Source organism: Methylobacterium aquaticum (genome assembly GCF_016804325.1).
In the GTDB taxonomy this organism is placed as follows: Bacteria; Pseudomonadota; Alphaproteobacteria; order Rhizobiales; family Beijerinckiaceae; genus Methylobacterium; species Methylobacterium aquaticum_C.
In genome coordinates this window covers 4,726,313-4,781,950 of record NZ_CP043627.1, presented here as the reverse complement: position 1 = coordinate 4,781,950, position 55,638 = coordinate 4,726,313, and the positions used below count along the sequence as shown (strand labels likewise).

Genomic DNA, 55,638 nt, shown 5'->3' with positions numbered 1-55,638 from the left:
GGTCAGGCCCCCTTGCGGGTTCGGGTCGGCCAGCACGCGCAGGGTCCGCCCGTCGGGCAGGTGCCACCAGGTCTCCTGTGCTTCCGCCGCCCGGTAGGCGGCGAGCACGCCGGCCTTCCAGCTGCGGAAATCCGCCTGCTCGGGCAGTTTCCGGGCGTTGCGCAGGGTGTCGAGGATCTCGCCGTCGAGGGGCCGGCCCTCGAGGAAGGCGGGGTCGAGGTCCCAGAGCTGGCGGTAGGCGGCGTTGTGGAAGATCAGCCGCTGGCGCGCGTCGAACATCGCGACGGCGGTGGGCAATTGGTCGAGGGTGCGGACGTTGGCGTCCATCTGGCGCTGGAGGTCGGCGCGGACGCTCTCGAGCTCCGAGACGTCGACCGCGATGCCCACCGTGCCGGCCTCGGTCGCCACCTCGGTCACGTCGAGGGTGCGGCGCGCGCCCGCCACCACGGCGGAGACCCGCAACGAGCCCGCCCCGCCCCGGGACCGGCGGCGCTCGGCCTCCTCGCGGGCGGTGCGCTCGAGGAGTTCCGCCCCCTCGCGCACCGCGCGGGCGGCGTCGCCCGCTTCCGCCGCGGCGGCGTAGGCCGCGTTGGCCCAGGTGAGGCGCCCGTCGCGGCTGCGGCGCCAGACCGGCTGGGGAATCGTGTCGAGGAGGCCGGAGAGCGCATCGAGCCCGTGCCGGGTCTCCTCGAGGTTGGCGCGCAATTCGACCAGTTCCCGGCGCTCGCCGGTGAGTTCGCGCAGGCGCAGGAGCGCCTGGCCGCCCACCGCCTGGCCCTGCGCCTCGACGGTGCGGCCATGGAGCGTGTGGACGGTGCGGCGGAAGCGCTCGCCGCGCCCGCGCAGATTCTCGACCGCCGCGTCGAGGGCGGCGGCGTCAGCGGGCACGAGCCAGGAGCCGAAGGCGAGCACCCGGCGGACCGAGCCGGGCCGGGCCCCGTCCGCGGTGATGCCGACATCGCCCTCGACCAGCGGCTCGCCGCGGGAATCCCAGGTCACGACGATCTGCGGCTCGGAGCCCAGCAGCAGGTCGGCCCGGTCGTGGGCGCCGCGCAGCTCGGCGAGTTCCGCGTTCAGGGTGTGCTCGCGCCGGGCCCAGCGGGCGCGCTCGCGCAGGTAGAGCAGCGACAGGATGGTGGCGAAGATCGTCAGGCCGATCAGCACGGCGAAGCCGACGGCGTTGTGCGCGTGCAGGCCCGGAGCGGTCTCCGCCGCCTGCGCGGCGGCCGCGAGGCCGAGTGCGCCGCCCAGGATGCCGGCACCCGCGCGGCCGCCGAGCCGTCGCGGCGTACGTCCAAACCCCATGATCCGTCCGTCTCCACGCGAACCGGCGCACCGGCCCTCGACCGGACCGGCACGCCCCACGACCTGAACGCTACGCCTCGATGAACGCCGGCAAGCCGCCCGCGATCGCGGAGCGGCTCCCTCCCCAGAGATTCGCCGTGAGTTTAGCGCGTCGCGGATTCGCGCCGGAAGGGGTGAAATGGGTGGAGGCCGTCGACGTCCGCACGGAGCATCGTCAAGAGCACAGAAATGCCACACCAAAGGCAGAACGAAGGCGGAACATCGGCGCGTGCGACGATCGCACAACCCCTGCCGCCGAGCGTACACGCAAAAAGAAGAGCCCGACCTCGCGGCCGGGCTCACCTTCGATCATGATGGGCCGATCATCCGATCGGCGCGGCGATCAGTAACGGTAGTGGTCGGGCTTGAACGGGCCGGACTGGCTGACGCCGATATAGGCGGCCTGGTCCTCGCGCAGCTTGGTCAGCTTGACGCCGATCTTCTCGAGATGCAGCGCCGCGACCTTCTCGTCGAGGGCCTTGGGCAGGGTGAAGACGTTCTTCTCGTACTTGCCCGGGTTGGTCCAGAGCTCGATCTGGGCCAGCGTCTGGTTGGTGAACGAGGCCGACATCACGAAGGACGGGTGGCCCATGGCGTTGCCGAGGTTCACCAGGCGGCCCTCCGACAGGAGGATGATGCGGTGGCCGTCGGCGAACTCGATCTCGTCGACCTGCGGCTTGATGTTCTGCCACTTCAGGTTCTTGAGACCGGCGACCTGGATCTCGTTGTCGAAGTGGCCGATGTTGCAGACGATGGCCCGGTCCTTCATCGCCCGCATGTGGTCGAGGGTGATGACGTCCTTGTTGCCGGTCGCGGTCACGAAGATGTCGGCGCGGGGCGCGGCATCTTCCATGGTGGTGACCTCGTAGCCCTCCATCGCGGCCTGGAGCGCGCAGATCGGATCGACCTCCGAGACCAGCACGCGGCAGCCGGCGTTGCGGAGCGAGGCGGCCGAGCCCTTGCCGACGTCGCCGAAGCCGGCGACCATCGCGACCTTGCCGGCCATCATCACGTCGGTGCCGCGGCGGATGCCGTCGACCAGCGACTCGCGGCAGCCGTAGAGGTTGTCGAACTTCGACTTGGTGACCGCGTCGTTGACGTTGATCGCCGGGAAGAGGAGCTTGCCCTCCTTGGCGAGCAGGTACAGGCGGTGCACGCCGGTGGTGGTCTCCTCCGAGACGCCCTTGATCGACTCGGCGAGGCCCGCAAACCAGCCCTTCGGCTTCTCGGCCAGCTTGCGCTTGAGGAGGGCGAAGAAGATCTCCTCTTCCTCGGAGGCCGGCTTGTCGAGGAAGGCGGTGTCGCCCTGCTCGGCGCGCAGGCCCAGATGCACGAACATCGTGGCGTCGCCGCCGTCGTCGAGGATCATGTTCGGCATGCCGCCGTCATGCCAGTCGAACAGCTTGGCGGTGTAGTCCCAGTACTCCGTCAGGGTCTCGCCCTTGATGGCGAAGACCGGGATGCCGGCGGCGGCGATCGCGGCGGCGGCGTGGTCCTGGGTCGAGTAGATGTTGCACGACACCCAGCGCAGGTCGGCGCCGAGAGCCTTGAGCGTCTCGATCAGCACCGCGGTCTGGATGGTCATGTGCAGCGAGCCGGCGATCTTGGCGCCCTTCAGCGGCTGGCTCGCGGCGTATTCCTCGCGCACGGCTATCAGGCCGGGCATCTCGGTCTCGGCGATCGCGATTTCCTTGCGGCCGAAATCGGCCAGGGCGATGTCCTTGACGATGTAGTCGTGGGTGCTCGGCATTGGTCGGTCTCCCGTGTCGGCCGGTTCTGGGGGGGCCTATAGCAGCCCCCCGGCGGGGAGGCAATCAAGATATAAAGATGTCTTTATGCGACCGGTTCGAAGGTGGTGGGCGGCCATCCCGGCCGCGCTTGCATGCCTCTTGCACATGCCCCTTGCACTTGCATGCCTCTTGCAGACGTCAGGCACGTCACGCGGCGGCCGGTCGGGCCGCGCGCCAGCCGAGGTCCATCGATGAGCCGCATTTCCCTCTCGCGCCGCCAGATGCTCGCCGGAGCCTCCGCCCTCGCGGCGCTCGGACCCACCGGCACGGTCCTGGCGCAAGGGGCGACGTCCGGGGCGAAGGCTGCCGGCCACCTGACCTACGGCATCTCGCTGTTCGACCTGCCGCTCACCACCGGCCAGCCGGACCGGGGCGCGGGCGGCTACCAGTTCACCGGGCTCACCCTCTACGATCCCCTGGTCGCCTGGGAACTCGACGTCGCCGACCGGCCGGGCAAGCTGGTGCCGGGGCTCGCGACCGCCTGGGAGAGCGATCCGGCCGACCGCCGCAACTGGATCTTCCGCCTGCGCGAGGGGGTGACGTTCCACGACGGCTCGGCCTTCGATGCCGACGCGGTGGTCTGGAACTTCGACAAGGTGCTCGACGCGAAGGCACCGCATTACGACCAGCGCCAGGCCTCGCAGGTGCGCCCGCGCCTGCCCTCGGTCACCTCCTACAAGAAGCTCGACCCCATGACCGTCCAGGTCACCACCAAGGCGGTCGACGCCCTGTTCCCCTACCAGATGCTGTGGTTCCTGATCTCGTCGCCGGCGCAATACGAGGCGGTCGGGCGCGACTGGACGAAGTTCGCCTTCCAGCCCTCCGGCACCGGCCCCTATCGCCTCGCCGCCCTGGTGCCGCGGGTGCGCCTGGACCTGGTGCCGAACGAGACCTACTGGAACCCCAAGCGCAGGCCGCGTCTCGCCAAGCTGACGCTGGCGTGCATCCCGGAGGACCTGGCGCGGGCCAATGCCCTGCTCTCCGGCAATGCCGACCTGATCGAATTGCCCGCCCCCGACGCGGTGCCGCGGCTCAAGGGTGCCGGGATGCGGGTGACCGGCAACGACACGCCGCATGTCTGGAACTACCACCTGTCGATGCTGGAGGGCAGCCCGTGGCGCGACCTGCGCCTGCGCAAGGCCGCCAACCTCGCCATCGACCGCGACGGCGTCGCCGCCCTGATGGGCGGGCTCGCGACCCCGGCCGTGGGGCAGGTGCAGCCGTCGAGCCCGTGGTTCGGCAAGCCGGGCTTCAAGATCGGGTACGATGTGGATGCGGCCCGGAAGCTGGTGGGTGAGGCGGGTTACTCGCCCCAGAACCCGCTGCGGACGACCTTCATCATCCCGACCGGCGGCTCGGGGCAGATGCTGTCGCTGCCGATCAACGAGTTCGTGCAGCAATCCTGGGCCGAGGTCGGGATCGCGGTCGAGTTCCGGGCGGTGGAGCTGGAAGTGGCCTACACCGCCTGGCGCCAGGGCGCCGCCGATCCGTCGCTGAAGGGCGTCACCGGCAGCAACATCGCCTACGTCACCTCGGACCCGCTCTACGCTATCCTGCGCTTCTACGATTCGAAGCAGGTCGCCCCGACAGGCGTGAACTGGAGCCACTACCGCAACCCGGAGGTGGATAAGCTCTGCGACGCGGTGCGGGCGAGCTTCGACCCGGCCGAGCAGGACCGGATGCTGGCGCGCATCCACGAGATCGTGGTGGATGACGCGGTGCAGGTCTGGGTGGTGCACGACACCAACCCGCACGCGCTGTCGGGGAAGGTGAAGGGGTACACCCAGGCGCAGCACTGGTTTCAGGATCTGACGACGCTCGGATAGGGTGGCCCCGATCGCCCTATCGGCCGAGGCCGACCGATCGGGAAACGACGACCCTCGGCCGCGCGGAGCCGCGGAGGCCCATCATCCGGCGGTCGGCCTCGATTGCCGCGGGCGCGCCGACGATGCGCGGCTTGCGCCCGCCCGCGAGCGCATGCACGATCATCGTCTCGCTTCGCCCTCGCAACTGATACGCGCCGAGCGCTTCCGCCGCGATGCCCTCGGGGAGCGCCGGCAGCCGGGCGAGAACCGCCTCCGAGATCAGCACGTCCCGCCGGGTCTCACGGCACAAGCCCTCGAGCCGGGCGGTCGCGTTCATGACGTCGCCGAAATACGCGATCTTGTGCCGGTCGACGCCGACCTCCGCCGTCACCACGCTGCCGCCGTGCAGGGCCGCGCGCAACTCGGGCACCAGGCCGAAGCGCGCGAGCCAGCGCTCCCGATCGGCTTCGAGGGCATGACGGATCGCGAAGACGCAGGCGACGCACCGCGCCTGCGCGACGCCGCGCGCGAGCGGCCAGGAGACGATCACCTGATCGCCGATATAGTCGTCGACCTGGCCGCAATACCGGCGCACCGGCTCGGCGATGGTCGAGAACACCGCCGTCAGCAGTTCCTGGGCGGCGACATCGCCGTGCCGCTCCGCGTATGCCGTCGAGCCGGCGAGATCGAGGAACAGGAAGACGCGCTCCTCCCGGACCGGTCGGTGGTAGCGCCCGAGGATGAGGTTGACGAAGGTCTCGCCGCCGATCAGGTCGCGGACGCGCAGGACCGCGACGATGATCGCCGACATCGCCAGCGCGAACGGAATGGTGGAGAGCTTCGGCGTGACGGCTTCCGTCAGGGGCTTGTCGACGATGCCGAGCGTCCAGAGACACAAGCCGGTCAGCGCCATGCCGATGACGATGACGAGCACCAGGCTGACCTCGGCGGCCGCGAAATAGGCCAGTGTGGGCAGCCGGCGCAGGCGCTCGGTGTAGCCGGCAAGGAAGACGCCGCGCTCATACGCGATGGTGAGGAGGCCGATGCAGGCCCCGTAGAGGATGCCCGCGACCGTCGGGCCGTCGGCGAACAGGAAGCCATGCAGGGCACCGAACGAGGCACTCACGGCCGCGATGATGATCCAGAAGGTCGCGGCGCCATACGACATCGTCTTCCTCGGCTCGGGAACGATGTCATATGGATGACCGAGTAATAACGGCCATACAATGATGAACAGGGACTTGGCAGCGACGGGCGGACGGGCGTCGTGCGGCAGCACACGAGGCGACGTCGCGAACAGGGGGTTCCAATGCCTGGACGGTCTCGTCGGGTATGAACAAGTATGATAAATTCGTGCCACGAGCCTGCGCGGCGTTTGAGCGAAGCCGATTTCCGCATCGCGGAGCGGTCAGTCGGAAATCATGTGAGTGAGCCGTTGAGGATGCCATGGCGCAGATCGAGCGTATGACGGTCGTCTTTCCCGAGCCGATGGCGGCGCAGATCCGCGCCGCCGTCGAGGCGGGAGAATATGCGACGACGAGCGAGGCGGTTCGCGATGCCGTCCGCCTGTGGTCGGACCGCCGGCAAATGCGCGCCAACGACCTCGAGCGGATGCAACAGGCTTGGGAAGCAGGCAAGGCCAGTGGATCGGCCGGAGAGGTCGATTTCAAGGTGTTACGTCAAGAAGCCCGTCAGCGCCTTGCCGAACTGAACGACGATCGTGATCTCTAGCTTCGCGTGGTCGAGATCGGCCCGACAAGCTCTTCTCGATATCTATTTGGCGATCGGCATTCACAATCCGGACGCGGCCGATCGCCTCTACGATCGCCTCGAGCAGCGAGCCGAGACGCTGCGACAGCATCCCAAGATGGGGCCGAGGCGCCCTGATATCCGGCCAACGGCACGCGTTCTCGTGGATCCGCCCTACCTTATCCTCTACGAAATCACGCCGGATACGGACGACGAACCCGTCGATGCCGTTCAGATCGTCGCCGTTCTGGACGGTCGTAAGGACTTGAGCCTGGGGATCTGAGGAAGCCTACGCGAACACCCGCGCCACATCCCCCTCCCCCATCACCCGGCACTGCCCGGGCTCCAGGTCCGCCGGCAGGTCCAGCGCCCCGACCCGATCCCTGTGCAGCGCCGTGACGTGATTGCCGACTGCCGCGAACATCCGCCGGACCTGGTGGTAGCGCCCTTCCATCAGGGTCACGGCAGCACTCGTCGGGCCATGGACCTCCAGCGTCACCGGCAGCAGCGGCTTCTCCTCGCCCTCCAGCATCAGCGTGCCGGAGGAGAAGATCGCATCCTCGTCGCCGCGCAACGGGCGGTCGAGCGTCACCTGGTAGCGCTTCGAGACGCTGGCCCTCGGCGAGATGATCCGGTGCAGCAACGCCCCGTCATCGGTCAGCAGAAGCAGCCCCGAGGTCTCCTTGTCGAGGCGGCCCACCGTCGAGAGCGGCGGCTCGCGGCGGCGCCAGCGCGGCGGCAGCAGGCTGTAGACCAGCGCGCCCGCCTCCTTGTGCGAGCAGGTGACGCCGAGCGGCTTGTGCAGCATCAGGGCGAGCCCCGGCAGCGGGTCGAGGGACTTAGCTTGGACGGTGAGGCGGGACGGCAGGTCCGGGTCGAGGGCGATCCGTTGGTCGGCGTCGCGCAAGGGGGCGCCGTCGAGCACCACTTTGCCGGCGCGGGCCAGCATCTGGATCTCGCGGCGCGAGCCGTAGCCGAGATTGGCCAGCAGCCGGTCGAGCCGGACCGACGCCACCTTCGCCTTCGCGCTCATCGCTCGCGGCTCATTTGCGCGCCTCGTGGATCTTGTAGCCGTGGCCCGACGCCCGCTGCGTCACCTCCTTGAACACCTCGCCCAGCGTCGCCTCGTAGGGCAGATGGGTGTTGGCGGTGAGCCACAGCGTCCCGCCCGGCCGCAAGGCGGCGGCGGCGCGGCGGATGAAGGCCTGGCCGAGGGTCCGGTCCTCGGCGCCGCCATCGTGGAAGGGCGGGTTCATCACCACGAAGTCGAGGCGCTCCGGCACCGCGCCGGCGTCCCGGGCATCGGCCCATGTCACCGTCACGCGCGGATCGTCGACGTTGCGCCGGGACGCCTCGACGGCCCGGCGGTCGTTGTCGACGAGGGCGAGCGCCGTCACCTTGGGCGAGGCGAGCACGGCGTGGGCGAGGATGCCGAGGCCGCAGCCGAGATCGGCGCCGCGCCCGGACAGGGGCGGCATCGTCTCGATCAGCAGGGCGGTGCCGGGATCGATCCGGTTCCACGAGAAGATGCCGGGCTGCGTCCACAGGCCGAGACCGTCGTCGCGCCGCGGCGCGCCCTCGCTGATCGCCTCGTCGAGGCCGGTCGGCGCGTCGGGCCGCACGGTCCGGACGATGCGGTGGTGGCTCTTGGCGCTCTCGTCGAGGCGGCAGCCGAAGCCGGACAATTCGCGGGCGAGCCGCGACCCGCCCCGGTCCTTCGGCGCGAGCACGGTGAGGCTCGCGCCGGGCGCGAGCGCGCGCATGGCCAGCGCCAGGACGTGGCGCCGCTCCAGGGTACCGGGCGGGGCCAGCATGGTCAGGCCGGGAAGCGAGCCGGGGGCCAGCTCCTCCAGGGCGGTGCCGCCGGGCACCAGCGGCGAGAGCTGGACGGCGCCCTCCGGCACCTCGGCGAGCTCGGCGGGCGGGTGTCCGTAGACGCCCGGACGGGGGGAGATCGGATCGGTCATCAGCCGCGCGGGAATTCCAGGCCCATCTCGCGGTAGCGCTCCGGGTCGTCGGCCCAGTTCTCCCGCACCTTCACGAACAGGAACAGGTGGACCTTGGCCTCCGCCGCCTCGGCGATGTCGATCCGGGCGGCCTGGCCGATGGCCTTGATGGTCTGGCCGCCCTTGCCGAGCACGATCTTCCGCTGGCTCTCGCGCTCGACGAAGATGGTCTGCTCGATCCGCACCGAACCGTCGGGCCGGACCTGCCACTGATCGGTCTCGACGGTCGAGGAATAGGGCAGCTCCTCGTGCAGCCGGTCGTAGATCTTTTCGCGGGTGATCTCCGCGGCGAGCATCCGCAGGGGCGCGTCGGAGACCTGGTCCTCGGGATAGAGCCAGGGGCTCGGGGGCATCCGGGTGGCGAGTTCGCGGCGCAGGTCGTCGACCCCGTCACCGGTGAGCGCCGAGATCATGAAGATGCGCTCGAACTGAACCCGCTCGTGGAGCGCGGCGGCGAGCGCCAGCAACTTCTCGCGGGGCATCAGGTCGATCTTGTTGAGCACCAGGTATTTCGGGCGCTTCAGCTCCGGCATCCGGTTGAGGATCGCGTCGACCTCCTCGTCCACGCCCTTGCGGGCGTCGATCAGCAGGCAGACCGCGTCGGCATCGGCCGCGCCGCTCCAGGCCGAGGTCACCATCGCCCGGTCGAGGCGGCGCTTGGGCGCGAAGATGCCGGGCGTGTCGACGAGGACGATCTGCGCCGACCCTTCCATGGCGATGCCGCGCACGAGCGCCCGGGTGGTCTGCACCTTGCGCGAGACGATCGACACCTTGGTGCCGACGAGGCTGTTGAGCAGGGTCGACTTGCCGGCATTCGGCACCCCGATCAGGGCGACGAAGCCCGCGCGGGTGTCCTTCGGGGGAGCGGTGTCGGCGGGAGCGCCCGGGAGCGTGCCGTCATCCTCGGAGCCGGGTGTGGTGTCGTCGTCGATCATTCTGATTGCTCCCCGGGCTCGTTCCCGGTCCACAGCCCCTCGCGCACCAGCAGGTCGCGCGCGGCCGTCTGCTCGGCCAAGCGCTTCGAGCCGCCGATGCCGATTCCGGGCGCGACGCCGGTGACCCGGGCCTCGATGCGAAATTGCGGCGCGTGGTCGGGCCCGGCCCGCTCCACCACCTCGTAGGTCGGCGTCGGCCAGCCTTGCGCCTGCGCCCATTCCTGCAACGCCGATTTCGGGTCGCGGCTGCGCGTCCCCTCGGTCTGGCGGTCGGCCTCGAAGGCCCGGTCGATCACCGCCTTGGCCGCGGCATAGCCGGCATCGAGGAAGACCGCGCCGAGGATCGCCTCGCAGACATCGGCGAGGATCGCCGCGTTGCGGCGCCCGCCGCCATGGACCTCGCCGCCGCCGAGGTTCAGGTGCGGCCCGACCTCCCAGGCATTGGCCACCATGGCGCAGCTCTCGCGCCGCACCAGGCTCGACAGGCGCCGCGACAGGTCGCCCTCGTCGGCACCCGGCAACGCGTTGTAGAGGCCGTCCGCCACCGCCAGACCGAGCACCCGGTCGCCGAGGAATTCGAGGCGCTGGTAGCTGCCCTTCCCGTTGGTGGCGCTGACATGGGTGAGCGCCCGCACCAGCAGGTCGCGGTCGGCGAAGTGGTGGCCGATGCGCTCCTCCAGCACCGAGAGGTCGGGCCGGCGCCGCATCCCGCGCTTGCGCCGCGGCGGGGCGTCGCCTGCATCAGGCACCGGCTTCTCGGCCTGCGGCATCGCGGCGTCGCTCACGCTCGTCACCTCCCGTCAGTGGATCGGCTTGAAGATCCGGTTCCAGCGCACCGTCCAGGGCCAGTTCCAGATCTGCCAGGCGGCCGCACCCTCGTCGATCGAGAAGAAGATCACCTCGGCCCGGCCGATCAGGTTCTCGTAGGGCACGTAGCCGACATTGCCGAGATCGCGGGAATCGGTGGAGTTGTCGCGGTTGTCGCCCATCATGAAGAAGTGGTTCGCCGGCACGGTGTAGACCTGGGTGTTGTCCCACAGGCCGCGGTCGCCGTCGCGCTCGATGATCTCGTGGCTGACGCCGTTGGGCAGGGTCTCGCGGTATTGCGGCACCAGGGTCGGCTGGCCGAAGGCGTCGGTGGTCGAGTAATCGGCGATGCGCTCGCGCTTCACCGGCCGGCCGTTGATGTTGAGCACGCCCTCGATCACCTGGATCCGGTCACCCGGCAGGCCGATCACCCGCTTGATGTAGTCGGTCGCGTTGTCCTTGGGCAGCTTGAAGACGACGATGTCGCCCTGCTTCGGCGAGGCGCCCCAGATCCGCCCCTTGGCCTCGAACGGCAGGTACTCGCTCAGCGGCAGGGAGTACTTCGAGTAGCCGAGCGAGTACTTCGAGACGAAGAGGTAGTCGCCGATCAGCAGGGTCGGGATCAGCGAGCCGGACGGGATGTTGAACGGCTGGAACAGCAGGGTGCGGACCACCAGCGCGATCAGCAGCGCCTGGGCGCCGACCTTGACGGTCTCCTTGATCGAGTCCCACAGGCCGGCATCCTTGCCGCGTTTCAGGTCCTGGTCCGTGCGTGCGCGATCCATGCTCGTTCTCTCCGGCGGTCCGTGCAGCGATCGCCTGGGCACCCGCCGAGGGCACGCGGCCGGCTTCATGCGCGGTGCGGGGGGTCTAGACCAACGCTTGCCCGCCCGCAACGCAATGGCGCAGAGGCGAGCGAATCACCCCTGGACACGGGCCGATCAGGTCTCGGGCAACGCCTCGATGACGACGAAGGCCTGGGCGAGCGGGGGATCGTCGGTGAGCGTCACGTGGACCACCGGGCGGTGGCCCGGCGGGATCAGGGTAGCGAGGCGTTCCGCCGCGCCGTTGGTGAGGCGCAGGGTCGGCCGGCCGCCGGGCAGGTTGACCACCTCCATGTCGCGCCAGAACACGCCGTGGCTCATGCCCGTGCCGAGCGCCTTGGAACAGGCCTCCTTGGCGGCGAAGCGCCGGGCGTAGGAGGGCGCGCGGGCGGCGCGCCGGTCGCTGCGGGCGCGCTCGCCTTCGGTGAACACCCGGTGGGTGAAGCGGTCGCCGAAGCGCTCCAGCGAGCGCTCGATGCGGCGGATGTCGCAGAGATCGGAGCCGATGCCGACGATCATGCCGCGGCCCCGCGACGCCCGGCTTCCATCGCCGCCCGCATCGCCCGGATCGCCGGGGCGAGCCCGTCGAAGATCGCCTCCGCCATCAGCGCATGGCCGATATTCAGCTCGCGCAGCTGGGGCAGCGCCGCCACCGGGCCGACGCTTGTAAGGTCGAGGCCGTGCCCGGCATGGATCTCGAGCCCGAGCGCATGGCCGTGCTCGGCCGCGCGGGCGAGGCGGGCGAGCTCGGCCCGGATCCGCGACGCGTCGCCGGCGATCACCGCCTCGCAATAGGTGCCGGTATGCAGTTCGACCACGGGCGCGGCGAGCGCCCGGGCGGCCTCCATGACGTGGATCTCGGGCTCGACGAAGAGCGAGACCCGGATCCCCGCCTCGTTCAGGCGCGCGATGGCGGGCGCCAGGTGCTCGCGGCCGCCGATGATGTCGAGCCCGCCCTCGGTGGTGCGCTCCTCGCGCTTCTCCGGCACCAGGCAGGCGGCGTGAGGCTGCAGGCGCAGGACGATGGCCATCATCTCGTCGGTCACCGCCATCTCGAAGTTGAGCGGCCGGTCGATCTCGCGCCGCAGCCGCTCCATGTCGGCGTCGCGAATGTGGCGCCGGTCCTCCCGCAGGTGGGCGGTGATGCCGTCGGCCCCGGCCGCGACCGCCGCATGCGCCGCGCGCACCGGGTCCGGCAGCGTACCGCCGCGGGCGTTGCGCAGGGTGGCGACGTGGTCGACGTTGACGCCGAGGCGGAGGGGTGAGGCGGACATCGGCGACATTCTCGGAGCGGCTTCTCTCGACGGGCGTCTCGGGGACGCCCGCGATGTAGCGTCGCCCACGCGCGCCCGCCAGCCGCCCGTATGGCGGAACAACACTCCCCGGGAAAGCGCGCGCGACCCCGGCAACCGCCTGGACAACTTCGCCCGCTGCGCCGCACTGTGGGATTTCCGCGGCGCGGACCCGGATACCCATTCGGTGTAACGCCCCGCCGCGACAACCCGACGACCGATGCTCGGGCGGGCCGCCGCGCCTGCCCCGGAGGCCCACGATGTCTGCTCGACGGCTCGACCGCGGCGGTGATGCGCCCGCCCGGCTGCCCCTGCCGCCCCGCCCCCACAACTTCGCCGCGTTCGTCCCGCATCCGGACCTCTCGCCTCCGGAACCGTCGGCCGTGGCCGCGGTTTCCGGATCGACGCGCCGTATGACCCTGCGTGAGGCCCGCTTGCCCGCATCACTGCCCGGAACCCTGCGGATGCTGCTGGCGGCCTGCGCGCTCTCCGCCGTGACGGCCGCGCACGCCCAGCAGGGCTCGGCCCCGGCCGACGCGCAGAAGCCTCCGGCAGCGGCCCCCGCCGCCCCGTCCGCACCCGCGGCACAGACCCAAGCGCCTGCGGCCCAGCCTCAGGCGCCCGCGGCCCAGCCCCAGTCGCCTGCGGCGCAAGCCCCGGCGAACCAAGCTCCCACCGGCCCCGCTCCCGCGGCGCAGGCCCCGGCGGTCCCGCACGGCCCGCACGGGACGCCGGCCACGGTCCTCGACACCCAGGATTACGACGGCGTCCTCGGCAAGCCGGTGCGCAGCGCCGCCGGCGAGGATATGGGCCGCATCATCGACATCATCGTCGACAAGGACGGCAAGCCCCGCGCGGCGATCATCGATTTCGGTGGCTTCCTCGGCGTCGGCTCGCGCAAGATCGCGGTGGATTGGCGCGCCCTGCACTTCTCGGCCGACAACAAGCCGGGCCGCGCGGTGCTCCAGCTCAACCGCAACCAGGTCCGGGTCTCGCCCGAATACAAGCCCGGCGACCCGATCGTCGTGCTCGGCCCGGCCGGCCCGGTGCCGTCGGCCGCCTCGCCTGCGCCGGCCGCCGCTTCGCCCGCTCCCGCCGCGCCGCCGCCGGCGGCTCCCGCCGCATCTCCGGCACCGGCCTCGCCGCCGCCGGCCGCGTCCGCCCCGGCGCCCGCACCCGACGCCGACCAGGCCGCCTCTCCCCGCAACCCGCCGGACAAATGACGCGACCGCGCCAGGCCCACCGCTCCCTCGCCCACCGCGACCGGGAGGCGTCCCGCTCCGAGATGCGGCCGGAGTCCCGCCAGGATTCCGGCCGCGATTTCGCGCGCGACCCCGTCCGGGACCGGGGAGGCGCGTCCACGGGCCGGCGCGGGGAGAAGCCGGCGCCCTCGCTCACCAGCAGCCGCGGGCTCGACGCGTTCACGTTCTTCGTCGCCAACCTGCAGACGGGCTTCGGCCCGTTCGTGGCGGTCTACTTCACCTCGCAGAGCTGGACCCAGTCCGATATCGGGCTGGTGCTCACCATCGGCGGGCTGTTCAGCCTGTTCGGGCAGGTGCCCGGCGGCGCCTTCGTCGACTGGGTCACCTCGAAGCGCTTCGTCGCCGCCCTGTCGGTGGCCATCATCGGCTTGTCCGCGGCCGGCCTCGCGCTGTTCCCGACCTTCCTGATCGTGGCGCTCTCGATGGCGGCGCATTCGATCGCGAGCTGTACCCTCACCCCGGCCATCGCGGCGATCAGCCTCGGCCTCGTCGGTCATGCGGGCTTGGGCGAACGGCTCGGGCGCAACGCCCGCTTCTCCTCGATCGGCAACGCGCTCGCCGCCGGCGGCATGGGCGCCTGCGGCTACTACCTGTCGAGCGAGGCGGTGTTCTACGTCACGGCGGCGCTGGCGCTTCCGACGCTCGCCGCCCTGTGGTTCGTGCGCGCGAGCGAGATCGACCACGTCCGCCCACAGGCCCCGGAGGGCGAGACGGCACCCGGCGGCTGGGAGAGCCTGAAGCTCGTCGTGACCAACCGGGCGCTGCTGTGCTTTGCCGCCTGCATCACCCTGTTCTTCGTCTCGAACGCCGCGATGCTGCCGCTGGTCGGCAGCGTGCTGACCGTGCGCACGAGCCACACCGCCACCATCCTGATCGCCGCCTGCATCATGGCCCCGCAGCTGGTGATGGCGCTGATCGCCCCGGCGGTGGGACGGGCCGCCCAGGCCTATGGGCGGCGCCCGCTCCTGATCCTGGGCTTTGCCGCCCTGCCGATCCGCGGCCTGCTCTTCGCCTATACGGACGCACCCGAATTGCTGGTGGCGGTGCAGATCTTCGACGGGATCTCGGCCGCGGTGCTCGGCGTGATGGTGCCGCTGGTCGTGGCCGACTGCACCCGGGGCACCGGCCGGTTCAACATGGCGCTCGGCGCGGTCGGCACCGCCATGGGCCTGGGGGCCGCGGCCAGCACGACGCTGTCGGGCTATATGGCCGACCATTTCGGCTCGCATGCCGCCTTCATGGGCCTCTCGGCGGTGGCGCTCGTGGCGCTGGTCCTGATCGTGGCGATCATGCCGGAGACCCGGCGGCCCAAGGAGCGCTGAGAGCCGACGGGACGGCGGTGTGCAGCGCAACGCCGCTCAACTTCCGTTCAGAAACGACGGATTAGACAGCGGGCAGCACCTTTCGCCTGCAACACATGGCGACGCTTGCGCGTTGCGAGAAGCGGGTGGGGTTCGCGGGTTCGTGCGGAGAGGCTGTGGCGGGAGTCTTGCTTCCCCTCCCTCTCCCGACCGTGGGCCGCACGCGTGCGAAGAACCGGGATCGATCGCCACGATGGATGACCTCTGCGCGTACGCCAACCGGCCTTGGGCCTTCGTGGCCCGCTACCTGCGCCGCCGCATCGTGCCCCACGCGGCCATCATGGTCGCGGTGCTGGGCGCCGTGGCCTGCTCCGTCAGCACGCAGTACGGATTGAAGGGCGTGGTCGACGCCCTCGGCAAGGGACCCGAGAACAACCACCTGATCTGGCCGGCCCTGACCGTGCTGATCTGCTTCATCGCCGCCGACAACATGCTGTGGCGGGTGGCGAGCCTGATCGCCAGCTTCACCTTCGTGAAGGTGACGGGCGACGTCCGCCGCGACCTGTTCCAGCACCTCACCGGGCACTCGCCGTCCTACTTCGCCGACCGGCAGCCCGGCACCCTGGCGAGCCGCATCACCGCGACCTCGAACGCGATCTTCACCGCCGAGAACATGTTCGTCTGGAACGTGATGCCTCCTTGCGCGGCGGCGTTCGGCGCGATCCTGTATGTCGGCAGCGTCAGCGTGCCGATGGCGCTGGGTCTGCTCGTCATCTGCGGCGGCGTGGTGGTGCTGATGTTCCGCATCGCCGCCGCCGGCAAGCCGCTGCACCACGATTTCGCCGAGAAGGCTGCCTCCGTCGACGGCGAGATGGTCGATCTCGTGAGCAACATGCCGCTCGTGCGGGCCTTCTCCGCCTACAAGCGCGAATTCGCCCGCTTCGACCAGACCATCGGCACCGAGATGAAGGCGCGCAGCCGCTCGCTGCTCTATCTCGAGCGCCTGCGGATCATGCACGCCCTGATCACCGTCGCGGCGGTGCTCGGCCTGCTCTACTGGGCGATCCAGATGTGGCAGCAGAACCAGGCCACCGCCGGCCAGGTCGTGCTGGTCTGCACGCTCGGCATCACCATCCTGGCGGCGACCCGGGACCTCGCGGTCGCCCTCGTCGACGTGACCCAGCACACCGCCCGCCTGTCGGAGGCCCTGCGCACGCTGCTCCAGCCGCACGACCTGCGCGACCACCCGGAGGCGAAGCCCCTCGTCGGCGAGGGCGCCCGCATCGCCTTCGAGAACGTGGCGTTCAACTATCCCGACGGCCGCGAGGTCTTCGGCGACTTCACCCTCGACATCCAGCCCGGCCAGCGCGTCGGCCTCGTCGGCCGCTCCGGCGGCGGCAAGTCGACCCTGTTCACGCTGCTCCAGCGCTTCTACGACCCGCAGAAGGGCCGCATCCTGATCGACGGCCAGGATATCGGCCGGGTCACGCAGGAATCGCTTCGCGAGGCGATCACCGTCGTGCCGCAGGACATCTCGCTGTTCCACCGCTCGTTGCGGGAGAACATCCGCTACGGCCGGCCGGAGGCCACCGACGAGGAGGTCTGGGCCGCCGCCGAGGCCGCCCGCTGCACCGACTTCATCAACGACCTGCCGGGCGGCTTCGACACCATCGTGGGCGATCGCGGCGTGAAGCTCTCGGGCGGCCAGCGCCAGCGCATCGCGGTGGCCCGCGCCATCCTGAAGAACTCGCCGATCCTGCTCCTCGACGAGGCCACCTCGGCCCTCGACACCGAGTCGGAGGAGGCGATCCGCGAGGCGCTCGGCAACCTGATGAAGGGTCGCACCACCATCGCGATCGCGCACCGCCTCTCGACCCTGAAGGACTTCGACCGGATCGTCGTGCTCGATGGCGGCCAGGTGATCCAGGACGGGTCGCCGGACCGGCTGGTGCATCTCGACGGGTTCTATCGCGACCTGATCCAGCGCGAGACGATCAAGCTGTCGCGCGAGGCGGCTTAAAGGCGGGGGGAGGTTCCCCTCGTCCCTCGGGTCTGTTCGGCCAGGAGCCCGCGCGTGAATTCTCCCCGGTGCGGGCCATCGAACATGACGCGATGGCCCTGCCGCCCGCGGGGAGAGGGAAGAGCCCGCGCCGTTCCTCTCCAGGGAGCCCAAGCGGATTTCGCCGAAGCGGTGACCGGTCCGGCGCGAAAGATCTGCAATAAAACAAGAGCTTGAGCGGTCGCGGCGTTGGCCTGCCAGCGCAATCCGCCAAGCTGCGGAAGAAGGAGGGTTTGCGGGCACGCGGCGTCCCGCGGCGGATCGCCTCCGGCGCCCCCGCTCCCTTGCCGGCCCATGCCCCGGCTTCCTACCCTCGCGAGCGGCCTCCCCACGGGACGGCCCGCCCCGACCGCGAGGCCGCATGCCCGACCTGTTCAGCCCCTTCACCCTGAAGGACGTCACGCTCCGCAACCGGATCGCGATGTCGCCGATGACCATGCATCGCTCGGTCGACGGGGCGATGGGCGACTACCACGTGATGCTCTACGGCTCGCGGGCGGCAGGCGGATTCGGCCTCGTCTTCCCCGAGCAGATCGCCATCACCCCGGAGGGGCGCACCACCAGCGCCTGCGCCGGCATCTGGGACGAAAGCCACGTCGAGGGGCTCGCCCGGGTGACCCGCATCATCCGGGAGATGGGCGGCGTACCGGCGATCCAGCTCGGGCATACCGGACGGAAAGGCAGCGAGCAGAAGCCGTGGGAAGGCAAGCGGCAATTGCCGCCGGACCATCCCGATGGCTGGCAGCTCAAGGCCCCCTCCCCGATCTCCTATGGCGGCCGCTACACCTATCCGGTCGAGGAACTAACGGTCGAGGAGATCGCCGGCATCCACCGCTCTTATGCGGATGCGGCCCGCCGGGCGCGGGAGGCCGGATTCGAGTGGCTGGAGATGCATTTCGCCCACGGCTATCTCGGCGCCAGCTTCTTCTCGCCGCTCGCCAACCGGCGCACCGACCGCTACGGCGGCAGCCTCGACAACCGTTTGCGGTTCCACCTCGAGGCACTGGACGCCGTGCGCGCGGTGTGGCCCGAGCGCCTGCCGCTGACCATGCGGCTCGGCTCCGACGACCTCCACCCGGAGGGCGTGCAGTTCGACGAGGCGGTGGTGGCGGTCGGCCGGATGAAGGCCCACGGTCTCGACCTCGCCGACCTCTCGATCGGCTTCAACACCGACGAGATGACCGATCCGCCCTTCGCCCGGATGTCGTTCATGGTCGAGCGCGGGACGCGGGTGCGGCGCGAGGTCGGGATCCCGGTGGGCGTGAGCTGGAATCTCGGCCTGCCGGCGGTGGCCGATCAGGTCATTCGCGACGAGCTGATCGACCTCGTCTTCCTCGGCCGTCCCGCCCTGTCGAATCCGCACTGGCCGGTCTGGGCGGCGCGGGAACTCGCGCATCCCGACCCGTTCTCCCTCGTGCCGGAGGATTGGGGCTGGTGGCTGCGCAACTTCCGTGCGCACGAGGACTGCATCGGCTGGCCTGCCCCCGGTGGCGGGGCCGCCTGACCGGAACCCGAGGCAGGGCGTGCGTCGGGGAGACCGGCCCCTCCCCGCCCCCGGCAGGGCGTGGTTTCGCGAGGATCGGCAGCACGTTGGGGGATCGTTTTTCAGCCGCGCCGATCGACTTTTCTTGAGGATTTTTCAGTCGTTCCGTCGCTCTGCGCAAATATTTTCGTGGTCGCCTTGCGTGTGGGCAAATTTTCATTTAGTGATGATGGATCGATTGTTGGCCTGACTACCGAGCCTCTCCGCCGCGTGTCCGCTGGCGCATGCTCTGCCACTCGCTCCAAATTCATCGATTGATTCGAGCCTTGGCGCTGCCGACAGCGTGCCGAGCTTCATCCTACGCTTGCAGAATATGGATACGACGATGACGATCGGCACCGTGAAGTGGTTCAACGTGCAAAAGGGTTTCGGTTTCATCCAGCCGGATGACGGCGGCAAGGACGTGTTCGTGCATATCTCGGCCGTCGAGCGGTCGGGCATGCAGACTCTCTCGGAAGGACAGAAGATTTCCTACGAGATGGAGACCGACCGTCGCAGCGGCAAGCAATCCGCCGGCAACCTGCGCGCCGCGTAATACCAATGGCCCAAGATGCTGACGCATCGGGCCATTGAGCCACCTCGAATTTTCTATACCAAGCCAGAGGCTTGACGAAAATTCGAGAACGGAACCAAAGGTCGTTTCCAACGACCGTTGGTATAACGGCCCCACGACCCGGGATGCGGGGCCTCTCCGCATCCCTCGCCCTGCGCACGACGCGGGCCCGACCTTCCAACGGATAGTCTTGAGTGAATTTTACCTTCAGTTCGCAGTCCACGGCCCCGACCATCGAGCCCGCGACGTTCCAGGTGCGGCAGATCTGGCAGCAGGTCGACCATGAAAGCCGGGAGGTCAGCCACCTGATCGACCGGACCTACCGGTATCACTCGGTCCGGGAGCTGCATTGGCACCTCGCCGACCGGTTCTCCCGCCCGGTCCACTCCCTCGCCCTGAATCGGGTTTGAGCGATGGGCAAGTTCAAGGAAGCGCCGCTCGGCGACCGGCTGGGCTCGGCCCAGGCCGCCCGGCAGGCCGCCCTCGCCAAGTTCCAGTCGCGGGCCACCGACGACGATCCGGCCGTCGCGGCCCGGCGTGCCGTGCGCCAGGCGATCGCCACGGCGCGGACCACCCGTCTCGCCGAGCGCGAGGCCGAGCGGGCCGCGCAGGACGCCGCGCGGCTCGCACGCGAGGCCGAAGCCGCCGCCGAAGAAGCCCGCCTGCGCGAGATCGCAGCCGCCGCGGAAATCGAGCGCGCCGCCGAGGCCGAGCGGAACGCCGAGACGCTGCAAGCCGACCAGAAGGCCGCGCGCGATGCCCGCTACGCCGCCCGCAAGGCGCGCAAGCGCGGCTGAGCATCTGCCGCAACGCTCGAGACCATCGAAGGGATTGGTGCCGTGACCTACAAGTTCAAGCTGAACCAGCGCGTGCGGATGGTGCGGTCCGGATCCTCCGACGCCCATGCCAGCGACATGGATTCCTTCGAGGTCGTGCGCCTGATGCCGGAGGATCGCAGCGGGGAAGCCGCCTATCGCATCCGGTCACGGATGGGCGAGCGCGCGGTCCGGGAGAGCGAGATCGTCGCCCTCCTCTGAAGCCTCGACGGTCCCGGGATTACCCGCAGGGGGAAGGCCGCCGCTCCTCCGTGGCGCCCCCGCAACGATCTGGAAACATTGCCGGCTCATCGGGCGCGAAGCGCCTCGACCGCGCGTGCGACAGGACGGATAATCCCGTCGAGATACGCACGGGCGCATCCGATGGAGCAGGCATGATCGCGACCGGACGTCTGCTCGCTCTCTTGCCCGCCCTGTGGCTCGCGGCCTCGATCCCGCCGGCGGCGGCGCAAGCCGATCACGACGGGCAGCTCTGGATCAATGCCACGGCCTTCGGCAGCGTCGGTTCGTTCGCGATGTTCGCCGAGGTGCAGCCGCGCTTCGGCGACGGTCCCTCGCGGCTCGACCAGCTCATCGTGCGGCCGGCGATCGGCTGGAAGATCTCGGACGCCGTCACCGTCTACCAGGGCTATGCCCGGGTCGAGAACACGCCGCTCGGTGGGCGCTCCTTCTCGGAGGATCGCAGCTTCCAGCAGGTCGGCTGGGAGATCGGGATGGTCGAGGGCGTGAGGCTCTCCTCGCGCACGCGGTTCGAGCAGCGCGTCCAGACCAACGGGCGGAACACCGGCTTTCGCCTGCGCCAGATGCTGCGCGCCGCCCTCCCGCTGACCGGGGACACGAACGGCGTCTCCGCCCTGGCCTGGAGCGAGGCCTTCGTGGCGTTCAACGACACCGATTGGGGGGCGCGGGCCGGCTTCGACCGGGTCCGCACCTTCGTCGGGCTGGAAGTGCCGCTCGAGGGCAGGTCGACCCTGGAGATCGGCTACCTGAACCAGGCCGTCAGCGCGCCGGCCGCCCAGGTGACGATGGACCACATCATCTCGCTGACCCTGTCCGTGCGGCGGTGAACGCGGACCGCGATCAGGCTAGCAGCGCGTCCCGGTCGAGGTCGAGCGCCGTCGCCACCTCGGTCAGGGCGCGGTGCTCGGACGGGCTGATGCCCTCGAAATCCGCGACGTCGGCGGCGATGAGGAAGACGCTCTGGCGCTGCTCCGCCGGGCGCTCGGCCAGGGCCTCGATGAAGTGGAGGTTCTGCATCCGCCCGGCCCGGGTGCGGGCGCGGCCGATCGCGTCGTAGAGCTCTTCCTCCAGCATCAGGCTGTCATAACCCTTCTCGAGGATCGGGTCGGCGAGCATGCCCTTCAGCGCCGCCTCGAACTCCGCCCCGGCGACCTCGCCGTCGGCCACGATCACGTTGGCGCAGGCCGACACCGCGGCCTTCATCAGCGGGGCGTCGCCCGCATAGGCCGTCACCGTCTGCTTGAACCGGCCGAAGGCCGCCTGGACGAGGCTCATGGGACTCCCTTATGCGCAACAGACTGCCCTCTCCTTATCAAGGGCGGCGGGGAGAGAAAATCGGCAGCCTGCCGCAGCGCAGCATGTCCGCTCGGTCAGAGTTCCTGCCGGACCTGGGCATGCGCCAGGAGCGCGAACAGGCCGGTTCCGCCGATCACGTTGCCGACGAGCGCCGGCAGGATCATCCCGCCGACGACCCGGGCCGGACCGGCCTCGCCGGAGACGAGCAGCAGGAAGGCTTCCGCTGCACCCGCCACCACGTGGGTGAAGTCGCCGAGCGCGATCGCGAAGGTGAGGGTGAAGACGATCCAGAACTCGCCCCCGCTCGACGCCGCCCGCAGCCACGCCACGGTGGCGATCAGGAAGCCGGCGGGGATGCCCTGGAGCAGGAGAGCGGAGGGCGCCTTGTGCATCAGGCTCTCGCGCGACACCGCCAGCATCGCGTCGAGCAGGGCCGGGCTGACCACGTGGCCGTGAACGGTGAGTGAGGCGGCTGCGGCGGTGCCCAGCAGGTTGCCGAGGAGCACGATCCCCCAGAGCCGGGCCGTCGCCGCGAGCGCCCGCCGGCTCGGCCGGGTGACGAGCGGCAGCACGGTCACGATCGTCTGCTCGGTGAAGAGCTGCAGCCGTCCGAGGATCACGATCAGGAAGCCCAGCGGATAGCCGAGCTGCGAGACGAGGGTGCGGCCGGCCATCCCCTCCGGCAGCTTGTGGTGCAGCGCGCCCTGCGCGATCACCGAGGCGATGATGGCGACGCCGGCCGCGAGCCCCGACCAGAACAGGGAACCGGCGGGGCGCTCCAGTTCCTCCCGGCCCTGCTTGCGCACCACCTCGTGGACGATGGTGGCGCGCGGCGCCGAGCGGTCCTCGATCTCGCTGCGCTCGTCCTCGTCGAGATCCGCCATGATGCCGCCCTACCGCCCGCAAGAGGATGTGTGCGGGTTCGACGCCGGGCATCTTCCGCCGTTCCCCTTTCGCGGCGGCCGGTTGCGAGCCGCCGCGCGCCGATGCTACCGGACATCCAAGACCTGAATTCGAGAATCGAACGGGGAGGCAAGCGTGGATGCAGACGAGCGCCGCACGGGGCGGGCTCTCGCCCCCCGGCCGTCCTCCGCCCTGACGAAGCAGCCGATGCCGGCGGCCGCGCCCGCCGTCCCGACCCGCCTGACGGCACGGCTGCAACGGGCCTACGCCATCGCCGACCTGCGCGCCCAGGCGGCCCGGCGGCTGCCGAAGGCGGTGTTCGACTTCATCGACGGCGGCGCCGAGGACGAGCGCACCCTGCGCGACAACGTCGAGGCCTTCGACGCCTGGATGCTGATGCCGCGGGTCGGCATCGATGTCGGCACCCGCGACCTGTCCCGGTCGATCCTCGGATACCGGTCGTCGCTGCCGATCATGATGGCGCCGACCGGGCTCGCCGGCTTCTTCTGGCCCGACGGCGAGGCGGCAGGCGCGCGGGCCGCGTCCCGGGCCGGCCTCCCCTACTGCCTGTCGACCAACTCCGTCGCCTCGATCGAGCAGGTGGCGCAAGCCGTGCCCGAGGGCGAGCGCTGGTTCCAGCTCTACTTCCTGCGCGACCGCGACTGGATGCAGGCGCTCCTGCGCCGCGCCGCGGCGTCCCGCTACCGGGTGCTCTGCCTGACCGTCGACCTCGCGGTGCAGGGACGGCGCGAGCGCGACCTGCGCAACGCCTTCACCATGCCGCTCAAGCCCCGCCTCTCCACCGCCCTCGACCTCGCTCGGCGACCGGCCTGGCTCGCGGGGGCCGCCCGCTCGCGGCTGGGTTTCGGCAATTTCGAGGTGGCGGGCAGCGGCTTCACCAGCGTGGCGCAGCACGTCGCGTCGCTGTTCGACCCCTCGGCCAGCTGGGACGACATCGCGCGCATCCGCGACCAGTGGCGCGGCCCGATGGCGCTGAAGGGCCTGCTGCATCCGGGCGACGCCCAGAAGGCGGTGAATCTCGGCATCGAGGCGGTGATCGTCTCCAATCATGGCGGCCGCCAGCTCGACGACGTGCCGGCGGCGATCGCCGCCTTGCCCGACGTGGCCGAGGCGGTGTCGGGCCGGGCCGAGATCATCCTCGACGGCGGCGTGCGCCGCGGCACCGACGTGATCAAGGCGCTGGCGCTCGGCGCCACCGCCTGCAGCCTGGGGCGGCCGTTCCTCTGGGGCCTCTCGGCCGGCGGGACCGAGGGCGTCTCCCGGGCGATCGAGATCGTTCGGAGTGAACTCGACAACGCGATGACGCTGCTCGGGACGCCGACGCTCGACGCGATCACGCGGGATCATGTGCGGGCGCGGCGGGGTGGGGGGTGAGGGGCCCCGATCACCTGCTGACTCGCACACCCTTCGCCGTCATCCCTCGACTCTCCCCCCTACCCCGCTTGCAGCCCCATACTTCGATCTGGAAGGTCAAGCTATTGTAAAATTGAGTCTTTTTATCCCCATAGGGGCAGGGCTGCACACGGAATCGTCGAGACAGGAATGGCGCGGGTTTCCTCCTCTCCCCGCGGGCGGGGAGAGGGCCGACGACACCTTGTCGTGTCGTCGGCAAGCGGAGGCGAAAGCCGTAGCGAGGGTGAGGGGGTCTCGACGGATGAGACTCCTCCGGACACACCCCCTCACCCTCGCCCTCCGGGCTTGCTGCATCTCCTGAACGGAGACGCAGCCCTCTCCCCGCCCGCGGGGAGAGGGGAACCCGCGCCTATTCTTGTCCCTGGACGACCCCATCCTCGGGAGCGAGCGCTGGCGCGCCCCTCACCCCACCGCCTCCCCATCCCGCAGGGCCCGCCGCAGCACCTTGCCGACATTGGTCTTCGGCAGAGTGTCGCGGAAGACGATGCGGCGCGGCACCTTGTAGGCGGTGAGCCCTTCCCGGGCATAGGCGCGAAGCGCTTCCGCCGTCAGGTCGGGGTCGCGCCGGACCACGTGGGCGACGACGCTCTCGCCGGTCTCCGCCGCGGGCTCGCCGACCACCGCCACTTCGAGCACGCCGGGATGGGCGGCGAGCACGTCCTCGACCTCGTTCGGATAGACGTTGAAGCCGGAGACCAGGATCATGTCCTTCATCCGGTCGACGATGCGGACCTGGCCGTCGGGCTCGATCACCGCGATGTCGCCGGTGCGGAAGAAGCCGTCCGGGGTCATCGCCCGGGCGGTCTCGTCGGGCCGGCCCCAGTAGCCGGCCATCACCTGGGGTCCGCGCACGCAGAGCTCGCCGGGCTGGCCCAGCGGCAGGGTGGTGCCGGCGGCGTCGCGGATGCAGACCTCCGTCGAGGAGACCGGGTAGCCGATGGTGCCCGACCAGTCGTGCAGGTCCGGCGGGTTGATCGAGACCACCGGCGAGGTCTCCGACAGGCCGTAGCCCTCGATCACCGCCTTGCCGGTCGCGGTCTTCCAGCGCTTGGCCACCGGCCCCTGCATCGCCATGCCGCCCGCGATGGCATGTTCGAGCCGCGACCAGTCGACCCTGGCGAGGTCGGGATGGTTGAGGAGCGCGTTGAACAGGGTGTTGACGCCCGACAGGTTGGTGAAACTGTTCTTGCGCAGCAGCCCGACGAAGCCGTCGATGTCGCGCGGGTTCGGCACCAGCAGGCAGCAGGCGCCGAGCCGCATCATGAAGAAGAAGCAGCAGGTCAGCGCGAAGATGTGGTAGAGCGGCAGGGCGGTTACCATCACCCGGCCCGGCCCCTCGTCGTCGCGCATGCGGAACCAGACCCGGCTCTGCTCGACATTGGCGGCGACGTTGCGATGCGTCAGCATCGCCCCCTTCGACACGCCGGTGGTCCCGCCGGTATATTGCAGGAAGGCGAGGTCGTCGGGGCCGACCGCGACCGGCCGGAACGTCGCCTTGCGGCCCGCGGCGAGCGCCGCCCTGAAGCCGGTGCGGCGCGCCGCCGGCAGGGTGTAGGCCGGCACCGCCTTCTTGAGGTGGCGCGCCGCGAGCGTGATCAGCGAGCCCTTGAGCCCCAGCCCGTCGCCGGCGCCGGCCACCACCACCTGCTCGAGGCCGGGCAGGTCGGGCAGCGCCTCGGCGACCGTGTGACAGAAGTTCTCCAGCACGACGAGCACCCGGGCGCCGGCATCGCGCAGCTGGTGGGTGAGTTCGCGCGGGGTGTAGAGCGGGTTGACGTTGACGACCGTGGCCCCGGCGAGGAGCGCCCCGATCAGCGCGATGGGGAAGGCCGGCACGTTCGGCATCATGATGGCGACCCGGTCGCCCTTGCCGATGCCCTTCGCCTGGAGCCAGGCCGCCATCGCCCCGCCGTCGCGCCGCAGGGCCCCGAAGGTCAGGGAGGCGCCGAAGCACGTGATGGCCGGGCGGTCGGCGAAGCGTCCCGCGGCGGTCTCGATCAACTCGACGAGGGAACCGAGGGAGCTCGTCTCGATCTCCGCCGGGACGCTCGCGGGATAGGCGGCGAGCCAGGGCCGCGGCGGGGTGTTCGGTTCCATCGCGCTCGGCCCCTTGCCCATGAACTCTACCCTCCCTCGGGCCGGATGCTCTGACGGACTCCGGCTTTTCTCCCGGTTAGCCGCTCGCCCGAGGCGTTTCAACCGATGCGCGCCGGCCGGCCCGGGGGCCGAGCCGGCCGACGATCGCATGCGGCAGGAACGCCGCCAGCACGATGCAACCGGCCAGGGCCGCCTGCTCGCCCGACAGGGGCAGGCGCGGGAAGCCCGAGAGGCCGAGATCCCGTGCCGCCGCCAGCAGGGCGAAGGCGAAGGCGAGCGCGACGAGGCGCAGGAGCCCCCGGCCGAAGCCCCGCCAGCGGTCGCCGCGCCGCGGCAGGCCGCGGGCGACGAGGGCGGGGACGCCGATGGCGAAGCCGAAGACCAGGGCGGTCATCGAGAGACCGAGGCCTTGCGCCGCCATCATCGTCTGGCCGGACAGGAAGGCGACGCTGCCGACCGAGAAGCCGGTGCGCAGGACCAGCCCGCCATAGGTCGGGTGCAGCGACAGGCCCAGCACCAGGGCAAGGCCGAGGAGGGCGCCGAGCCAGCCGCGCCAGCCGGGGGCGACGACGGGCAGGAGCGCGACCCGCGCCAGCCCGTAGGCGATGCCTGCGAAGAACAGCGGGTAGCGGTCGGCGAAGAAGCCGTAGGCGTAACCGCCGAGGCCGGCCGCCTCGAGGCGGCCTTGCGTCGCGCCGGTCGCGGCGGCGAGCGCCACCACCGCCACGGCCGCCGTCAGGGGGATGGCAGCGAGTGCGGGAGCGGCGCGCCGCTCCCGCCCGCTGGATGGCAGGGAGGCCATCGGACCGGCGAAGGGCTTGCCGGCGCTCAGGCCTCGTAATGGTCGCGCACGAGGCGGTCGAGGAGGCGCACGCCCCACCCCGAGCCCCAGGAGCGGTTCGTCTCGGTGGCCGGCGAGCCCATCCCGACCCCGGCGATGTCGAGATGGATCCACGGCACGTCGTTGACGTAGCGCTTGAGGAACTGGGCCGCCGTGGCCGAGCCGCCGTGGCGGCCGCCGGTATTCTTCATGTCGGCGAATTTCGACTCGATGAGCTTGTCGAAGCCCGGCGCCAGCGGCATCCGCCAGACCTTCTCGCCGGTGGCCTCGCCCGCCGCCGAGAGGCGCTGCGCCAATTCGTCGTTGTTCGAGAACATGCCGGCGAATTCCTGGCCGAGGGCGACCAGGATCGCGCCGGTCAGGGTCGCGAGATCGATCATGAAGCGGGGCTTGTAGGTCTGCTGGACGTGCCAGAGCACGTCGGCGAGCACCAGGCGGCCTTCCGCGTCGGTGTTGATAATCTCGATCGTCTGGCCGGACAGCGAGGTGACGATGTCGCCGGGGCGCTGGGCCTTGCCGTCGGGCATGTTCTCGACGAGGCCGATGGCGCCGAGCGCGTTGACCTTGGCCTTGCGGCTGGCGAGCGCGTGCATCAGGCCGACGACGCAGGCCGCGCCGGCCATGTCGCCCTTCATGTCCTCCATGCCGCCGCTCCCCTTGATGGAGACGCCGCCGGAATCGAAGGTCACGCCCTTGCCGATGAACGCCACCGGGGCCTCGGAGGAGTCCTCGGCGCCGTTCCAGCGCATGATGACGACCCGGGCCTCCTTGGACGAGCCCTGCGCGACGGCGAGCAGCGCCCGCATGCCGAGCTTCTTCATGTCCTTCTCGTCGAGGATCTCGATCTCGACGCCGAGCTTCTCCAGGCCTGCCGCGCGGCGGGCGAATTCCTCCGGGTCGAGGACGTTCGGCGGCTCGTTCACCAGTTCGCGGGCGAGGATCACGCCCTCGGCCAGCCCCTCGGCCCCGCGCATGGCCTTCTTGAGGCCGGCATTCTCGGGCACCAGCAGGGTCAGGCGCCCTGCCCCGCCCGTCTCCTCGGCCTCCGGCGACTTCTTGCTCTTGTAGCGGTCGAACTTGTAGGTGCGAAGCCGCGCCCCCATCGCGAAGGCCGCGACCTCGTCGGAGCCGGGCGCGGTGCCGGGCCATTCGAGCACCAGGGTGGCCGAGCGGCTGCCGAGCTTGCCGGCGGTGTAGCCCCCGAGCGTCGCCCAGTCGCGGGCGGCCGCCTCGTCGGAGCCGGTGCCGATCACCACCAGCCGCTCGGCCGACAGGCCCGTCGGGGCGGTGAGCACCATCGCGCTCGACGCCTTGCCCTTGAACCGCTCGACGTTCGCCGCCCGCGTCACCAGCTCGGCCGCGCCGGGACCGGCGATCTCGGCCGCCCGCGGCGACAGGGCGAGGTCCTCGCCCACGAACAGCACGAGGTCGCCACCAGGCTTGGCGTGCGCCCCGGACGCGGCGAGGGATTCGATCTCGATGCTGATGCCGTCCGCCATGGCGCTGCTTTCGTCCCGTTCCTTGGATCGCGCGCTTCCTGTGAAGGGCGCCGCGTCAGGTCCTGTGTAGCGGCCCGATGCCGTCGAGCGCAACGCGGCCCATGTGTGGCGGGAGGGGCGCGCCCGCCCGCAAAAGGCCGCACTTGCCGTGCTTGAGGCCCCCCGATGCTTGTGCGGCCGGCGGGGGGCGCCTAACCATCATCCACGCGGGAGGGGGCCCGACCGCAGCCGGCCGATGAAGCAGATCGAGCGATACATCTTCCGCATCGCCCTCGGGGCCTTCCTGTCGTGCCTGATCGGCCTCACCGGCGTGATCTGGGTGACGCAGGCCCTGCGCGAGCTGGACCTCATTACCGCCAAGGGCCAGACCCTGCTGATCTTCTTCCTGATCACCGGGCTGTCGCTGCCGACCCTGATCACCGTGATCGCGCCGGTCGCCCTGTTCATCGCGGTGGTCTACGCGCTCAACAAGCTCAACGGCGATTCCGAGCTGATCGTGATGAGCGCGGCGGGCATGTCGCCGCGCCACCTGATGCGGCCGTTCCTGACGCTGGCCCTCATCGTCAGCGCGGCGATCGGCTTCCTGACCATCCAGGTGATGCCGTCGAGCTTCCAGGAACTGCGCGACGTGCTGACCCGGGTGCGGGGCGACTTCATCGCCAACGTGGTCAAGGAAGGCCAGTTCACGACGCTCGACAGCGGCATCACCTTCCATTTCCGCGAGCGGGCGCCGAACGGCGCACTGCTCGGCATCTTCATGCAGGACCGGCGCGAGGCGGGGAAGATGGTGGTCTACCTCGCCGAGCGCGGCCAGGCGGTCGATCTCGACGGCCAGACCTACCTCGTGCTCGAGAAGGGCAGCATCCACCGCCAGCAGCCGGGCAGCCGCGATTCGTCGATCATCACCTTCCAGCGCTACGCCGTCGACCTCGCGGCGTTCACGCCGCCGGATGCCGACACGATCTACAAGCCGCGCGAGCGCTCGACCGTGCAGCTGATGTTCCCGGACGCCAACGAGACCTACTACAAGCTCACCAAGGGCCGCTTCCGGGCCGAATTGCACGACCGGCTGTCGTCCTGGCTCTATCCCTTGGCGCTCGGGCTGATCGCCTTCGCGGCGCTGGGCGATCCCCGCACCACCCGCCAGGGCCGCGGGCTCGCGGTCGCCGGCGCCATCGCGGCAGTGGTGGCCCTGCGCATCGCGGGCTTTGCCGCCGCGAGCGCGGCGGTACGCAGCCAGGGCGCGGTAGTGGCGGTCTATGCCGTGCCGCTCGTGGCGATCCTCCTGTCCCTCCTCGTCGCCACCCAGGGCAACCGGGTGCGGGCGTTCAATGCCGGGGTCGCGGCGCGCTTTCGCCGGCTCTCGGGATCGGTCCCGGTCCTGCGGACGAAGGCCGGCTGACCCGCGATGCTGATCGGCTTCACCCTCGGCCGCTACCTGGCCGCCCGCTTCCTGCGCATGATCCTGGGGGTCTTCCTCACGGTCTTCGCCCTCGTCTACACCCTCGACTTCGTCGAGCTGATGCGCCGCGCCGGCGATGCCGAGGGCGCCTCGGCCGCCGTGATGGCGCGGCTGGCCCTCTTCCGCACGCCCGCCGTGGCCGAGCAGGTGCTGCCCTTCGCGATCCTGTTCGGCGCCATGGCGGCGCTCCTCCAGCTCAGCCGCAAGCTCGAACTGGTGGTGGCGCGGGCCGCCGGCATCTCGGCCTGGCAGTTCCTCCAGCCGGGCGTCGTGGTGGCGCTCGGCATCGGCGCCTTCACGGTCGGGGTCTACAACCCGGTCTCGGCCGAGCTGAAGCAGCGCTCGACCGAGATCGAGGCCAAGATCTTCGCCCGCTCGGGGAAAGCCGCCTCCGGCAAGGACCTGTGGATCCGCCAGCGCAGCCTCGACGGCCAGGCGATCATCCGGGCCGAGACCGCGATCGAGGGCACCACGACGCTCGCCGGCGTCGCGGTCTTCACCTTCGACGATGCCGGCGCCTTCACCCAGCAGATGCAGGCGGCCCGGGCCATCCTGCATGACGGCTACTGGGAGTTGCAGGACGTGCGCGTGCAAGGGCTCGACCAGGAGCCGCAGAGCTACGACACCTACCTGATCGCCTCGACGCTCGACCCCTCGCAGGTGCGCCAGCGCTTCACCCCGCCCGAATCCGTGCCTTTCTGGCAACTGCGCCAGACGATCGCCCGGACCGAGCGGGCGGGGCTCGACGCCACGCGTTACCGCCTTCAGTACGACGTGCTGCTGGCCCGGCCGGTGCTGTTCCTGGCGATGGTGCTGGTGGCGGCATCGGTTTCATTAAGGTTCTTCCGCTTTGGTGGCATCGGCAAGATGGTTCTCGGCGGCGTCGCGGCGGGCTTCGTGCTCTACGTGGCACGCCAGGTGATGGAGGGCCTCGGAGCCTCTGGATTGGTCGCGGCACCGGTGGCGGCGTGGTTCCCGGCCGTGGTAGGGAGTCTTCTCGGAACGCTCGCGCTTCTGCACCTGGAGGATGGCTGATGCCGGACCTCCGGAAAGGCGGCGCGGGGCTAGCGGGTGCGGGGATGGGTCGAGTCGTGCGTAAGGCCGCGGGTGCCGCGGTCACGGGATCCCTGACGGTGATGCTGGCCGCCGCCGTGACGGCGGGCGTGAGCGGCCCTGCGCATGCGCAAGGTACGCTCAACGACCGCCTGGCGGCCGGCTCGGCCAAGAACGCCGCCAAGGGCGGCGGCAACGAGCGCCTCCTCGTCGAGGCGAAGGAGCTCGTCTACGACAACGACCGCAACACGGTCTCGGCGGTCGGCAACGCCGAGCTGCATTACGGCCCGCGCACCCTGCTGGCCGATCGCGTCCGCTACGACCGCAACACCGGCCGGGTCTTCGCCGAGGGCAACGTCCGCCTCACTGACGAGACCGGCGCGGTCGTCACCGGCGACCGGATGGAGCTGACCGACGACTTCAAGTCGGGCTTCATCGATTCGCTGCGCATCCAGCAGACGATCGAGCAGCGCGGCCGCCCGGCCCGGGTGCGCTTCTCCGCCCCGCGGGCGGAGCGCGTCGAGGGCCAGACCACGACCTTCGAATACGGCACCTACACGGCCTGCGAGCCGTGCAAGGACCATCCCGAGCGGCCGCCCCTGTGGCAGGTCAAGGCGGCGCGGATCATCCACAACAACGAGGAGCGCCGGATCTACTACGAGGACTCGACCCTCGAAGTGGCCGGGATCCCGATCGCCTACCTGCCCTACTTCTACTCGCCCGACCCGACGGTGCGGCGCGACACCGGCTTCCTAGCGCCGCACTTCGTGTCCTCGAACGTGCTCGGCTACGGCATCGGCACGCCGTTCTTCTGGAACATCGCGCCCGATTACGACCTCACCGTCGAGCCGACCTTCCTGTCGAAGCAGGGTGTGCTCGGCCAGGCCGAGTGGCGCCAGCGGCTGGCCAACGGCTTCTACAACGTCCGCATCAGCGGCATCTTCCAGTCGACGCCGAGCGCCTTCCTGCCCGGCCCCCTCGGCTCGGGCGACCGCGACTTCCGCGGCTCGATCGAATCGGCCGGCCAGTTCTACCTCGCCCCGAACTGGCGCGCCGGCTGGGACGTCGTCGGCGTCACCGACAAGTGGTTCCTCGACAATTACCGCATCCGCAACCAGACGATCAGCACGGACTACTTCCGTGAGGCGGTCTCCACCGCCTACCTGATCGGCCAGGGCGACCGCTCGTGGTTCGAGGCGCGGGGCTACTACTTCAAGGGCCTGTCGACCTTCGACTGGCAGAAGCAGCAGCCGATCGTCGCCCCGGTGATCGACTACGACAAGCGCCGCGACGGGCCCGACCCGATCGGCGGCGAGGTACGGTTCCAGGCGAACTTCACCCACCTGACCCGGGACGCGACCCAGTACACCCAGATCCCGCGCACCGGGACCTACCTGCTCAGCCCGAGCGTCAACGGCATCACCTTCCCGCTCTACAGCACCTGCTCGGTGTTCGAGCGCGGGCAGTGCCTGGTGAGCGGGCTGGCCGGCGACACCACCCGGGCCACCGCCCAGGTGTCGTGGCGGCGCACCTTCACGGACGAGTTCGGCCAGCGCTGGCAGCCCTTCGCCTACCTGCGCGGCGACGCCTTCTTCGTGAACCCGAACACGACCGGCTTCCAGAACAACGAAGTCACCAACCTGTTCTCGCCCGAGTCGAACTTTTCCGGCCGGGTGATGCCGGCGGTCGGCCTCGAATACCGCTATCCCTTCGTCGCCGACCTGGGCCCGCTCGGCGTCCACACCGTGTCGCCGGTCGCCCAGGTGATCGCGCGGCCGAGCGAGACCAAGATCGGCCGCCTGCCGAACGAGGACGCGCAGAGCCTCGTCTTCGACGACACCTCGCTGTTCGCCTGGGACAAGTTCTCCGGCTACGACCGGGTCGAGGGCGGCGTGCGCGCCAATCTCGGCGCGGAATACTCGATCACCGGCCGCAACGGCTTCTACATGAACGCGATGTTCGGCGAGTCGATCGCGCTCGCCGGCGTCAACTCGTTCCGCCGCGGCGACATCGACAATGTCGGCCGCAATTCCGGCCTGGAAACCACCCGCTCGGACTTCGTCTCGCGGTTCCAGGTCTCGCCGAACCAGAACATCAGCTTCATCACCCGGGCCCGGTTCGACAACTCGACCTTCGCGCTCAAGCGCTTCGAGAGCGGCATCACGGCAAAGTTCGCACCGTTCCTGCCGCTCGAGACCTCGCTGATCTACGCCCGCTACGAGGCGCAGCCCGAGCTCGGCTTCGACCGACGCCGCGAGGGCCTGCAGGCCTCGGCCCTCTACAACATCACGCCGAACTGGTTCGTCACCGGCCAGGTGCTGTTCGACCTCTCGCACTATCTCCAGGTGCGCGAGTTCTACGCCACCGCGGCCCAGTCCTATTTCCTCAACCCCGTCGGCACCGCGCCGACCTACGACCGGGCCGACAAGTTCTACGTCTCGTCGTCGGGCCTCGGCTTCGGCTACCGCGACGAGTGCACGACGATCTCGCTCAACTACCTGTCCTCGCCGATCGAGACGGCGTCGGGCCTGCGCGAGCGCAACCGCACCTTCCTGCTCCGGATCGAGCTGCGCACCCTCGGCGAGGCGAATTTCCGCCAGAACCTCAGCACCACCACGACGGCGGACGGCATCGCCACGGCCCGGTGACGGGCCGGGCGACCGAGGTGGGCGCTTGCCCGGCAGGAGCCGGGATGCGATGGCGCGAGAACGCGCCACCAGCGAACGGAACCGCGATGACCACAGCCCTCGCGCTGACACAGGGCGACCCGGCCGGGATCGGCCCGGAGATCACCCTGCGGGCCTGGCTCGCCCGGGAGGAGCACGGGCTGGCCCCGTTCTTCGTGATCGGCGACCCGGATTTCTTGGAAAAGATCGCCGCCCGGCTCGGGCTCGCGGTGCCGCTGGCGGAAGCCACGCCCGAGAGTGCGGCCCAGGCCTTCGCCCGGGCCCTGCCGGTGGTGCGGCTGCCTGGAAACATCACCGTCGCGGCCGAGCCCGGCACCCCCGATCCGGCGACCGCCGCCGGCACGCTGGCCTCGATCGACGAGGCGGTGCGGCTGGTGCAGGCGGGCCGGGCGCCTGCCCTCGTCACCAACCCGATCGCCAAGCACGTGCTCTACGAGGCGGGCTTCCGCCATCCCGGCCATACCGAGTACCTGGCCGCCCTCGCCGCCGCGCCCGGCGAAAACCCGCCGACGCCCGTGATGCTGCTGTGGTCCGAGGCGCTGGCCGTGGTGCCGGTGACGATCCACGTGGCGTTGCGCCGGGTGCCGGAGCTGCTGACCGCCGACCTCGTCGTCGAGACCGCCCGCATCGTCGAGTCCGACATGCGGACCCGCTTCGGCCTGTCCGCCCCGCGCCTGGTGCTCGCCGGGCTCAACCCGCATGCCGGCGAGGCCGGGACGATGGGCACCGAGGATCGCGACGTGCTGGCGCCCGCGATCGAGCGCCTGCGGGCGGAGGGCATCCGGATCACCGGCCCGCACCCGGCCGACACGCTGTTCCACGCCCGCGCCCGGGCCACCTACGACGTGGCGCTCGCCCCGACCCACGACCAGGCCCTGATCCCGATCAAGACGCTCGCCTTCGACGAGGGCGTGAACGTGACCCTCGGGCTGCCGTTCCTGCGCACCTCGCCCGATCACGGCACCGCCTTCGACATCGCCGGCAAGGGCCTGGCCAAGCCCGACAGCCTGATCGCCGCCCTCAAGCTCGCCGGGCGGCTGACCCGGACGGGAGCCTCGGCATGAGCGCGCCGGACGGTCTGCCGCCCCTGCGCGAGGTGGTGCAGGCGCACGACCTGATGCCGCGCCGGTCGCTGGGCCAGAACTTCCTGTTCGACCTGAACCTCACCGGCCGGATCGCCCGTTCCTCGGGTCCGCTCGAGGGGGTGACGGTGGTCGAGGTCGGCCCCGGTCCCGGCGGCCTGACCCGGGCGCTGCTGATGCATGGCGCGGCGCGCGTGATCGCGGTCGAGCGCGACCCCCGCGCCCTGCCGGCGCTCGCCGAGATCGCCGCCCACTATCCCGGCCGCCTGGAGGTGGTGGAGGCGGACGCGCTGGAATTCGATCCCAGGCCGCTGGTCGGTGAGGGCCCGGCCCGGATCGTCGCCAACCTCCCTTACAATGTCGGCACGCAGCTTCTCACCGGCTGGCTCACGGCGGAGGCCTGGCCGCCCTGGTGGGAGTCGCTGACCCTGATGTTCCAGCGCGAGGTGGCCGAGCGCATCGTCGCCGACGAGGGCGACCGGGCGAATTACGGCCGCCTCGGCGTGCTGTGCGGCTGGCGGACCAAGGCCCAGATCCTGTTCGACGTGCCGCCCTCGGCCTTCGTGCCGCCGCCCAAGGTGACCTCGAGCGTGGTGCGGCTGGTGCCGCGGCCCGAGCCCCTGCCCTGCCGGGTCCGGGCGCTCGAAACCGTGACCGGCGCCGCCTTCGGCCAGCGCCGCAAGATGCTGCGCCAGAGCCTGAAGGCCGCCACCCCGACCCCGCCCGCCTGCTCGCCGCCGCCGGCATCCCCGAGACGGCGAGGGCCGAGGAGGTGCCGGTGGCGGGGTTCGTGGCGATGGCGCAGGTGCTGTAGGTCTTCGACATCGACGCGATGCGCGCTTCCGATCACCCCAACCGTGTCGGAAGACCTCCGCGTCGTCCGGGCTCCGCTTGCGGCCCCGGACCGACGCGGAGGTCTTCAGAACAGGCAGGGCGACGCGAAAACCGCCCGCTCAATGCCCGCCCGGCTCCGCATGCGCCCGCCGGATCCGCCGCACCGTCCACCACACCCCGACCAGCACCAGCGGCACCGCGAAGGCCGTCCCGATCGTCGCATCGACCGGGACCCCGGCATGGTGCGCGCCCTCCAGCACGTGGTGGACGAGGCTCGCGACGTAGTAGGTGATCGCCGCGACCGAGAGGCCTTCCACGGTCTGCTGCAGGCGGAGCTGCAGGCGCACCCGGTCGTTCATCGCCTGGAGCTGGGCCTGGTTCTGGCGCTCCAGCTCGATGTCGACCCGGGTGCGCAGCATCTGGGCGGCGCGGGCGAGGCGGCGGGAGAGCAGGTCCTGGCGGTCGGCGGTCACCAGGCAGGTGCGGATCGCTGGGTTGTAGCGCCGGGCGAGGAACATCGACCAGCTGGTCTGGCCGGGCAGCGCGTGCTCGGCCGCCGCCGAGAGGCGCAGGCGCACCAGTTCGTCGTAGGCCCGGGTCGCGCCGAAGCGGAACATCGTGCGCGACGACCCAGCCTCCAGCTCGGCGGCGAGCGCGATCAGCCGGTCGAGGAGGGCGTGGTTCTCGGCAAAGCCCTCGCTGGTCCGCATCGCCTCCATCAGGGTCGGCAGCTCGGTCTCGATCCGGCGGATCGTCGGGCCTAGACTCTGCGCCTCCGGCAGCCCGAGAAGCGCCAGCGTCCGGTAGGTCTCGATCTCCAGGAGGCGCTGCACCAGGGCGCCGGCCCCGAGCCGGCTCAGGCGCCGGTCGGCGACGACGATGCGGACATAGCCGTGCGGATCGGGCTGGAAGTCGGTGGCGATCACCGCCGCCCCGCCCTCCGCATCCGCCATGGCGAGCGAGGCGGCGTTGAAGGTCGAGACGATCTCCGGCGGCATCCCGCCCTCCACCGCCGGCAGGAGGTGCAGGTCGACCGCGACGAGGAGCGGGCCGGGCTGGGCCAGCTCCGCCATCGCCCCCTCGAGGGCGTCGGGCTGGGGCTGGAACGCCTGCCCCTGGGCGTCGCCGTATTCCCAGGTATAGGTGGTGAACTCGCTGTGGCTCTCCCAGCGCAGGATCGCGCCGGAGAACACCACCCGGTGCTGCTTGGCCCCCGGCGCCGGGCCGGGATGGCCCAGGCCCGTGCAATAGGCCTCGAGCGCGTCGCGATCGGCCGCCGCCGCGTCGCCGTCGGTCAGGAAGGCGTAGTGCAGGAAGCGGCGGGGCGTCTTGACCGGGGTGAACGGCCGGGCATGGACCTCCGCCAGCACCCGCGCCCGCAGGGGGTGTTCGTCCAGCCGCATCGTGCCCGCCTCTCCTCACGTCGCCGTGAGGCTTGGCCGAGGCCGGCCCGTCGGTCAACGGGCCGGCGTCATGCCATCAGTGCCGGAAGTGGCGGTGGCCGGTCAGCACCATGGCGAGACCCGCCTCGTCGGCGGCGCGGATCACGTCGTCGTCGCGCATCGAGCCGCCGGGCTGGATCACCGCGGTGGCCCCGGCCTCGGCCGCCGCGAGCAGGCCGTCGGCGAAGGGGAAGAAGGCGTCGGACGCCACCACCGCGCCGCGGGCGAGGCTCTCCGGCAGGCCGGCGGCCTTGGCGGCTTCCGCGGCCTTCCAGGCGGCGATGCGGGAGGAATCGACCCGCGACATCTGCCCGGCGCCGATGCCGACCGTCGCGCCATCCTTGGCATACACGATGGCGTTCGACTTGACGTGCTTGGCGACCCGGAAGGCGAAGCGGAGATCCGACAATTCGGCCTCGGTCGGGGCGCGCTTCGTCACGACCTTCAGCGGCATGTCGTCGACGACGGCATTGTCGCGGTCCTGCACCAGGAAGCCGCCCGCCACCGTGCGCCAGGCCTGGCCGGGGCTCCGGGGATCGGCGATGCCGCCGGTGGTGAGGAGGCGCAGGTTCTTCTTGGCGCCGACGATCGCGGCCGCCTCCTCGGTGGCGTCGGGGGCGATGATCACCTCGGTGAAGATCTCGACGATCTTCCTTGCCGCCTCCGCGTCGAGGGTGCGGTTGAGCGCGACGATGCCGCCGAAGGCCGAGACCGGATCGCAGAGCAGGGCCCGCTCGTAGGCCTCGACCAGGCTCGAGCCCTCCGCGACGCCGCACGGATTGGCGTGCTTGACGATGACCACCGCGGCTTTGCGGGCGGGATCGAACTCGCTCACCGCCTCGAAGGCGGCGTCGGTGTCGTTGATGTTGTTGTAGGACAGCTCCTTGCCCTGGAGCTGGCGGGCGGTCGCGACGCCCGGGCGCGGGGCGCCGGCGGTGCGGTAGAACGCGGCCTTCATGTGCGGGTTCTCGCCATAGCGAAGCCCTTGCGCCAGCGTCCCGCCCAGCGCCTGAAAAACTGGCGCCCGGAAGGTCTGGGCCTCCGGCGCGGCCGCGATCTCGCCGGCGAGCCAGGTCGAGATGGCGGCGTCGTAGGAGGCGGTGCGCGCATAGGCCTTCTGGGCGAGGCGCCGGCGGGTCGCGAGGGTGACCGCGCCGTCATGAGCGTCGAGATCGGCGAGCACCGTGGCGTAATCCGCCACGTCGACCACCACCGCGACGTCCTTGTGGTTCTTGGCCGCCGCACGGATCATCGCCGGGCCGCCGATGTCGATGTTCTCGATGCAGTCGGCCGCGGGCTTGCCCGCCGCCAGCGTCGCCTCGAAGGGGTAGAGGTTGACGACGAGGAGATCGATCGCCGCGATGCCGTGGGCCAGCATGGCGGCCTGGTGCTCCGGGTTGTCGCGGACGGCCAGCAGCCCGCCATGCACGCCCGGATGCAGGGTCTTCACCCGCCCGTCCATCATCTCGGGAAATCCGGTGAGGTCCGAGACTTCCGTGACCGTCAATCCGGCCTCGGTCAGCGCCCGGTGGGTGCCGCCGGTCGAGACCAGGGTGACGCCGCGGGCGGCGAGCGCGCGGGCGAACTCCACCAGCCCGGTCTTGTCCGAGACGGAGAGGAGCGCGCGGGAGATGCGGGACAGGTCGCTCGCCATGAATGCCACCGGGTCTTTCGGTCGTGGGCCTGCGGCCCGCGGAAAAACCCGAGCCGGCACAGGAATTTCCGGGGCGCCTAGCAGAAACCGCCGATCGAGGCCAGATGTTGCGCCGCAAAACGGTGTGAAGCGTCCCTCGACTTACTCCGCGGCATCGGCCGTGGAGGAAGCGGCCCCCGCGCATTCTGACGGATAGGCTCTCGAGGGCAGACTTGCTATGAGGGGGCAGGCCGCCTCCGACCCCGGGCGCGGCCGGTTGCGCCACGGGAGGCGGTGATTTTCTCCGACAGTCCCTGGGGGACGGGCCTCGGCCTGTTCGCCATCGTGTTCCTGGTCTTCGCGAACGGGTTCTTCGTCGCGGCCGAGTTCGCCCTGGTGGCGGTCCGGCGCAGCCGGGTCCAGGAGCTCGTAGCCGAGAAGCGGGTCAATGCCGGCGCCCTGCAACGGGCGGTCGACAGCCTGGATTCGCATCTCGCGGCCACGCAGCTCGGCATCACCATCTCGTCCCTGGCGCTGGGCTGGGTCGGCGAGCCGGCGCTCGCCCACCTGATCGAGCCGCTGCTCGCCTTCCTGCCCCAGGGCGCGAGCACGGCCGGCGCCCATGCCATCGCGGTGGTGTTCTCGTTCGTGGTCATCACCTCGCTGCACATCGTGCTGGGCGAGCTGGCGCCGAAGAGCCTGGCGCTCCAGCGCAGCGAGCGCACGGCGCTCGCCATCGTGCGGCCCCTGCGGGTGTTCCTGCTGGTCTTCCGCCCGGCGATCTCGTTCCTCAACGGGCTCGGCAACGGCGTGCTGCGCCTGTGCGGCCTGCAGCCCGGCTCGGGCGAGGGTTCGCTGCACTCCACCGCCGAGCTGTCGCTCCTGGTGGCGGCGAGCCAGGAGGCCGGCCTGATCCAGGAATCGCAGCAGGCGGCGGTGCAGCGCATCTTCGGCATCGGCGAGCGCCGGGTGCGGGACATCATGACCCCGCGCCACGAGGTCGACTGGATCGACGTCGAGGACCCGCGCGAGGCGGTGCTGGAGACGATCCGCGCCTGCCGTCACGAGCAGCTGGTGGCGAGCCGGGGCGAGATCCACGAGATCGTCGGCGTGCTGCGCAAGCAGGACGTGCTCAACCAGCTCCTCGACGGGGCGCCGATCACCCTCGACACGATCATCCGCGAGCCGATCGTCGTGCATGAGGGCATGCCGATCCTGCGGGTGCTCGAGACCTTCAAGGCCAAGCCCGTCCGGATGGCGATCGTCGTCGACGAGTACGGCGACCTCGAAGGCATCGTCACCCAGACCGACCTCCTCGAGGCGATCGCCGGCGACATCCCGGAGACCGACGACGACGAGCCGATGGTGGTCGAGCGCCAGGACGGCTCGCTGCTGATCGACGGGATGATGCCGGCGGTCGACGCCTTCGACCGTCTCGGCCTGACCGAGCGGCCCGACAACGACGACTTCTCGACGCTCGCCGGATTCGTGATCTTCCAGCTCGGCCGCATCCCGACGGCCGGCGACGGGTTCGAGCGCAACGGCTGGCGCTTCGAGGTCGTCGACATGGACGGGCGCCGGGTCGACAAGGTGCTGGTCGAAAAGGTGGGACGCGAATCTTCCCCAGCGTGAATCGGGGTTGCAAACCTTCCTGGTGCGGTTAGGTATGCAATTGCCAGATTATCCCGGGCCGCCCCTCGCGAGAGAGGGTGCGCCCGGCTTCAGCTATGGAGATCGCACCATGATCCTCAACCGGACTCTTCTTCTCGCCGCCCTCCTGGCCGCGCCGCTCGCCCTGCCCGTCTCGGCCGAGGCCAAGCCGAAGACCGACCGCACCATCGCGGCCGTCGACACCGATTCGGACGGCACGATCGATCTCGCCGAGGTCAAGGCCGCGGCCGGCGCGGTGTTCGACAAGCTCGAGAAGGATGCCGACGGCACCCTCGACACCAAGGAGCTGCAGGGCCGCGTCAGCCGCAAGGACATGAAGCAGGCCGATCCGGACAACGACGGCACCCTGGACAAGAACGAGTACCTCGCCCTGGCCGAGGCCCGCTTCAAGCTCGCCGACCCGGACAACGACGGCACCATCGATGCCAAGGAACTCCGCACCCCGGCCGGCAAGGCCCTGGCGCGCCTGCTGAAGTAATCTCGACGAGGAAGGGGGGCGGCCCGCGGCGGGCCGCCCCCCCTTCATGATCAGTCGCAGCGCTCGCTGTGCACGGTCTTGCTGTCGCCGTACTCGTTGGTCTTCTTGACGGTTTTGGTCTCGCAGCCGCCGACCGAGCCGGTCGACTCGACCGAGCGCTTCTCGATCACGGTGTTGCGCTCCACCGGAGCGGAATCGCGGCGGATCACCGTCACGTCGTCGGCGAGAGCCGGAACCGTGACGAGGGCACCGAGGGCTGCGAGGGTGACGAGGCGGAAGGACATGCCGATCTCCGGGCTTGAGCGTTGAATTGTGCTTCAAACGCCATGGTCAAGCCGAGAGTTCCTTAGTTTCTACTCAGTCTCGCGACGATCCGGGCGGCACCCCGAAACTTGGCCGTTTTGCGCCTTGCGGGTGCCCTGAAAACGGCGTGAATCGCGGTTGAATTGCCGCAGCGCCGCGGGCCGGACCTTTCGCCGAACCGTCGGGCCGCGCCAGGAGACCTCCACCGTGCCCGCAGCCGGCCCCGTCGACCGCAGCTCATCGGGAGAGGCGGCGCAAGCCGGCTTTCCGGCGCGCCTGGCGCAAGCCTGGCGCGTGGCCGGCTTGCCGATCCCGCAGCATGCCTGGTTCTGGATCGGCATCCTTCTGCTCAGCGCCGGGGCGGGCCTGCTCTACGACGCGCTGTTCCAGAACGGCATCCCGCTGGTGGCGGCGATCCACGGCTTCTTCATCGGCGCCTGCGCGCTGCTGATGGAGCGCGGCACGCTGCTGCCGCGGCTGCAGGCGCGACTGCGCCGCCTGCCGACCTTCCTGTACGTGCCGATCGCCGAGCTCGCCTATGTCGGGATGATCACCCTCGGGCATGCGACCGGGGGCGTGATCGTCTGGGTCACCGGCTTGACGCCCGAGCCCTTCGCGGTGGCGGTGGTGCCCTCGCTCCGGGTGCTGGTCTACGCGCTCGCCGTCTCGGCGCTCCTCGTCTTCGTGGTGCGGATGCGCGACCTGATCGGCGCCGAGGTGTTCGTCAACCTGCTGGTCGGCCGCTACCACCGGCCGGTGGAGGAGGAGCGCATCTTCCTGTTCGTCGACGTCGTCGGCTCGACGGCCTATGCGGAGACCCACGGCGCCCTCAAGACCCAGGCCTTCCTCGGCGCGGTCTTCGCGACCTTGGCCGAGCCGGTGCGGCGCTGCCAGGGCTCGACCGACGACTTCATCGGCGACATGGCGATGATCACCTGGCCGATGGCCCGCGGCCTTCAGGATGCGCGCTGCGTCGCCTGCGTGCTGGCGATCCAGGACAGCCTGGCCCGGGACGCGGCGGCCTGGCAGGAGCGGTTCGGCGCCGTGCCGCGCATCCGCGCCGCCCTGCATGGCGGGCCGGTGGTCACCGCCGAGGTCGGGGTCGACCGGCACAAGATCGCGTATTTCGGCGATGCGGTGAACGTCACGGCCCGGCTCGAGGCCCTGTGCCGGACCCTCGACGCGCCGGTGCTGATCTCCGGCGATCTCCTGGCCAAGCTGCCGCGCCTGCCCGACGGCGTGCGGGCCCGGCCGCTCGGCGAGCACGCGGTGCGCGGGCGCGACCAGGCCCTGGCGGTCGCCGCCCTGGAACACGCCCCACGCCCCGTCCGCGCCGCCGCCTGACGACGAGGCAGGGCGGGCGGTCAAGGGCTGTGCCGCCGGCATGACGGCACGCGGGCCGGATGACGGTATTCGGCCGGGCCCCGCCCCGTGGCCCGCCCGCCGACCCTGTCGGGGGCGACGTCGCCGCCGCCTTGAGCGCATCACGGGTGCCCTTCGAGGCGAGACGCCTCCGCGACAGGCGTCCGGCGCGATAGCGACACCACCATTCGTCAATCGACGATCGCGCCGGATGGCGGCGATCGCATGTCGAGCCAGGCACAGAGAAATATTCGCGGTCAATTGCTTCGTGCGTGATAGGAATGCGATATAATCAACTAGCTGGTGATCATGGCTGCGCCCGGCGACATCTTGTGGTTGCCGCCGGTCCGCGGGTTCCCGAGACCCTGTGCCGTCCATCGCCGACAAATGATCTTTGCATTGTTCGAAGGGTATGAGTCCAGTCCGTTCGACATAAGCCAAAGAGGATAGGGCCTGCGCGTCGCCCCGCATCGAGTTGGAGGGTAAGGCGCTAACGGTGAACTGAGCACAACCTGACCCTGTAGCTGGCCTTCGACAAGAATTCCGACGAGCGCTGGACCGAAGGCCGGAGTCGCTTCTTTTTTCTCTTGCGGTCGCTGCAACGACATCATAGTTGCACAGTTAAGCAAAGACAGGCCAGCCCTGCGGCATCCGTGTCCTGAGGTGGGAATGTCTAAGCGTCCGACGGATCTACCCTGGGAAGAAGGCCGACGTGATGAGTGAGAGTGAGGCGTCGACGAACCATATCGGGCTCGCCGCGGACATCGTGGCGGCTTTCGTGAGCAATAATTCGGTCCCGGTCGCCGATCTGCCGAGTCTGATCGCCTCGGTTCATTCTGCTTTGGGCGGCCTCGGCCGCGGCGCCGCAGCCGAGCAGGCCGAGCCCCTGACCCCGGCGGTCCCGATCAAGAAGTCGATCATGCCGGACTATCTCGTCTGTCTCGAGGACGGCAAGAAGTTCAAGTCGCTGAAGCGTCACCTGCGCACCCGCTACGGCCTGTCGCCCGAGGATTACCGGGCACGCTGGAACCTGTCACCCGACTATCCGATGGTGGCGCCGAACTATGCGGCGGCCCGCTCGGAGCTGGCGAAGACCATGGGCCTGGGACAGCAGCGGCGCAAATCCCTGCGCGGCGGCGAGGGCAACGGGCGCGACATGGGCACCGAGGACTGACCGGCAGGCCGGCTCGGTCCTGCACTTTCAGGTTGCATTGTTCGGGCGCCCTCAGTCCCAGTCGAGATTGGGGCGCTCGCCGACGAGGCAGTTGGCCCTGGCTTCGCCCTGGGCCGGCCGCACGAGGGGGCCGCCCGCGTCCCGGCCCGCCACCTCGCGGATGATCTTGGTGCGGATCGCCGCCGCGAACTGGTCGCGCTCGCGGACCGGCACCATGAAGCTGCCGCTGCCGCCGATGACGCAATCGCGATAGTAGAGGTCGAGGTCCTTGATGTCCCAGGGCCCGCTCGGCTCGCGGATCATCAGGGGCAGGCCGTTGATGACGATCCCCTGCCCGACGGCGTCGTCCCGCGCCTTGGTGACCGAGCGGCCCTGGTTGTTCGGGCCGTCGCCCGAGACGTCGATCACCCGCCGCGTCGCCTCGAAGCCGCTCCCGGCGAGGAGGCCGGCGGAGAAGTCGATGGCGCTGGCGATCGAGGTCCAGGTCGAGCGCCGGGGCGGGCTCTGGCCCAGCCGGTCGGCGAAGCCGGCCGCCTCCTCGGCCCCGGCGATCAGCGTCCAGGGCACCACGACCCGCTGGCTGCCGACGCCCGCCCACTCGACATAGGTGACGGCGATGCGCCCGACCATGCCCTGGCGGATCGCCTGGTGGACCGCCGGATTGCGGAACGCCTCGACGTAACCCTCCCGCTGCACCGCCTGCTCGTCGCCGGTCATCGACAGGGACACGTCGACGGCGAGCACCAGGGCGACGTCGACCTCGACCGGGTCGCCCCCCGCCCGGACCGGGGGGCCGGCCGTGCCGGCGACGAGCAGGCAGGCGAGAAGCGCGACGACGCGTGATCTCATCCGGGGACTCCCCTGCGCCGGTTCGTGGGACGCTCCGGCGAGGGGTCAGGATCGTCCGTCCGCCGGCCCGAAGGCAAGCGCCGTGAAGGCCTTGGCCCGACACGCTCGCGTGAGGACCCGCCTGCCGCCATCCGGCGGCGCGGTGCGTTCTGCTGTGGATGACGCGGGGGACAGGCGGTGTCTTAGGCTGGGGACAACCCCGTCCGCCCGAGAGTGCGGACCGTCCGGCCGCCTCGCGCGGCGCGGGAGCCGTCCGTCGAAAGCCCTGCCCGAGAGCCCCGCCGATGCGCCGCCCCTCCAGCCTCGCCGACCGCCTGTTCTGGCCCATCGTGGCCGGGGGTGCGGCGAGCCTGTGGTTCGGCCCCAAGGCGCTCGGAATTGCCGGCCTGGTGGCCTTGGCGCTGGTCGTGCATCGTCTCGGGCGCGGCGGCCGCTTCCGGCGCCGGGTCCGGGCGCTGGCCCGCCGGCACCGCGAGACCCTGGCCCTGCGCCGGCGGCAGGAGAGCTACGTCGATCCCTACGGCAACGAGATCCTGGACGGCTGGCTGCGGGAGCGCCGCTACTTCGCCGAGCGCACCGTGCTGCCGCGGCTGGAGGCGGAGGGCTACGGCGACCTGATCGAGCCGCGCTGGGACGAGATCCTCGACATCGTCGAGGCGGCCTCCTTGAGCGTCGCGCCGCCCGACGAGGCCGAGGACCTGCCAGAGGACGGGATCGCCTACGAACGCTACTGCGCCGCCCTGCTCGAACAGGCCGGCTGGGAGGCGCGCACGACGAAGGCGGCCGGCGACCAGGGCGCCGACGTGGTGGCGGAGCGCGACGGGATGCGGCTGGTGGTGCAGTGCAAGCGCTACGCGAAGCCGGTCGGCAACGGCGCGGTGCAGGAGGTGGTGGCGGCCCGCAGCTACTGGGGCGCCGATCGCGCCGCCGTGGTCTCGAATGCCGGCTTCACGCCGGCCGCCCGCAAGCTCGCGGCGGCGACCGACGTGCTGCTGCTGCACCACGATGCCCTCGCCGCCCTCGACCGCCCTTTGCCGAAGCGGTCGCCGGGACGGCGACAATCATGACGCGACGACAGGAGACCGCGCCGAGAGGCCCCGTGCGGCTCCGCGGAAGGAGCGTCGCCGCGACGGCCGCGCCGAACCGGTATATGGTCCCCCGGCTCTACTGCGCCGGCGTGCAGAGATCCCAGATTCGCTTTAATTCCTGCTGGGCGCGCTCGCGCTGCACCTCGATCGCCGGGGGATGGGCGGCCTGGGTTCCCCCGACCGGGTCGGGTGCAGCGAGCCCATCCTGCCTCGCGCGACCGGCCGGGGCGTGGGGTCGAGCCATGGTCGGAGGATGGGTCGGTGTCGTCGTCATGACCGTTTCCTCTCCGTGGCTCTCGTTGTGCTTATTCTCGCGCCGGCTCATGCCGGGCTGCAATGCCTTCCGCACCGGAAATGGTCACCACTAATACCAATGGCCCAAGATGCTGACGCATCGGGCCATTGAGCTATCTCGAATTTTCTATGCCAAGCCAGAGGCTTGATGAAAATTCGAGAACGGAACCAATGGTCGTTTCCAACAACCGTTGGTATAAAGCGGCACCCCCGCATTGTCCCCACCCGAGCACGGCAGTCCACCCGATGCACCCCGGATTCCCGCCGCGCGGTACGGCACGCCCCTCCCGGGGAGCGGGGCCGCCGTGATCGACCCGCGCCGCCTCGCCGCGCTGCCCGGGCTCGCGTTCCGCGGCTTCGTCGGCCTGGTCTATCCGCCGAGCTGCATCGCCTGCGGGACCGCGACCGCCGTGCCGCACGCCCTCTGCGCCGGCTGCTGGAGCGAGATGCGGTTCATCGAGCGGCCCTATTGCGAACGGCTCGGCACGCCGTTCTCGGTCGATCTCGGCTCTCCCGGCCTGCTTTCGCCGGCCGCCCTCTCCGATCCGCCGGTCTATCAGCGTGCCCGGGCGGTGGCGCGCTACGACGCGACCGCCCGACGGCTGGTCCAGCGGCTGAAATACGAGGACCGCCTGGACCTCGCGGGCGCCCTCGGGGCGATGATGGCGCGGGCCGGCGCCGAACTCCTGGCGGAGGCCGACGTGGCGGTGCCGGTGCCGCTCTGGCGCTGGCGGCTGTGGTGGCGGCGCTTCAACCAGGCCGCCCTGCTCGCCCGGACGGCCACGCGCGGCCGCGACGTGCCGGTGGCGCCCGATCTGCTGGCCCGGGTCCGGCGCACCCGGCAGCAGGTCGGCCTGACCCGCGCCGCTCGGGCGGAGAACCTGCAAGGCGCCTTCCGGGTGCCGGACGCGGCACGGCCCCGGCTCCAGGGCAAGCGCGTCCTCCTCGTCGACGACGTGCTGACCACGGGCGCGACGGCGAACGCCGCTGCCCGGGCGCTCCTGCGCGGCGGGGCGGCGGCGGTCGATGTCCTGGTCTTCGCCCGCGTGGTGAGCGACGGGCGCGACGTGATCTAGAGCATTTTCCGACGAAGTGGATACCGGTTCGTCGTAGAAAATGCGGAAAAATCAACGACCTAGAGAGCTTCGCGATTGCAACGCGATCGTGAAGTGCTCTAGCTCAGGCGCGCTGCACCCCGCCGATGGTGTTCTCCGGCGCGGCCGGCGCCTCGGTCCCGGCTTGCGTCAGCACCTTGCCGCGCGGGCCGACCCAGACGCCGACCCACTTGCGCGACCACAGGGCGAGGCAGCCGAGCACGACCGCCGTGAAGGCGGCGTAGAACAGGAAGCCCGTTGCGAAGCCGCCGGTATATTGCTTCGACAGGCCCATGGCGTTCGGCAGGATGGCGCCGCCGAGCGCCCCGACCTCGCCGATCATCGAGCCCGCCACCGCCGTGTTGGTCGGCCAGCGCAAGGGGACGAGCTGGAACAGGGCGCCGTTGCCGGCGCCGAGCGCCGCGAAGCAGAACATGAACAGCAGCGTGGTGACGAACAGGGTCGGCGCGGCGGTGAGCATCAGGAACGAGCCGACGGCGGCGAGCAGCACCACGGTCAGCACCAGGATGCCGCCGATCCGGTCGGCGAAATAGCCGCCGAGGATGCGGATCCCCGAGCCCATCAGGGCCGCCAGCATGGTCAGCCGCCCGGCCTCGATCTTGGTGACGGCGAACTGCTCGTAGAAGAAGGTCGGCAGGAAGTTCGACAGGCCGATGAAGCCCCCGAAGGTGATGACGTAGACCAGGTTGAAGGCCCAGCCGTCCTTCTCGAACAGGCAGGAGACGTGCTGCCGGAAGCTCTGGTGCTCGCGATCCGGCGGCTCCTTGGCGAAGACGATCATGACGGCGAGCGGGATCAGCATGAACACGCCGGCAAAGCCGTAGACCGCCTGCCAGCCATAGGCCTGGGCGAGCGGCGGCGCGAACAGGACCGCCAGCACGGTGCCCGAGTTGCCGGCCCCGGCGATGCCCATCGCCAGGCCCTTGTGCTCGGGCGGAAACCAGCCCGAGCCGAGGGACAGGGCCACGCCGAACGAGGCGCCGGCGATGCCGAGCAGCACGCCCATGGCGAGCACGTCGGTGAAGTTGTGGACGAGGAAGAAGCCGTAGGCCATCGCCAGGACGATCAGCGACATCTCGGTGATCGCGGCGTTCTTGCGCCCGATATACTGGGCGAGCACGCCGAGGGGGAAGCGCATGATCGCGCCGGCGAGGATCGGCAGCGAGATCATGAAGCCGGTCTCGGCCGGCGTGAGCTTGTAGTGCTCGGTGATGAACGGGCCCATGGCGCCGTTCAGCACCCAGATCGCGAAGCAGAAATCGAAATACAGGAACGCGGCGAACAGGGTCGGGGGATGACCCGACTTCATGACGGTCTTGAAACTGGCCATAATCGGAGCCTCACGCACAGCCCCGCGGGGGGTCTTCGACGCGCTTCAGGGTGAGGATCGCGGCTCCGGGATAACCCGGTCACGCTCCCCCGTCTGTCGGACATCCGTGTCCAAGGCTCGGGCGTCCTTGCCCCCAGGCCGTAAGGCCAGCCTGCGGGGAGTGGTGCATGTCTCGTGCCAGATGCACGTTATGTCTGGCCGGGCCTCTCGAGCGACCGCCTGCCTGAAGGGAAGGCAGACACTGGCGCGCCGGACGGCAGAGCGAGGGCGCGGCTCGTCCGCCTAGCCTGTCCGAGGCGGGATGCGCGCGCTTGCCGGCTTCGTCTTCCCCCACGAAGCCCCCCGCATGACACTCTTCCCGGGTCGTCGTCGCCGATCGCGCGTGGCCGTGCCGGCGAACCGGCCCTAGAATGCGCCGGCAAGGGGAGGACATCGCATGGAGATCTTCAACGGGCCGGAGGCCCTGAAGGCGGCGATCGGGCAGGAGATCGGCGTCGGCGCATGGGTCACCGTCGACCAGGCGATGATCGACCGCTTCGCCGAGGCGACCGACGATCACCAGTGGATCCATGTCGATCCGGAACGGGCGGCGCGCGAATCGCCCTACGGCGCCACGGTCGCGCATGGCTACCTCACCCTGTCGCTGGTGCCGCGCTTCATCGCCGGGGTGCGCCGGCTGGAGGGCCTGCGCCTCAGCCTGAATTACGGCCTCGACCGGGTGCGCTTCCCCGCCCCCGTCGTGGTGAATGCGCGCCTGCGCGGCCGGGTGCGGGTGGCCGCCGCCCTCGACGTGCCGCCGCGCGGCCTGCGCACGACCTACGGGGTGACGGTGGAGATCGAGGGCGGCGCGAAGCCGGCCTGCCTCGCCGAGGCGGTGGTCCTGCACCATTGGTGAACCGGGCGCCGCCCGGCGGATTGTGGGGAAGGACCCAGGGCTGACCGGCGAGCGAGCATGACCTACGAGACGGAGCGGCGGGCGTTGCAGCGCGTGGTGGCCCTGGCGGGGCTCGTGCCGGTCCTGGGCGGGCTCTGGGGCGTGCTGTTCGGCCAGGCCGGCCTCGGCGGCGGCGCCTTCGACGTCTCGACCGACAGCCATTTCCGCTACCTGTCGGGCCTGCTGCTCGGGATCGGCCTGCTGTTCTGGTCGACGATTCCGGGCATCGCGACCAAGACCTCGCTGTTCCGCTTCCTGACGATGGTGGTGGTCCTGGGCGGCCTTGCCCGGCTCCTCGGACTCTGGCTCACCGGGGTGCCCTCGCTCGTCATGCTGGCAGCACTCGGCATGGAACTGGTGGTCACGCCGCTGCTGTGCCTGTGGCAGATGCGGGTGGCGAGCCGGGCGGGAGTGGAGGTGCTGTAAAGGTCGCGCCTCACCCCTCCCCCGCAGGGGGGAAGGGCTTCAGCGCGCACCCTCACTCCACCCGCGTCCAGAGCTGCTTCTTGCAGATCAGCCCGCCCAGCACGCAGCCCGACAGTTCGAGCACGTTCGGGCCCTTCATGGCGAGCTTGCCCGAATAGGTCTTGCCATCGCGAAAATTGTAGAGCGAGCCTTCCCAGCCCTCGCCGGCGGGGCGCATGTCGCGGGTGAGCGCCACGCCGACGACGCTGCGGCCGCGCAACGAGGCGTCGGGGTTGTTCACGTCCTTCGACTCGCCCGTCAGCACCTTGGCGACGGTGCCGCAATAACCGGCGCCGCAGCGGCTGATGCGGATCTGCGCGTCCCCCCGGCGGTGAGCCAGGTCCCGGTGGGCTGGGGACCCGCCTGTGCGTGGGCGAGCGCCGGCGCGCAGGCGAGGAACAGGGCGGCGAGACGAACGAGGCGCAACGGCGTGGGCTCCGGATCGGGAGAATCGGCGAACCCCCGACCTAGCGCTTTCGCGCCCCCCACGCCATCCGGTCAGGCGACGAGCTCCGGGAACGGCACGATGGTCGACTTCACCGTCTTCATCGCCATCGCGTCCTTCACCGCCTGCGACACGCCCTCCTGGGTGAACGGATAGACCGTCTGCATCTCGAGCCACGGATACTTGTCCCGGGCGCGGTAGAGCATGTCGACGCCCAGCGGCAGGTCGTTGCCGGTGAAGGCCCAGGAACCCAGGACGTTCAGGTCCTTGGAGCAGATCCGGTGCCAGGAGGTCTCGATCTTCCCCGCATCGGTGAACTGGCCCATCTCGACGTAGGTGCCGCCGTCGCGCAGGAACTCGATGCCTTCGGGTCCTGCGCTCGGGTGGCCCGAGCAATCCATCACCAGGTCGGCACCGAAGCCGCCGACGATCTCGCGCACCGCCGCGATGCGGGCCTCCGGCGTCGTGACCTCGGTGATGTCGATCGTAGCCTCGGCGCCGAACTTGCGGGCGAGCGCGAGCCGCGGCTCCTCCGGCGCGCCGACGCAGATCACCCGCCCCGCCCCCATCTCCTGGGCGGCGGCCACCGCCAGGATGCCGATCGGGCCGGAGCCCTGGATCACCACCGTGTCGCCCCACTTGAAGCCGCCGGCCCGGGTCGCCCGGTTGAAGGCGCGGATGCAGGAGGTCAGGGGTTCGGAGAGCGCGCCGAGGCGCAGGGACATGTCGTCGGGCAACTTGTAGACCTTGGTGCCCGGCAGCATCTCGAGATCGACATAGACGTATTCGGCCCAGCCGCCCCACAGGTGCGGCGCCTTGTCGAAGCCGAGATAGCGCCCGTAATAGACCGGGGTCAGGCACTTATTGGCCTGTTCGGGGTAGTGGACGCAGTAATAGCAGTGCCCGCACGGCATCAGCGGCGGGATCATCACCTTCGAGCCGACCTGGAGCGGCTTCTCCATGAAGTCGGCGGTGAACGCGTCGCCCTTCTCGACGATGACGCCGCCGATCTCGTGGCCGAGCGTGAACGGCCACGGCAGGGGCTTGGGCCAGTGGCCCTTGAGGATGTGCTGGTCGGTGCCGCAGACGCCGCAGGCGCCGACCTTGATCAGCGCGGCCTTGCGCGGAACCTTCGGCCAGGGCACCGATTGGATGACGGGTTCCGCCCCCGGGCCCGCGAACGTGGCCACGCGGATCTCAGGCTTGCTCATCGGCGCTTCCTCTTCCGGTTGTTCTGGCGCGGCGCGGGGCCACGAGCCGGATCGCTGCCCGGCCGCCCGCAGCCTATCATCGAATTCGGATTGTGCATCCCAATCGGGCGCGATCGATCGGCGGGGCGCGGGATGGCCGAGGTGACCGCGGCAGCGGCGAGCACGGCCGAGGCGACGGGCAAGCGCGCCTGGATCGACGCGCTCCTCGACCGGATCGAGCCGCCGCCCCTCGCGTCCTGGGCCTACGCCCTGCGGATCTGGCTCGCCATGATGCTGGCGCTCTATGCCGGGTTCTGGCTGCAGCTCGAGAGCGCGTCCTCGGCCGCCGTCACGGTGGCGATCCTCGCCCAGCCGAGGCGCGGCCAGGCCCTGTCGAAGGCGGCCTACCGCTTCCTCGGCACGCTCGTCGGCTTCGCGGTGGCGATCCTGTTCACGGCCCTGTTCGGGCAGGACCGGGTCGAGATGCTGGTCGCCTTCGCGACCTGGATGGGGCTGTGCGTCTTCGTCGCCAACTACCTCCAGGGCACCAAGGCCTACGGCGCCATGCTGTCGGGCTACACGGTGGCGATCATCGCCATCAACAACATCGATGCACCGCAATCGGTGTTCGAATCGGGCATCGGCCGCGTCGCCGCGATCATGCTCGGTATCGTGTCGATCACCTTCATCAATGATGCGCTCGGTGCGCCCTCCGTCTTCCCCGATCTCAGGGCCGGCATGGGGAAGGCCCGCGAGGCGGTGCGCGCCTTCGTCCGCCGGGCGGTCCGGGACGGCGACCCGGGCCCGGAGGACGCCGCCGACGCGATGCGCCTGGCGGCCGCCCCCCGCGACGCGATCGGGGTGGTCGCGACCGAGTTCCACGACGGCGCGAACCGGGCAGCGGGGGCGAGGAGCGCCGTGGCGGCCCTGTTCGCCTCGGTGGCGGCGGCCCGCTCCTTCGCCCTGGCGGTCGCGCGCTCCGGCGATCCGGACGACCTGAGAGGGCGTGTCGTCGCCGGCCTCGACGGCGACCGCGACGCCCTGCCCGATCTGGTGGCCCGGCTCGATGCGCTCGCCGCGAGCGGCACGGCCGATCCGGATGCCGTGCTGCTGCACCGGCGCGCCATCGACATCCTACGCCAGGACCTCCTCGCCGAGGACGGGATCGCGGCTTTGGAGACCGGCCGCGACCCGGTGCGCGACATGCGCCTGCCGGTGCATCGCGACTTTCCGGATGCCCTGCGCAACGCCGCCCGGGTGGTCATCACGGTGGCGATCGGCGCCGCTTTGTTCGTGCTGAGCGGCTGGCCGGCCACCTCCGCGGCCCTGCTCCAGGTCTCCGCCTTCGCGGCTCTCGCCTCGATCAACCCGAACCCGATCGGGTTCGCCACCGGCGCGCTGTGGGGCATGCCGCTCGCGGCGGTCTGCGCCGGCGTGGTCGAGTTCATCCTTCTCGACGGCGGACAGGGCTTCCCGCTGCTCGCCATCGCGATGGCGCCGGTGATCGTCACCGCCTGCCTGCTCAGCCTGCGGCCGGCGACCGCGAGCCTCGGCTTCATCCTGCTGGTGTTCTTCCCCGTCGTCCTGTCGCCGGCCAATCCCCAGCCCTACAACCCGGAATCCTACATCAACGCGAGCGTGCTGTTCTGCGTCGCCGGGCTGATCCTGTTCCTGGTGATCCGGATCGTCCTGCCGACCACCGACGCCCAGCGCCGGCGCTGGTCGCTCCGGGCGGCCCGGGCCGACGTGATCGAGGCCCTGTCGGGCGAGCCGCAGGAGGCCGACGAGCGGGTCAACCTCGACGCCGACCGGGTGGTGCAGTTCGCCGGCTGGGCCGGCACCGCGGGCGCGGTGCGCCGCGCCTCGCTACGCCACGCCTTCGCGCTCGCCGCCCTGGACACCGCCGCTGCCGGCGCGCAGGCCGGCCTCAACCGGCTCGCCGGAACCGCAGCCTATGACGACGCGGTGCGCCAGGCGAGGAGCGCCCTGCGGCGGGCCGAAGCCGGGCCGTTGCGGGAGGCGGGCGCCGCCCTCCTCGCCGCGGCCCGGGACACGCCGGCCGAATCGCGCCGCATCGCGACACGGGTCGTGGCCGACCTCGCCAGCGCGTCCTATGTCGTCGAAGGACAGGGCCGGGTGCTGCGGCGCCTCGACCTGTGGGGGACCCGCTAGGCGATGTTTCACGAACTGACGATCGGCGGGGTGCTGGTCTCCCCCTTCGTCGTCTACGCGGCCCTCGCGCTGGCGATCCTGCTGGCCTTGCGGCCGCTCCTGCGCCTGTTGCGGTTCGAGCGCGTCTTCGCGAACCCGCCGCTGGCCGAGGCGGGGATCTACATGTGCATCCTGGCGCTGCTGATCGTGCTGGTGTGACGCGACTTCCGCCGGGACTTGTCCGGAATTCGTATCACACCGGCCCGCGCGGCGCCTGAACGAATCCGACATCCGCATCGCGAAGCAATCGGTCGGGTATCAAACGAGGAGAGTGTGGTGGCGGTGAAGCGGACGACCCGGGGACGGCGGGTTTTACGGATCCTGGCGACCCTCGTGGTGCTGGTGCTCGCCGCCCTCGCCGCCCTGATCGTCTGGCAATACTACGTCACCGCGCCCTGGACCCGGGACGGGCGGGTGCGGGTGCAGGTGGCACGCATCGCCCCCCAGGTCTCGGGCCAGATCACCGAATTGCGGGTGGTCGACAACCAGCTCGTCCGCAAGGGCGACGTGCTCTACGTGATCGATCCCTTCGACTTCCGAGTCGCGCTCGATTCGGCCAAGGCCGATCTCGAGAACCGCGCCGCCGACCTCCAGGTCAAGCGCGCCCAGGCCGCGCGGCGCGAGGCGCTGACCACGGTCTCGACCTCGATCGAGGAGAAGCAGCAATATGCCGGGGTCGCCAAGCAGGCGGAGGCCGCCTTCGCCACGGCGCAGGCCCAGGTCGCGCAGGCCGAGATCAACCTGAAGCGCACGGAGGTGAAGAGCCCGGTCAACGGCTACGTCACCAACCTGCTCCTGCGGGTCGGCGACTACGCCGCCGCGGGCACGTCCAACATCTCGGTCATCGACGCCGATTCGTACTGGATCGACGGCTATTTCGAGGAGACCAAGATGGACCACATCCGGGTCGGCGACCCGGCGACCGCCGCCCTGATGGGCTACGCCGCGCCGATCCGCGGCCGGGTCGACAGCATCACCCGCGGCATCAGCACCCCGAACGCCGCGGCGAGCACGCAGGGGCTGCCCAGCGTCGATCCGGTCTATACCTGGGTCCGCCTCGCCCAGCGGGTGCCGGTGCGCATCCGCATCGAGGCGGTGCCGACGGGCATCGCCCTCGTCGCCGGCATGACCGCCACGGTCTCGGTCGGGGCCTATGCCGAGCCCGGCGACCGCCTGCGCGACGTATTCAGCGCCTTCGTCGACCGCCTCGGCCCCCGGCGGCCGGACGGCGCCGCCGTCTCGCCGGCGGGAATCACCACCACCGTGAAGGGCCCGCACGCGATCTCGACCCTGCCGGCGCCCGACCCGAAGGCGGGTCCGAGCGCCGAGGAGATCGCGCCGGGGATCGCGCCCGGCATCAACGCGCCGCCGGAGAGTGCCAAGGACGGTCAGGCCAAGGACGGTCAGGCCAAGGAGCCGCGCGGCTCCCACCGCAATCCCGGCTCCGGCCGCACCGCACGGGATTGACACGCTCCCGCTTCCCACGGCACAGGAGAGGGGCTTCACCGCGCGCGGGCGTGGCGGAATTGGTAGACGCAGCGGACTCAAAATCCGCCGTCCTCACGGATATGTCGGTTCGAGTCCGACCGCCCGCACCACTCGTCCCGGGCAGCCCCATTGTCCGTCCGCGGTGATGCCCGGCCCATCCCCGGCCGCCCTTCGTCGCCCTTCCGCGAGATCAATCGTCGTAGTGCCACCGGCACTGAGCGATCTCGAGCGTCTGCGCCGCGCCGGAACCGCTCACGCGATAGACGAGCCTGTGTTCCCCCGAGATCCGGCGCGACCACCAACCCTCGAGCTTGAATTTCAAGGGCTCGGGTTTGCCTGTCCCGGTGAACGGAGTTCGTTTGATCTCCTTGATGAGGTCGTTGATTCGTTGCAGCGTTGCGCTGCTCTCGCCCTTCCAGGACAGATACTCGTTCCAGGCATCGTCCGAGACGGCGAGTTTCATCCCTCGGTCGCCTCGTCGGACCGGTCGTCCTCGATCAGAGAGCGTTCGATCCCTTGGTCAGCGTCGAGCTGTTCGATGGACCGCATCAGGCGCCGCGCATTGGCAGGCGAGCCGAGGAGGTGCAGGGTTTCCCGCAGGCTGTTCAGCTCGGCGAGGGGGAGCAGCACCA

The 55,638-nt window shown here is 70.5% G+C and carries 51 protein-coding genes, 1 tRNA gene and 2 pseudogenes (2 of these 54 only partly in view); 30 read left to right on the top strand and 24 right to left on the bottom strand.

The features are described from left to right. Both F1D61_RS21830 and ahcY read right to left on the bottom strand, forming a co-directional pair. Positions 1-1,305 carry the 5' portion of a sensor histidine kinase gene (locus F1D61_RS21830; RefSeq protein ID WP_203154160.1) on the bottom strand. Its footprint begins 1,167 nt before the window's first position, so the window shows 1,305 of its 2,472 coding nt (coding positions 1-1,305); its start codon is at positions 1,303-1,305; its stop codon lies beyond the left edge, outside the window. A 382-nt stretch (positions 1,306-1,687) separates the two neighbouring features. Continuing rightward, positions 1,688-3,094, bottom strand: coding sequence for an adenosylhomocysteinase (gene ahcY, locus F1D61_RS21825; RefSeq protein WP_203154151.1), 1,407 nt, complete (start codon positions 3,092-3,094; stop codon positions 1,688-1,690). Between the two features lie 231 nt (positions 3,095-3,325). Here ahcY and F1D61_RS21820 point away from each other — a divergent pair, with 231 nt between their 5' ends. After that, complete coding sequence (locus F1D61_RS21820) at positions 3,326-4,960, top strand: ABC transporter substrate-binding protein (RefSeq protein ID WP_203154149.1); 1,635 nt, start codon at positions 3,326-3,328, stop codon at positions 4,958-4,960. A 16-nt stretch (positions 4,961-4,976) separates the two neighbouring features. Here F1D61_RS21820 and F1D61_RS21815 read toward each other — a convergent pair whose 3' ends face one another. Further along, positions 4,977-6,107, bottom strand: a complete 1,131-nt coding sequence (locus F1D61_RS21815; protein ID WP_203159202.1) for an adenylate/guanylate cyclase domain-containing protein — start codon at positions 6,105-6,107, stop codon at positions 4,977-4,979. A 278-nt stretch (positions 6,108-6,385) separates the two neighbouring features. Between F1D61_RS21815 and F1D61_RS21810 the strand changes: the two genes are divergently transcribed. Further along, positions 6,386-6,670 carry a ribbon-helix-helix domain-containing protein gene (locus F1D61_RS21810; RefSeq protein ID WP_203154147.1) on the top strand — a complete coding sequence of 95 codons (285 nt, stop codon included), beginning with the start codon at positions 6,386-6,388 and terminating at the stop codon, positions 6,668-6,670. Next, positions 6,660-6,971, top strand: coding sequence for a type II toxin-antitoxin system RelE/ParE family toxin (locus tag F1D61_RS21805; RefSeq protein ID WP_203154145.1), 312 nt, complete (start codon positions 6,660-6,662; stop codon positions 6,969-6,971). Before F1D61_RS21810 ends, F1D61_RS21805 begins: the two co-directional genes overlap by 11 nt. Before the next feature lie 6 nt (positions 6,972-6,977). Here F1D61_RS21805 and F1D61_RS21800 read toward each other — a convergent pair whose 3' ends face one another. From F1D61_RS21800 to F1D61_RS21770, 7 genes are all read right to left on the bottom strand, one after another. Then, positions 6,978-7,721, bottom strand: coding sequence for a pseudouridine synthase (locus F1D61_RS21800; protein WP_203154143.1), 744 nt, complete (start codon positions 7,719-7,721; stop codon positions 6,978-6,980). A gap of 10 nt (positions 7,722-7,731) precedes the next feature. Beyond that, the gene (locus tag F1D61_RS21795) at positions 7,732-8,655 is read right to left on the bottom strand and encodes a class I SAM-dependent methyltransferase (protein ID WP_203154141.1); all 924 of its coding nucleotides are present in this window, start codon (positions 8,653-8,655) and stop codon (positions 7,732-7,734) included. Then, a complete protein-coding gene (gene era / locus F1D61_RS21790) occupies positions 8,655-9,629 on the bottom strand; it encodes a GTPase Era (protein WP_203154139.1) in 975 nt (324 codons plus the stop codon). The genes F1D61_RS21795 and era overlap by 1 nt, the downstream gene beginning before the upstream one ends. Continuing rightward, the gene (rnc, locus tag F1D61_RS21785; RefSeq protein WP_203159201.1) at positions 9,626-10,399 is read right to left on the bottom strand and encodes a ribonuclease III; all 774 of its coding nucleotides are present in this window, start codon (positions 10,397-10,399) and stop codon (positions 9,626-9,628) included. Before rnc ends, era begins: the two co-directional genes overlap by 4 nt. A gap of 30 nt (positions 10,400-10,429) precedes the next feature. Then, positions 10,430-11,221: a signal peptidase I gene (gene lepB, locus F1D61_RS21780; protein ID WP_203154137.1), complete on the bottom strand. Its 792-nt coding sequence runs from the start codon at positions 11,219-11,221 to the stop codon at positions 10,430-10,432. 156 nt (positions 11,222-11,377) lie between these two features. Further along, positions 11,378-11,779, bottom strand: coding sequence for a holo-ACP synthase (gene acpS, locus F1D61_RS21775; RefSeq protein WP_203154135.1), 402 nt, complete (start codon positions 11,777-11,779; stop codon positions 11,378-11,380). Continuing rightward, complete coding sequence (locus F1D61_RS21770) at positions 11,776-12,534, bottom strand: pyridoxine 5'-phosphate synthase (RefSeq protein WP_203154133.1); 759 nt, start codon at positions 12,532-12,534, stop codon at positions 11,776-11,778. Before F1D61_RS21770 ends, acpS begins: the two co-directional genes overlap by 4 nt. A 431-nt stretch (positions 12,535-12,965) precedes the next feature. Between F1D61_RS21770 and F1D61_RS21765 the strand changes: the two genes are divergently transcribed. From F1D61_RS21765 to F1D61_RS21725, 9 genes are all read left to right on the top strand, one after another. Beyond that, the gene (locus F1D61_RS21765; protein ID WP_246775461.1) at positions 12,966-13,775 is read left to right on the top strand and encodes a PRC-barrel domain-containing protein; all 810 of its coding nucleotides are present in this window, start codon (positions 12,966-12,968) and stop codon (positions 13,773-13,775) included. Beyond that, positions 13,772-15,136, top strand: coding sequence for an MFS transporter (locus F1D61_RS21760; RefSeq protein ID WP_203154131.1), 1,365 nt, complete (start codon positions 13,772-13,774; stop codon positions 15,134-15,136). Before F1D61_RS21765 ends, F1D61_RS21760 begins: the two co-directional genes overlap by 4 nt. A gap of 232 nt (positions 15,137-15,368) precedes the next feature. Continuing rightward, complete coding sequence (locus F1D61_RS21755; protein ID WP_203154129.1) at positions 15,369-17,135, top strand: ABC transporter ATP-binding protein; 1,767 nt, start codon at positions 15,369-15,371, stop codon at positions 17,133-17,135. A 400-nt stretch (positions 17,136-17,535) separates the two neighbouring features. Further along, positions 17,536-18,678 (top strand): NADH:flavin oxidoreductase/NADH oxidase, encoded by a 1,143-nt coding sequence (locus tag F1D61_RS21750; protein ID WP_203154127.1) that lies wholly within the window; start codon positions 17,536-17,538, stop codon positions 18,676-18,678. A 364-nt stretch (positions 18,679-19,042) separates the two neighbouring features. Beyond that, positions 19,043-19,252, top strand: coding sequence for a cold-shock protein (locus F1D61_RS21745; protein ID WP_048449032.1), 210 nt, complete (start codon positions 19,043-19,045; stop codon positions 19,250-19,252). A 212-nt stretch (positions 19,253-19,464) separates the two neighbouring features. After that, complete coding sequence (locus F1D61_RS21740) at positions 19,465-19,680, top strand: hypothetical protein (protein WP_203154125.1); 216 nt, start codon at positions 19,465-19,467, stop codon at positions 19,678-19,680. Positions 19,681-19,683: 3 nt separating this feature from the next. Next, positions 19,684-20,067: a DUF6481 family protein gene (locus tag F1D61_RS21735; protein ID WP_203154122.1), complete on the top strand. Its 384-nt coding sequence runs from the start codon at positions 19,684-19,686 to the stop codon at positions 20,065-20,067. A gap of 42 nt (positions 20,068-20,109) precedes the next feature. After that, positions 20,110-20,307, top strand: a complete 198-nt coding sequence (locus F1D61_RS21730) for a hypothetical protein (RefSeq protein WP_203154120.1) — start codon at positions 20,110-20,112, stop codon at positions 20,305-20,307. Positions 20,308-20,480: 173 nt separating this feature from the next. Further along, positions 20,481-21,173, top strand: a complete 693-nt coding sequence (locus tag F1D61_RS21725) for a DUF2490 domain-containing protein (RefSeq protein ID WP_203154118.1) — start codon at positions 20,481-20,483, stop codon at positions 21,171-21,173. Positions 21,174-21,186: 13 nt separating this feature from the next. Here F1D61_RS21725 and F1D61_RS21720 read toward each other — a convergent pair whose 3' ends face one another. Together F1D61_RS21720 and F1D61_RS21715 are read right to left on the bottom strand one after the other, a co-directional pair. After that, positions 21,187-21,621, bottom strand: a complete 435-nt coding sequence (locus tag F1D61_RS21720) for a tellurite resistance TerB family protein (protein ID WP_203154116.1) — start codon at positions 21,619-21,621, stop codon at positions 21,187-21,189. Positions 21,622-21,716: 95 nt separating this feature from the next. Next, positions 21,717-22,526, bottom strand: coding sequence for a formate/nitrite transporter family protein (locus tag F1D61_RS21715; protein WP_203154114.1), 810 nt, complete (start codon positions 22,524-22,526; stop codon positions 21,717-21,719). A gap of 154 nt (positions 22,527-22,680) precedes the next feature. Between F1D61_RS21715 and F1D61_RS21710 the strand changes: the two genes are divergently transcribed. Beyond that, positions 22,681-23,940, top strand: coding sequence for an alpha-hydroxy acid oxidase (locus F1D61_RS21710; protein ID WP_203154112.1), 1,260 nt, complete (start codon positions 22,681-22,683; stop codon positions 23,938-23,940). A 441-nt stretch (positions 23,941-24,381) separates the two neighbouring features. Here the strand turns inward: F1D61_RS21710 and F1D61_RS21705 are convergent, their stop codons facing one another. The 3 genes from F1D61_RS21705 to F1D61_RS21695 form a co-directional block, all read right to left on the bottom strand. Continuing rightward, positions 24,382-26,076, bottom strand: a complete 1,695-nt coding sequence (locus F1D61_RS21705; RefSeq protein WP_203154110.1) for an AMP-binding protein — start codon at positions 26,074-26,076, stop codon at positions 24,382-24,384. Between the two features lie 76 nt (positions 26,077-26,152). After that, a complete protein-coding gene (locus F1D61_RS21700) occupies positions 26,153-26,878 on the bottom strand; it encodes a hypothetical protein (RefSeq protein WP_203154108.1) in 726 nt (241 codons plus the stop codon). A 26-nt stretch (positions 26,879-26,904) separates the two neighbouring features. Then, the gene (locus F1D61_RS21695) at positions 26,905-28,416 is read right to left on the bottom strand and encodes a leucyl aminopeptidase (protein ID WP_203154106.1); all 1,512 of its coding nucleotides are present in this window, start codon (positions 28,414-28,416) and stop codon (positions 26,905-26,907) included. Positions 28,417-28,651: 235 nt separating this feature from the next. On the opposite strand from F1D61_RS21695, the gene lptF reads away from it, so the two are divergent. The 5 genes and pseudogenes from lptF to rsmA all read left to right on the top strand — a co-directional run bounded on the left by lptF (position 28,652) and on the right by rsmA (position 35,514). Next, positions 28,652-29,818, top strand: a complete 1,167-nt coding sequence (lptF, locus tag F1D61_RS21690) for an LPS export ABC transporter permease LptF (RefSeq protein ID WP_203154104.1) — start codon at positions 28,652-28,654, stop codon at positions 29,816-29,818. 6 nt (positions 29,819-29,824) lie between these two features. Further along, positions 29,825-30,913: an LPS export ABC transporter permease LptG gene (lptG, locus tag F1D61_RS21685; protein WP_203154102.1), complete on the top strand. Its 1,089-nt coding sequence runs from the start codon at positions 29,825-29,827 to the stop codon at positions 30,911-30,913. 44 nt (positions 30,914-30,957) lie between these two features. Continuing rightward, positions 30,958-33,579 carry an LPS-assembly protein LptD gene (locus F1D61_RS21680; protein ID WP_203159199.1) on the top strand — a complete coding sequence of 874 codons (2,622 nt, stop codon included), beginning with the start codon at positions 30,958-30,960 and terminating at the stop codon, positions 33,577-33,579. 86 nt (positions 33,580-33,665) lie between these two features. After that, positions 33,666-34,682, top strand: a complete 1,017-nt coding sequence (gene pdxA / locus F1D61_RS21675; protein ID WP_203154100.1) for a 4-hydroxythreonine-4-phosphate dehydrogenase PdxA — start codon at positions 33,666-33,668, stop codon at positions 34,680-34,682. Further along, a pseudogene (gene rsmA, locus F1D61_RS21670) lies at positions 34,679-35,514 on the top strand (16S rRNA (adenine(1518)-N(6)/adenine(1519)-N(6))-dimethyltransferase RsmA). Before pdxA ends, rsmA begins: the two are co-directional and overlap by 4 nt. Before the next feature lie 139 nt (positions 35,515-35,653). Here the strand turns inward: rsmA and F1D61_RS21665 are convergent. Together F1D61_RS21665 and purH are read right to left on the bottom strand one after the other, a co-directional pair. Further along, entirely contained in the window at positions 35,654-36,937 is a 1,284-nt protein-coding gene (locus tag F1D61_RS21665; protein ID WP_203154098.1) for a DUF3422 family protein, read from the bottom strand. Positions 36,938-37,013: 76 nt separating this feature from the next. Next, the gene (gene purH, locus F1D61_RS21660; RefSeq protein WP_203154096.1) at positions 37,014-38,630 is read right to left on the bottom strand and encodes a bifunctional phosphoribosylaminoimidazolecarboxamide formyltransferase/IMP cyclohydrolase; all 1,617 of its coding nucleotides are present in this window, start codon (positions 38,628-38,630) and stop codon (positions 37,014-37,016) included. Between the two features lie 273 nt (positions 38,631-38,903). Between purH and F1D61_RS21655 the strand changes: the two genes are divergently transcribed. Next, complete coding sequence (locus tag F1D61_RS21655) at positions 38,904-40,241, top strand: hemolysin family protein (protein WP_203154094.1); 1,338 nt, start codon at positions 38,904-38,906, stop codon at positions 40,239-40,241. A 109-nt stretch (positions 40,242-40,350) separates the two neighbouring features. Beyond that, on the top strand, positions 40,351-40,758 hold the full coding sequence (locus F1D61_RS21650; protein ID WP_203154092.1) for an EF-hand domain-containing protein: 408 nt from the start codon (positions 40,351-40,353) through the stop codon (positions 40,756-40,758). 50 nt (positions 40,759-40,808) lie between these two features. Here the strand turns inward: F1D61_RS21650 and F1D61_RS21645 are convergent, their stop codons facing one another. Then, a complete protein-coding gene (locus F1D61_RS21645; protein ID WP_203154090.1) occupies positions 40,809-41,042 on the bottom strand; it encodes a hypothetical protein in 234 nt (77 codons plus the stop codon). Between the two features lie 322 nt (positions 41,043-41,364). Here F1D61_RS21645 and F1D61_RS21640 point away from each other — a divergent pair, with 322 nt between their 5' ends. Both F1D61_RS21640 and F1D61_RS21635 read left to right on the top strand, forming a co-directional pair. Further along, positions 41,365-42,405, top strand: a complete 1,041-nt coding sequence (locus F1D61_RS21640) for an adenylate/guanylate cyclase domain-containing protein (RefSeq protein WP_203159198.1) — start codon at positions 41,365-41,367, stop codon at positions 42,403-42,405. 733 nt (positions 42,406-43,138) lie between these two features. Then, complete coding sequence (locus F1D61_RS21635; protein WP_203154088.1) at positions 43,139-43,597, top strand: MucR family transcriptional regulator; 459 nt, start codon at positions 43,139-43,141, stop codon at positions 43,595-43,597. A 51-nt stretch (positions 43,598-43,648) separates the two neighbouring features. On the opposite strand, the gene F1D61_RS21630 is transcribed toward F1D61_RS21635, so the two are convergent. Next, a complete protein-coding gene (locus tag F1D61_RS21630) occupies positions 43,649-44,446 on the bottom strand; it encodes a DUF1194 domain-containing protein (RefSeq protein WP_203154081.1) in 798 nt (265 codons plus the stop codon). 284 nt (positions 44,447-44,730) lie between these two features. On the opposite strand from F1D61_RS21630, the gene F1D61_RS21625 reads away from it, so the two are divergent. Both F1D61_RS21625 and F1D61_RS21620 read left to right on the top strand, forming a co-directional pair. Next, on the top strand, positions 44,731-45,513 hold the full coding sequence (locus F1D61_RS21625) for a restriction endonuclease (RefSeq protein WP_203154079.1): 783 nt from the start codon (positions 44,731-44,733) through the stop codon (positions 45,511-45,513). A 620-nt stretch (positions 45,514-46,133) separates the two neighbouring features. Then, positions 46,134-46,904 carry a ComF family protein gene (locus tag F1D61_RS21620; RefSeq protein WP_203154077.1) on the top strand — a complete coding sequence of 257 codons (771 nt, stop codon included), beginning with the start codon at positions 46,134-46,136 and terminating at the stop codon, positions 46,902-46,904. 103 nt (positions 46,905-47,007) lie between these two features. On the opposite strand, the gene F1D61_RS21615 is transcribed toward F1D61_RS21620, so the two are convergent. After that, complete coding sequence (locus tag F1D61_RS21615; protein WP_203154075.1) at positions 47,008-48,273, bottom strand: MFS transporter; 1,266 nt, start codon at positions 48,271-48,273, stop codon at positions 47,008-47,010. A 436-nt stretch (positions 48,274-48,709) separates the two neighbouring features. Between F1D61_RS21615 and F1D61_RS21610 the strand changes: the two genes are divergently transcribed. Further along, a complete protein-coding gene (locus F1D61_RS21610; RefSeq protein ID WP_203154073.1) occupies positions 48,710-49,168 on the top strand; it encodes a MaoC family dehydratase in 459 nt (152 codons plus the stop codon). 57 nt (positions 49,169-49,225) lie between these two features. Then, entirely contained in the window at positions 49,226-49,633 is a 408-nt protein-coding gene (locus tag F1D61_RS21605) for a DUF4345 domain-containing protein (RefSeq protein ID WP_203154071.1), read from the top strand. Between the two features lie 52 nt (positions 49,634-49,685). Here F1D61_RS21605 and F1D61_RS34400 read toward each other — a convergent pair whose 3' ends face one another. Beyond that, positions 49,686-49,937, bottom strand: coding sequence for a DUF2147 domain-containing protein (locus F1D61_RS34400; protein ID WP_246775459.1), 252 nt, complete (start codon positions 49,935-49,937; stop codon positions 49,686-49,688). A gap of 233 nt (positions 49,938-50,170) precedes the next feature. Beyond that, positions 50,171-51,328, bottom strand: a complete 1,158-nt coding sequence (locus F1D61_RS21595) for a zinc-binding dehydrogenase (protein WP_203154069.1) — start codon at positions 51,326-51,328, stop codon at positions 50,171-50,173. 132 nt (positions 51,329-51,460) lie between these two features. Between F1D61_RS21595 and F1D61_RS21590 the strand changes: the two genes are divergently transcribed. From F1D61_RS21590 to F1D61_RS21575, 4 genes and pseudogenes are all read left to right on the top strand, one after another. Further along, a complete protein-coding gene (locus F1D61_RS21590) occupies positions 51,461-53,479 on the top strand; it encodes an FUSC family protein (RefSeq protein ID WP_203154067.1) in 2,019 nt (672 codons plus the stop codon). Positions 53,480-53,482: 3 nt separating this feature from the next. Beyond that, positions 53,483-53,677 carry a DUF1656 domain-containing protein gene (locus F1D61_RS21585; RefSeq protein WP_203154065.1) on the top strand — a complete coding sequence of 65 codons (195 nt, stop codon included), beginning with the start codon at positions 53,483-53,485 and terminating at the stop codon, positions 53,675-53,677. 87 nt (positions 53,678-53,764) lie between these two features. Next, positions 53,765-54,667 (top strand): annotated as a pseudogene (locus F1D61_RS21580) (efflux RND transporter periplasmic adaptor subunit); the annotation flags it as partial. Positions 54,668-55,029: 362 nt separating this feature from the next. Further along, positions 55,030-55,116 (top strand) — tRNA-Leu (locus tag F1D61_RS21575). Positions 55,117-55,196: 80 nt separating this feature from the next. Here the strand turns inward: F1D61_RS21575 and F1D61_RS21570 are convergent. Then, entirely contained in the window at positions 55,197-55,469 is a 273-nt protein-coding gene (locus F1D61_RS21570) for a Txe/YoeB family addiction module toxin (RefSeq protein WP_203154063.1), read from the bottom strand. Next, positions 55,466-55,638 carry the 3' portion of a type II toxin-antitoxin system Phd/YefM family antitoxin gene (locus F1D61_RS21565; protein WP_246775458.1) on the bottom strand. It continues 121 nt past the right edge of the window, so the window shows 173 of its 294 coding nt (coding positions 122-294); the start codon falls outside the window, past its right edge; its stop codon occupies positions 55,466-55,468. The genes F1D61_RS21570 and F1D61_RS21565 overlap by 4 nt, the downstream gene beginning before the upstream one ends.

What these genes read in the sequence shown, in the direction of transcription:
- ahcY (WP_203154151.1), bottom strand. Translation starts at nt 3,094, where the DNA reads ATGCCGAGCACCCACGACTACATCGTCAAGGACATCGCCCTGGCCGAT.
- F1D61_RS21820 (WP_203154149.1), top strand. Translation starts at nt 3,326, where the DNA reads ATGAGCCGCATTTCCCTCTCGCGCCGCCAGATGCTCGCCGGAGCCTCC.
- F1D61_RS21815 (WP_203159202.1), bottom strand. Translation starts at nt 6,107, where the DNA reads ATGTCGTATGGCGCCGCGACCTTCTGGATCATCATCGCGGCCGTGAGT.
- F1D61_RS21810 (WP_203154147.1), top strand. Translation starts at nt 6,386, where the DNA reads ATGGCGCAGATCGAGCGTATGACGGTCGTCTTTCCCGAGCCGATGGCG.
- F1D61_RS21800 (WP_203154143.1), bottom strand. Translation starts at nt 7,721, where the DNA reads ATGAGCGCGAAGGCGAAGGTGGCGTCGGTCCGGCTCGACCGGCTGCTG.
- F1D61_RS21795 (WP_203154141.1), bottom strand. Translation starts at nt 8,655, where the DNA reads ATGACCGATCCGATCTCCCCCCGTCCGGGCGTCTACGGACACCCGCCC.
- era (WP_203154139.1), bottom strand. Translation starts at nt 9,629, where the DNA reads ATGATCGACGACGACACCACACCCGGCTCCGAGGATGACGGCACGCTC.
- rnc (WP_203159201.1), bottom strand. Translation starts at nt 10,399, where the DNA reads ATGCCGCAGGCCGAGAAGCCGGTGCCTGATGCAGGCGACGCCCCGCCG.
- lepB (WP_203154137.1), bottom strand. Translation starts at nt 11,221, where the DNA reads ATGGATCGCGCACGCACGGACCAGGACCTGAAACGCGGCAAGGATGCC.
- acpS (WP_203154135.1), bottom strand. Translation starts at nt 11,779, where the DNA reads ATGATCGTCGGCATCGGCTCCGATCTCTGCGACATCCGCCGCATCGAG.
- F1D61_RS21770 (WP_203154133.1), bottom strand. Translation starts at nt 12,534, where the DNA reads ATGTCCGCCTCACCCCTCCGCCTCGGCGTCAACGTCGACCACGTCGCC.
- F1D61_RS21765 (WP_246775461.1), top strand. Translation starts at nt 12,966, where the DNA reads ATGACCCTGCGTGAGGCCCGCTTGCCCGCATCACTGCCCGGAACCCTG.
- F1D61_RS21760 (WP_203154131.1), top strand. Translation starts at nt 13,772, where the DNA reads ATGACGCGACCGCGCCAGGCCCACCGCTCCCTCGCCCACCGCGACCGG.
- F1D61_RS21755 (WP_203154129.1), top strand. Translation starts at nt 15,369, where the DNA reads ATGGATGACCTCTGCGCGTACGCCAACCGGCCTTGGGCCTTCGTGGCC.
- F1D61_RS21750 (WP_203154127.1), top strand. Translation starts at nt 17,536, where the DNA reads ATGCCCGACCTGTTCAGCCCCTTCACCCTGAAGGACGTCACGCTCCGC.
- F1D61_RS21745 (WP_048449032.1), top strand. Translation starts at nt 19,043, where the DNA reads ATGACGATCGGCACCGTGAAGTGGTTCAACGTGCAAAAGGGTTTCGGT.
- F1D61_RS21735 (WP_203154122.1), top strand. Translation starts at nt 19,684, where the DNA reads ATGGGCAAGTTCAAGGAAGCGCCGCTCGGCGACCGGCTGGGCTCGGCC.
- F1D61_RS21725 (WP_203154118.1), top strand. Translation starts at nt 20,481, where the DNA reads ATGATCGCGACCGGACGTCTGCTCGCTCTCTTGCCCGCCCTGTGGCTC.
- F1D61_RS21720 (WP_203154116.1), bottom strand. Translation starts at nt 21,621, where the DNA reads ATGAGCCTCGTCCAGGCGGCCTTCGGCCGGTTCAAGCAGACGGTGACG.
- F1D61_RS21715 (WP_203154114.1), bottom strand. Translation starts at nt 22,526, where the DNA reads ATGGCGGATCTCGACGAGGACGAGCGCAGCGAGATCGAGGACCGCTCG.
- F1D61_RS21705 (WP_203154110.1), bottom strand. Translation starts at nt 26,076, where the DNA reads ATGGAACCGAACACCCCGCCGCGGCCCTGGCTCGCCGCCTATCCCGCG.
- F1D61_RS21700 (WP_203154108.1), bottom strand. Translation starts at nt 26,878, where the DNA reads ATGGCCTCCCTGCCATCCAGCGGGCGGGAGCGGCGCGCCGCTCCCGCA.
- F1D61_RS21695 (WP_203154106.1), bottom strand. Translation starts at nt 28,416, where the DNA reads ATGGCGGACGGCATCAGCATCGAGATCGAATCCCTCGCCGCGTCCGGG.
- lptF (WP_203154104.1), top strand. Translation starts at nt 28,652, where the DNA reads ATGAAGCAGATCGAGCGATACATCTTCCGCATCGCCCTCGGGGCCTTC.
- lptG (WP_203154102.1), top strand. Translation starts at nt 29,825, where the DNA reads ATGCTGATCGGCTTCACCCTCGGCCGCTACCTGGCCGCCCGCTTCCTG.
- F1D61_RS21680 (WP_203159199.1), top strand. Translation starts at nt 30,958, where the DNA reads ATGGGTCGAGTCGTGCGTAAGGCCGCGGGTGCCGCGGTCACGGGATCC.
- pdxA (WP_203154100.1), top strand. Translation starts at nt 33,666, where the DNA reads ATGACCACAGCCCTCGCGCTGACACAGGGCGACCCGGCCGGGATCGGC.
- F1D61_RS21665 (WP_203154098.1), bottom strand. Translation starts at nt 36,937, where the DNA reads ATGCGGCTGGACGAACACCCCCTGCGGGCGCGGGTGCTGGCGGAGGTC.
- purH (WP_203154096.1), bottom strand. Translation starts at nt 38,630, where the DNA reads ATGGCGAGCGACCTGTCCCGCATCTCCCGCGCGCTCCTCTCCGTCTCG.
- F1D61_RS21650 (WP_203154092.1), top strand. Translation starts at nt 40,351, where the DNA reads ATGATCCTCAACCGGACTCTTCTTCTCGCCGCCCTCCTGGCCGCGCCG.
- F1D61_RS21645 (WP_203154090.1), bottom strand. Translation starts at nt 41,042, where the DNA reads ATGTCCTTCCGCCTCGTCACCCTCGCAGCCCTCGGTGCCCTCGTCACG.
- F1D61_RS21635 (WP_203154088.1), top strand. Translation starts at nt 43,139, where the DNA reads ATGAGTGAGAGTGAGGCGTCGACGAACCATATCGGGCTCGCCGCGGAC.
- F1D61_RS21630 (WP_203154081.1), bottom strand. Translation starts at nt 44,446, where the DNA reads ATGAGATCACGCGTCGTCGCGCTTCTCGCCTGCCTGCTCGTCGCCGGC.
- F1D61_RS21625 (WP_203154079.1), top strand. Translation starts at nt 44,731, where the DNA reads ATGCGCCGCCCCTCCAGCCTCGCCGACCGCCTGTTCTGGCCCATCGTG.
- F1D61_RS21615 (WP_203154075.1), bottom strand. Translation starts at nt 48,273, where the DNA reads ATGGCCAGTTTCAAGACCGTCATGAAGTCGGGTCATCCCCCGACCCTG.
- F1D61_RS21610 (WP_203154073.1), top strand. Translation starts at nt 48,710, where the DNA reads ATGGAGATCTTCAACGGGCCGGAGGCCCTGAAGGCGGCGATCGGGCAG.
- F1D61_RS21605 (WP_203154071.1), top strand. Translation starts at nt 49,226, where the DNA reads ATGACCTACGAGACGGAGCGGCGGGCGTTGCAGCGCGTGGTGGCCCTG.
- F1D61_RS21595 (WP_203154069.1), bottom strand. Translation starts at nt 51,328, where the DNA reads ATGAGCAAGCCTGAGATCCGCGTGGCCACGTTCGCGGGCCCGGGGGCG.
- F1D61_RS21590 (WP_203154067.1), top strand. Translation starts at nt 51,461, where the DNA reads ATGGCCGAGGTGACCGCGGCAGCGGCGAGCACGGCCGAGGCGACGGGC.
- F1D61_RS21585 (WP_203154065.1), top strand. Translation starts at nt 53,483, where the DNA reads ATGTTTCACGAACTGACGATCGGCGGGGTGCTGGTCTCCCCCTTCGTC.
- F1D61_RS21570 (WP_203154063.1), bottom strand. Translation starts at nt 55,469, where the DNA reads ATGAAACTCGCCGTCTCGGACGATGCCTGGAACGAGTATCTGTCCTGG.